The organism is Nocardia sp. NPDC087230, from assembly GCF_044744725.1.
GTDB lineage: Bacteria > Actinomycetota > Actinomycetes > Mycobacteriales > Mycobacteriaceae > Nocardia > Nocardia canadensis.
Map to the genome: position 1 here is coordinate 1 of NZ_JBIUYV010000008.1, position 56,745 is coordinate 56,745.

The following is a 56,745-nucleotide window of genomic DNA, read 5'->3' on the forward strand; positions in this document are numbered from 1 at the left end:
ACCAGCCGCAAGGAGCTGCGGCGATTGCTGGCCGACGGCGCGCACGGGAACTGAACCGGCCCGGGGGGGGGGGGGCCGGCCCCCCCCCCCCCCCCCCCGCCCCCCCCGCGCCCCCCCCCCCCCCGCCCCGCGCCCCCCCCCCCCCCCCCCCCCCCCCCCCCCCCGCGGGGGGGGGGCGCCCCCCCCCCGGGCGGGGGGGGGCCCCCCCCGGGGGGGGGGGGGGGGGGCCCCCCCCCCCCCCCCCCCCCCCCCCCCCCCCCCCCCCCCCGGGACTGGAGGGGCCGCGACCTCGAGCGCGCCAGCGCTCCAACACTTCAGCTGTACCGCGACAAGCAGGTGGTCTCGCCGTTGAGCACGCCCGCCCGGAAGGCGTCGACGCGGGAGAAGCCGCTGGGGACGGTGTTGCCCTCGGTGTCGCTGGCGGCCAGGCCGTCGGTGAGCAGGCCCGAGACGGCCTCGTCGAGGTCGCCGGCCGAGAGCTGGATATCGCCCTGGCTGACCGGGCGGCCGGGCTGGGCCAGCTTGCCGGTGACGACACCGGACAGGCAGGCCGCGCGCAGACCGGTCTTCGCGCCCGTCAGCGCCTGGCCGTGACTGCGCTGCACGGCGAGGGTGTAGCGGGAGATGAACACGACATAGCCGTTGTAGTCGCCGCTGACCTTGACCGGGAGCGGGCCGTCGTCGTCGGTGTCGACCGAGCCGCGCTGCGCCAGCGCGGGCACGTCGGTGGCGATGACGTTCCTGGCCGGGCAGTAGGTGACCGGTTCGGTAGCGGTGCCGTCCTTGCAGTCGATCCTGGCGCCGGAGTATTCGTAGGTCGGAACGTCCTCGACCGGCAGGATCGACTGCAGCGCCTTGCTCAGCTCGACCAGGTTCTCCTTGGAGATCGGGTACTCGCCGCGGCCCTGGTCGCCGGAGAAGCTCTGCGGCAGGTTGCCGCGGCGCTGGTCGATCTCCTCGTCGTCGATGCCCTTGCAGCCGCGCGGGCCGTCGGTGAAGCCGATCTGCACCGCGGTGACACGCTCGAAGGCCGAGCCGTGCACGCTCTCGGGGTCGTCGGGGTCGGAGTCGCGGATCGAAACCGTCGCGGCCAGGACGGAATTCAGGCCGTCGGAGGTGTTGATCGTGAAGTGCTTGGACTTGCCCTCGGCGACGTGGCGCATGAACGCGCCGGCGAAGCAGTCGGCCTGCTGTTCCTTGACCAGGACCGGGGTCTTCTTGGTGACCAGCTTGGCCATGGTCTGGATGGCGTGGCCGTACTCGTGGGCCAGCACCATGACCACCGACATCTTCCCGAAGGTCTCGCTCATGGTGGGCAGCAGCATCGCGCGGTCCCAGCCGATGGAGTTGTCGCTGCGGCAGTAGGCGGCGTTGACCAGGTGGTAGGTGGTCTCCTTGCAGAATTCGATCGCCTGGTTGCGCGAGGCCCTGGCGTTCCAGGACACCAGCTTCTCGACCGGCTCGAAGGTCTCGCCGCGGAACTCGACGCCGAAGGCGTCCTTCCAATACGACTGGATGTCGTCGATCGCGTTGAGTGCCAGCGCGTCGACCTCGCCGCCGTCGCCGTTGGACGCGGTCAGCGCCGAATCCGGCACGTTCGGCCGCGGGCCGTTCGGGCCGCCGGTGGTCGGCAGCCCGGCCACCTGGAACGGGTCGTCGTAGATCGAGACCCCGTGGCCGTCGATCGCCCGCGTGCAGCCCGCACTCAGCAACGCGCATAGCACGGCGGTGATCGCAATGAGCACTTGGGGTTTCGGCATCAGTCCCCCTGGTCGGCCGGATACTTGTGCAGGTCGATCGCCGGATCGGGACTGAAGCCGTCTCGGGGGCACCGCCGATGTCCGGGCGATGGCATAGTATCCGCTCCATGTCTTCACCGGGGGCGCAGACCATCACCGTGCGCCATGATGGAACCGAACGAGTCTTCGAAGCGAGCCAGCAGATCACCATGGGCCGGGCGCCCGAAGTGACGCTGTTCGTGGACAGTCCGCTGGTCTCGCGCGTGCACGCCACTCTGCGTTTCCAGAACGGCGCGTGGGTGCTCGCCGACAACGGCAGCACCAATGGCGTTTTCGTCGACGCGCGCAGGCTGAGTCAGCCTGTGTCGATCGATCGGCCCACACAGGTGCGTCTGGGGGACGCTATCAGTGGGCCGTTGCTGCATCTGGTGCCCGCGGCGCCGTCGTCGCGGCATGCCGCGACGATGCTCGCACCGCCGTCCCAGCCGCAGCAACAGCAACGTCCGCCGCAACGCCCGCAGCAGCAGCCCTACCAACCGCCGTCCAGACCGGCGCCGCAGCAGCCGCAGTACGTGCCGACCTCGCAGCTGCCGTCCCAGCCGATGGCGCCGCAGGACAACATCAACATGACCCGCCGCGCCGACTCCTCGATGCTGCCGCCGGTGCGCAAGTCGGCCTCCACCGAGCCGGTGGCGCGCGGCGATCGCATTCCGCCCGGCGGCCTGAGCATCGGCCGAACCTCCGACAATCAGATCGTCGTCAACGATCCGCTGGCCTCGCGCAAGCACGCGCGCCTGGTGTCCTCGAACGAGGGCCTGGTCATCGAGGACCTCGGGTCGGCCAACGGCACCTTCGTCAACGGTCACCGTCAGCAGCGCACGGTGCTGCGCGAGCGCGACATCGTCACCATCGGCAATATCGACTTCGTCGTCACCCAGGGCGCGCTGGCGCATCGGCAGAAGCCGGTCGCCGAGCTCGGCCTGACGGTGCACGGGGTCGGTTTCACCGTCGAGGGCAACAAGCAACTGCTCGTCGACGTCAACATGCAGGCCGGTCGTGGCACGCTGACCGCGCTGATCGGCCCCTCGGGCGCGGGCAAGTCGACGCTGTCGAAGCTGATCGCGGGCAGCACCCAGCCCTCCGGCGGTGTGGTCACCTTCGAGGGCCGCAACCTGCACGCCGAGTACGAGGCGCTGCGCTCCCGTATCGGCATGGTCCCGCAGGACGACGTGTTGCACCGTCAGCTCACCGTCCGCCAGGCCCTCGGCTTCGCCGCCGAACTGCGGCTGCCGCCCGATACCACCAAGGCCGACCGCCAGCAGGTGATCGACGGCGTCCTGCAGGAGCTCTCGCTCACCCAGCACGCCGACACCCGCGTCGACCGGCTCTCCGGCGGTCAGCGCAAGCGCGCGTCGGTGGCGATGGAGCTGCTGACCGGTCCGTCGCTGCTGATCCTCGACGAGCCGACCTCGGGCCTGGACCCGGCGCTGGACCGGCAGGTCATGCAGATGCTGCGCGAACTGGCCGACGCCGGTCGCGTGGTGATCGTGGTGACCCACTCGGTCGCCTGCCTGGACATGTGCGACCAGGTGGTGCTGCTCGCGCCGGGCGGAAAGACCGCCTTCGCCGGGCACCCCGGTGGCGTCGGCGCCGCGCTCGGCACGACCGACTGGGCCGAGATCTTCGCCAAGGTCGCGGCCAACCCGGACCAGGCCTTCGCGGCCTATCGCTCCAGGCAGGCCTACGTGCCACCGCCGCCGCCACCCGCGCCGCTGAACCGCGGCAACGCGGGCGCGCCACCGCAGTCGAGCGGGATGCGCCAGTTCAGCACGCTGGCGCGCAGGCAGTTGCGATTGATCTTCGCCGACCGGGGCTATCTGATCTTCCTGGTGGTGCTGCCGTTCATCCTCGGCGCGTTGTCGCTGGTGGTGCCCGGTAGCGACGGCTTCACCGAGGGGCCGCTGATCGCCCAGCCGGACGGATCGTTCGCGCGATCCAGCGGTGGCGAGGCGCAGCAGCTGCTGGTCGTGCTGATCCTCGGCGCGTGCTTCATGGGCGCCACGCTGACCGTGCGCGACCTGGTCGGTGAGCGGTCGATCTTCTATCGCGAGCGCGCGGTCGGCCTGCTGCCGTCGGCGTATCTGATGGCCAAGATCGTGGTGTTCAGCGTGACCGCGTTCCTGCAGTCGGCGGTGCTGGTCGGCATCACCTTCCTCGGCAAGAAGGCGCCGCCGGAGGGCGCGCTGATCCCGAACGGCAGCGTCGAGCTGTACTTCGACATCGCGATGACCGCGGTCTGCTGTGTGGTGTTCGGTCTGCTGATGTCGAGCCTGGCCAAGTCCAACGAGCAGGTCATGCCGATGCTCGTGGTGATGATCATGGTGCAGCTGGTGATGGCGGGCGGCCTGATCCCGGTGACCGACCGGGTCGGCCTCGAGCAGGTGTCGTACCTGTTCCCGTCGCGCTGGGGTTACGCCGCGGGCGCGGCGACCGTCGACCTGCGCGAGCTGGTCATCGGTGCGCAGGAGGATCCGCTCTGGGAACACAAGCCGGGGATCTGGATCCTCGACATCGTGCTGTTGATCGTGATCACCTCGATTCTGGCGGCCATCACCTGGAGCCGGCTACGCCTGAAGAAGTCGCAGGCATGAGCGGTCAGCGCCCGGAGGCGGCAGCTCGCGTCACCACGGAGGGCGCCCGAGCATGCCTGAGCGGGCACCGCATGAGCGGGGATCGCAAGGTCAGGGCCATATCGGCGGGCATGCTGCGCGTGTCGCCCGCCGACCGGGCACACTTGAGCCTGTGACCGTTCGAGTTGGGGCCCTGCATCTGGGGTGGGATGTGGTGTCCGTTGCCGCGGGCGGCGGTGAGACTCCGATCCGCCCGGTTCAGGTGGAGGGCACCTACACCCCACCCGCCTATCTGCTCGCCGACGCCGCGGGCAGGCTGCACACCGCAGGTGTCGACCGGCAGCGACCGGATCTCGGCATGGCGATCGCCGACGTGCGCGACATCCTCGGGCACCCGCAGATCGTCATCGCCGGCGCCACCTGGCCCGCCGAGCTGGTGTTCCGGGCCCGGCTCTACAACCCGCTGGCCGCGGTCGGCAAGTACCTGCGCGGCAAGCCGCAGCTGGTCGCGCTGCCGTATCCGGACAGCTGGCCCGAGGAGAAGGTCGACACCTACGCCGCGCTCGTCGAGCAACTCGACGTGGTGGTCGAGCCGCTGCCGGAGAGCGTCGCGCTGTCGGGCTACGTGCGCGCGCTCGGGCTGGTCTCGCCGCCCAGCGAGCGGCACCGGCACGGCATCGGCGCGACCGGCGTGTACTCCGACGGCCGCACGCTGCTGGTCGTCGCGGTGCACGGCGACGACGAGCAGCCGACCGAATCGGTCGAGGTCGCGGTGACCGCGGAGGCGCTGCGCGATGCCCGCTCGGCCGACAATGTGGTGATCGAGGCGATGGCGGCGGCCCGCTCGATCGGCGCCGACACCTCGACGGTGCTGCTGGCGGGCAATGTCTGCTTCAACGACGCGCTGCGGCTGGCCTTCCAGAACCACCTCGGCCAGCGCCTGCACGTGGCCGATCACCCGATGCACGCGCTGGTTCTCGGTGCCGCGCATCTGCTGGTCACCGAGCCGGACCTGGACGAAGACGATTATCCCGAGACGCAGCACCCCGGCCAGGGGTACGCCGCGCAGGTCGGCTGGGGCGCCCCGGCGCCGCAGACCGGTCAGCCGCCGAGCCCCGCGGGCATCGTCGCCGGACCGCCCGCGCAGGCGAGCGGATCGCCGCGGCACGCGCTGGCCGAGCCCGACGACGACGATCGCCGCGGCAAGCTGATGGGCAAGGTGAAGAAGGGCTTCTTCGGGGCACCGGCGGTGCTCGGCATGGTCGCACTGGCGGCGACGGGCCTGCACGCGAATGCCGCCGGTCCCGCGGTCGCGGCCGAGGGGGAGCGGGTGACCTGCGCGTTCACCCCGTACGCGAACACGGTCCCGCCGGAGGGCATCGCGAGCGCGCGCGGCGGCGGCCTGATCGAGGACAACGCCTGCGTCACCCCGGGCATCGATACGCTGCGCTACCTGATCCCCGGGCCCGCGGGCGCGACCGACCCCGGCCCGCCGGTGGTGATCTAGCCGCTCGCCCGATTGTGGTGGCGTGATGCGTAGCTGGTATCGTGGCTCGCTGGCGTGTGGAACGCCGAACCGTTCGCGGATCGGCGTCTCCTCGAAGTCCCGGGTCTCCACCGGCCGCCGGGACGCTCTCGAACCACACCCGTGGCCGGCAACACCGACGACAGACAGGGAACGACTGTGCCTACGTACAGCCCCAAGGCGGGTGACGTGACCCGTAAGTGGTACGTCATCGACGCCACTGACGTAGTCCTCGGCCGTCTTGCCGTGCAGGCCGCTGGCCTGCTGCGCGGCAAGGGCAAGCCGACCTACGCCCCGCACGTCGATGGTGGCGACTTCGTCATCATCATCAACGCGGACAAGGTTGCCATCTCCGGCAACAAGAAGCAGGACAAGCTCATCCACCACCACAGCGGACACCCGGGCGGCCTCAAGTCGCGCACTGTCGGCGAGGTGTTGGCGACCCGTCCCGATCGTCTCGTGGAGAAGGCCGTCAAGGGCATGATCCCGAAGAACAAGCTGGGTAACGCGATCGCGGGCAAGCTGAAGGTCTACGCAGGCCCGAACCACCCCCACGCCGCGCAGCAGCCGGTTCCGTTCGAGATCAAGCAGGTGGCCCAGTGACCGCTCCTGAAGAGTTCAACGAAGAGTACGACGTGGTCGACGAGACCGTGGTCGAGGTTGTCGAAGACGGCGAAGGCTACGAAGCCGAGTACGTCGAAGAGGCCACCTACGCCCCGATCGTGATCGATCGCCCGGTGCAGACCGTCGGCCGCCGTAAGGAAGCCGTCGTTCGCGTGCGCCTGGTTCCCGGCTCGGGCAACTTCGTGCTCAACGGCCGCACCATCGAGGACTACTTCCCGAACAAGGTGCACCAGCAGCTCGTGAAGTCCCCGCTGGTCACCGTCGAGCGTGTCGAGAGCTTCGACATCTTCGCTCGCCTGGTCGGTGGCGGCCCGTCGGGTCAGGCAGGCGCTCTGCGTCTGGCCATCGCCCGCGCGCTGATCGAGGTCACCCCCGAGGATCGCCCCGCGCTCAAGCGTGCCGGCTTCCTGACTCGTGACCCGCGTGCCACCGAGCGTAAGAAGTACGGTCTGAAGAAGGCCCGTAAGGCGCCTCAGTACTCGAAGCGCTGATTTACGCACTGCCGGCCACCGTCCCGCGCATACGCTAGGTATGCTGCCCGCGAGAGCGGGGAGGGGCTCGGTCGGTGGAGCACGTGTGCGAGAGCAGGCTTCCAGCACGGCTGGTCGCCTGCTCTCGTGCTGTATTCGGGGACCTACTACCAGTAGAGGGTTTTATGGGACGGCTGTTCGGCACAGACGGTGTTCGCGGGCTCGCCAACGAGTCACTGAGCCCGGAACTGGCGATGCGCGTCGCGGGTGCGGCCGCGCAGGTGCTCTCGCGCGGCAAGAAGCGCGCGGTCGCGGTGCTCGGCCGGGATCCGCGGGCCAGCGGCGAGATGCTCGAGGCCGCGGTGACCGCGGGCCTGACCTCCGTCGGTGTCGATGTCCTCTCGGTGGGCGTGCTGCCCACCCCGGCCGTGGCGTACCTGACCGGCCTCTACGACGCGTGCTTCGGCGTGATGATCTCCGCCTCGCACAATCCCATGCCCGACAACGGCATCAAGATCTTCGCGGCGGGCGGGCACAAGCTCGACGACGCCGTGGAACAGCGGATCGAAGCGCTGATCACCGAGGGGGTCACGGTGCGTCCGACCGGTGCGGGCATCGGCCGCGTGCGCGGCGACTACACCGTCGAGGGCACCCACGAACGCTATGTCGAGCACCTGCTCGAGTCCACCGGCCAGGACCTGTCCGGCCTGACCGTCGTCGTCGACTGCGCGCACGGCGCGGCCTCGGAGGTGGCGCCGCAGGTGTACCGGGAGGCGGGCGCGACGGTGATCGCGATCAACGCCGAACCCGACGGCCTCAACATCAACGACGGCTGCGGCTCGACCCACCTGGACGCGGTTCGCGCCGCCGTCCTCGCCCACGGCGCCGACCTGGGCATCGCCCTCGACGGCGACGCCGACCGGTGCCTGGCGGTGGACGCCGCGGGCGAGATCGTCGACGGTGACGCGATCATGGCCGTGCTGGCGCTGGCGATGCGGGAGTCGGGCGAGCTCGTCGCCGACACCCTGGTCGCGACCGTGATGAGCAACCTCGGCCTGCACATCGCCATGCGCGCCGCCGGGATCACCGTGCTCACGGCCGCCGTCGGTGACCGCTACGTGCTCGAAGAGCTGCGTCGCGGCGGGTTCAGCCTCGGTGGCGAGCAGTCCGGGCACGTCGTGTTCCCGCGCTACGGCACCACCGGTGACGGCGTGCTCACCGGCCTGCGGCTGATGGCGCGGATGGCCCAGACCGGGCGTCCGCTGAGCGAGCTGGCCGCGGTGATGAGCACCGTGCCGCAGGTGCTGGTGAACGTGCCGGTCAGCGACAAGGCCGCGGTCGCCGCCGCTCCCGAGGTGCGGGACGCGGTCGCCGAGGCCGAGCGGATTCTCGGCGAGTCCGGCCGGGTGCTGTTGCGGCCCAGCGGAACCGAGCAGCTGGTGCGGGTGATGGTCGAGGCCACCGACCCGGCGCAGGCGCGTCAGCTCGCCGACGATCTGGCCAAACGGGTCGCGGCAGTCTGACTCCACCTGGCGGGTCGCGCCCGGCCCATCTACTATCGGCATACGCCGTAGGACCTGTGTGCCGGTGGCGCGTGTGCTGCTCGGCGCACCGGATAGTTTGGCGCGCAGCACGATTCGAAGGGGGCCGATTCATGCCGCCGCTGTCTGCCCGGAACTACCGCGACGAGGACCGCTACCCGGTCGACTACGGCGAGCCCGATCCCTACCACCGCTGCGGTGGCGCGTGCGGCCGGCCGGGGTGCCGGGATGTGCCGCAGGGGTATTCGCACACCGTCCCGATCCGCGACGAGGGCTACGGTCAGCCGGTCGAGCACTACGAGCCGGTCGGCGAACCGTCGCGCGGGTATTCCTTCCCCGTGCCACGGGTGCCGCGCTCCCGGTCGTTCATCGTCGTCGTGGCGATTCTGTTCGTGACCGGTCTCGCCGGACTGATCGGCGCGAAACTCGGGTCCGACATCGACCTGTTCGGTGCCGCGGAAGCGGCCGTGGTGCAGTCGTTCTGATCAGAACTGGCCGACGGCGAATCCGCTGAACAGCACCAGGAACCCGACGATCTCGCCCACCATCAGCCCGTACATCGACAGCCGCAGTTCGGCGGGGATCCGCCCGGCGAACTGATTGGTCGTGTCGCGCCGCCACCCGTGCAGCGCGTAACTGGCGATCGCACCGGCGAAGAACGCGAGAATCACCAGGTCCGCACTCAGGTTGACCACCGTCGGCCACGCGCTGAGCTCGGTGAACACCGCGAGCAGCACGCCTGCGAAGGAATACAGCAGCGCCGCGCGATGCGCGATGTCGACGTAGACGTGCGCCGCGCCCGCGGCCGAGGTACGGATGCCGTGGTACTTCCACACCCCGAGCAGCAAGGCGCTCAGGAAGATCAGCCCGGTGACGAGCAGCGTGACGCGGGTGTCGATCCCCAGTGCGATGTCCATGGCACGTCCTAACCCTCGGTGAGCGACCCGCTCGTCATGTGCCAACGGCGGGTCGCACGAACAGAATCCAGCATCCGGCGATCATGCGTCACCAGAATCAGCGTGCCGGTGAAGGATTCGACGGCCTGCTCGAGCTGTTCGATGGCGGGCAGGTCGAGGTGGTTGGTCGGCTCGTCCAGGACCAGCAGGTTCACCCCGCGCGCCTGCAGCAGCGCCAGCGCGGCGCGGGTGCGCTCGCCGGGCGACAGGGTGTCACAGGCCCTGGTCACGTGTGGACCGCGCAGGCCGAATTTCGCCAGCAGCGTGCGCACGTCGGCATCGGGCCACTCGGGCATCACGGCGCTGAAGGTGTCGGCCAGGGCGTCGGGTCCGCGGAACAGCCCGCGAGCCTGATCGACCTCGCCGATCAGCACACCGGAACCCAGTGCGGCCGAACCGGAATCGGGCGCGATCTTACCCAGCAGCAAACCGAGCAGGGTGGACTTGCCCGAACCGTTGGCGCCGGTCAGCACGATCCGGTCGGCCCAGTCGATCTGTGTGGTGATCGGCCCGAGGACGAAATCGCCGCGCCGCACGACGGCGTTCGCCGCGGTCGCCACCACCGCGCCGCTGCGGGGCGCGGTCGCGATCTCCATCCGCAGCTCCCACTCCTTGCGCGGCTCCTCGACCACGTCCAGCCGCTCGATCCGGCGCTGGGTCTGCCGGGCCTTGGCGGCCTGCTTCTCGGTGGACTCGGCGCGGGTCTTGCGGCCCATCTTGTCCGAGTCGTTCTTGCCCTTGCGCCGCGCATTGCGCACGCCGTGCTCGAGCCAGTTGCGCTGCATCTGCGCCCGCGCCTCCAAACCAGCCTTGGTGTCGGCGAATTCGTCGTAGGCCTCGCGGGCGTGTTTGCGGGCGATCTCCCGCTCGGCCAGGTACGCCTCGTACCCGCCGTCGTAGAGCCCGACCTGCTGCTGGGCCAGATCCAGCTCCAACACCCGATTCACGGTGCGCGCCAAGAACTCCCGATCATGGCTGATCACCATCAAGGGCACCCGGACACCTGTGACGAAGCGCTCCAGCCGGTCCAGGCCGTCGAGGTCCAGATCGTTGGTCGGCTCGTCGAGCAGCAGAATGTCGAAGCGCGACAACAACACCGAAGCCAGCCCCGCGCGGGCGGCCTGACCGCCGGACAGTCCCGTCATCGGGGTATCCAGGCCGCTGACCAGTCCGTGGGTGAGCCCGAGATCGGCGGCCACCTCCTCGGCGCGCTGGTCCAGATCCGCGCCGCCGAGTGCCAGCCAGTGCTCGAGAGCGGGCGAATAGTCGTCGTCCCCGCCGTCACCGAGCCGTTCCGCCGCGGCGTCCATCACCTGCTGCGCGTGCGCGACCCCGGTCCGGCGGGCCAGGAACTCGAGGACCGTCTCGCCCTCGATCCGCTCCGGCTCCTGCGTCAGATACCCGACCGTCGCGTCCGGCGGGCTGAGCGTGATGCTGCCCTCGCCGGCCACCCCGTCGGCCAGCATCCGCAGCAGCGTCGACTTGCCCGCGCCGTTGACCCCGACCAGCCCGATCACATCGCCGGGCGCGAGGGTGAAATCGAGGTCGGCGAAGAGCGTCCGCTCGGCGTGGCCGGCGGACAGACCGGTGGCTTGCAATGTCGTGCTCACCGCCTAAGTCTGCCCGCCTCGGGGTCGGACCCTGAGATCGGGCCCGCCGGAAATCAGGGTGCGGATGGGTCTGCCGACCGATGCGGGCCGGGGTCCCGGCTCGGCACAGTGGAGTCATCACCACTTCCCGAGGAAGGCAACACACAATGACTGCCCCCGCCCGCCGCTTCACCCGTTCGACCAGCGACACATGGATCGCAGGCGTCTGCGGTGGCATCGCCGAGTACTTCGGCTGGAACGCCAACGTCGTCCGTCTGGTCTTCGTCGTCTCCTGCCTGCTGCCCGGCCCCCAGTTCCTCCTCTACCTGGTCCTGTGGCTGATCATGCCCAAGAAGTAAGGCCCGACCGCTCCGGCAACCGCTCGCGGATGACAGGATGGTGGCAACCCCGCCGCGCCGTCATCCGCGAGTTTTCCGTTTGAGGAGGAGTCCCATGGTCACCTCGGGCGACATCCCCGGCCTCGGCCTACCCGACATCGACGCCCATTCCCCCCTGGGCGGCCTCGGCCCGGTCGAGCTCCACACCCCGTCCCAAGACCTGGACGGTGACGGAGTAGTCGACTCCCTGACCGACGCCACCCCCCACGACACCACCATCTGGTCCGACTACGACCACGACGGTTTCGCCGATCACGTGACGGTGGTCGAGGCGGATGGGGATTACGCGGCGTGGGAGTACCACCGACATCCCGACGGGACATCGGAGTGGCGCAGGACCGACCAGGGGAACCTGGGGAAGTGAGTGAACTCGGCCCGCCGGTGAGGGAACCGGTGGGCCGGTTCGCGCGTCGAAATAGGTAGTGCGCCGCCGTGGCGCAGTCGGCACCGTGGAGGTGGGGGATGAGCACAACCGTCTCGAACGGGATCGTGGTGAATCAGGCCGCGGTCAGGCAATCGGTCGATGATCTGAAGACCACTGTCGGTGAGTTGCGCAAAGCCGCGACGAATATCAATGCGTGGGGGTCCGGTGTAGAGGCAGGGCGTGCCTATGCCGACCGCGGTCAGAAGATCGCCACCGGGTTCGATCGAATCAGCGGCTGGCTGAACCGATGGACCACCGCCACCGACTACACCGCGGGAGCGATCGGTACCGCGACCATCGAACTGGTCGGGGTCGACAACTCCAACGCCCAGGACCAGAAGAAGATCGCCGCTCAGGCCGCCGGGCAATGAGCGTGCTCACAGGGGAGGTGATCAATCATGGCTGACACCGTCGACGGGGTACTCGATGATGGCGCTGCCAAGGGCCTGGGGTTTTTCACAGATTTGACACCGAGGTATCTGCGAGCATTTCCCGCGGCGGAGACGATGACTCTGTCGTCGATCTACGCGGCATACGACGCAGAACGCGGCCTCAACCTTCAGACATTGGCGGCAACAGCGGCCGGCCTCCAGATGGCGCTGACCACCGCGAAGTCTCAGTCCGACAAACAACGCCAGGTCAGCCAGGTGCTGCCCGTGTCGTGGCAGGGGGAGGCGGGGACCCGCGGTATCCAAGTCGTTGCGAGTCTGGCGAGTCATTCGGAGACGGACTGTACGGCCGTGCAGAAGGTCCTCGATGCCTTGAACACGGCGAGCACGACGATCCTGCAGACTGTGAAGGACAAGGTCAAGGCTATCGACGAACTGTTGGTGGACGGCAAGGTCACGGTCGCGAATCTGACGCCGACCGATATCGACCAGGTGATCACCGGCAAGGAAACGGGGGAGATCGAGAAGGAAGTCTGGGAGAAGATGATTCCTGGCGCGATCTTCCCGAAGAAGTACCCCGAGCAGATCAAGACCGAGTGCGAGCGATGGCTGAATCAGACGTTCGTGTTCAAATACGAGCAAAGCGTGACCGCATTCAACTCGGCCTGCTCGATTGCGCGCACGGCGATCGAGGGCAAATACGACCTTATCGTCACCGCGCTCAACGCAGTCGAGGAAAAATCGTACGACGGCGCGAAGTCCGTCGCTGCCACCACGACAGAGGAGCAGAAGACCCCTCCGGCCGGCACACAGGTGAAGGCCAACGGCGATCAAACCACGGCCGCAGGCACCCAAACGACGACGAATGGCAACCAGTCGACCTCGGCCGGGAATCAAACTACGGCGGCGGGTACCCAGACCTCGAACGGTGACACGTCGACGACCACCGGCTCGACGACGAAGACAACGACCGGAGCGAAGACTACCGACGATTCCAGCACCACCACCGACGACGATTCGGATACCAGTGACGCGCTGAGTACCCTCACCTCGACGATCAGCGAACTCGGCACCACCCTCTCGGAAGCGCTGACCGGCGATCTCGGTGACACGCTCACCTCGGTGGTCGAATCGGTTGGTACCTCGATCAGCGACGGCATCGAGCAGTTGACCGAGCAGGCGAGCAGCTTGCTGTCCGGCGAGACGGAGGCTTCGTTCCAACTCGGCGATACCGAGGTGAGCATCGAGGCCAGCGAGAACGGGCTGTCGTTGACGACGACCGATGCCAACGGTGGCTCGACGCAGTACACGTTGACGTTGGACGAGAACGGGATTCCGGTGCTGACGCAGGATTCCACGTCCGTCGATGGTGCGACGACCGGGCAGGCGGACGACACCACGGGCGTACTGGGCTCGGGCACACCGCAATCCGGTAGCGGCCAGGGTGAAGCCGGGCTCGCCGAGGCGGGTACCGGAGGCCGTGGTGGCGCGGATGCGACCACATCCGAGACTCCCGATCTGACGAACGCCCCGGTCACCAGCGAGATCGGTTCGGGCGAACAGTCTTCGGGTTCCGTCGCTGGTGGTGTGCCCGTCGGTCCCCGGTCGACCAAGCAGGAGACCGACGGTGAGCATGTGCCGAGCGTCGAGGATCACCCGGTGAGCGACCCGGGCGACAGCGGCGCGGTTCTCGCCGAGGCAGGGCCGCTGTGACCGCGGTGAGCGCTGCCGGTTCGCCATCGATTCCGGGAGAATGATCGACCGTGGACTACGCGGCAGAGATCGAGCAGATCGCGGCGGACGCGCGTCGGCGTTCGGCGATCTTGATGGACGAGATCGACGAGATCAACCGTCAGACCTCGCTCCGTGCAGAACAGTTCGCGGTCGACGCCGCCCAGCGGCTACGCGAGCTGGCCGATGCGGAGCCGGAAGCGGAGGCTGCGGAATCCGCTGAACCGCAACCGGTCCAGCCCGAACCGGTGTACGAGCCTGCCCGCGCTGCCGCACCCCCGGTGCCCGCGACCTTCGTCCCCGACCCGTCGATGACTCCCGAGCAGCAGCGGCAGGCCGAGATCCGGGCAGCGGTCGCGCGGGCTCGGGCAGCGCGGGAAGCTCGGTCGACGGTGGCGCCGTCCGACGGCGACTACGATTCCGAATCCGAGTACTACCGTCGCTCTACTTGGCTGGACTGACGAGGTCTGATCGGACAACCTAGGCGCATTCGGGGTGCGCCGAAGACTGGGAGGAATCCGGGTCAGGCCGCACTGAACCCGATATCGGCAGGAAAAATGTACGGATCTGTACGGTTTTCGGTAGCTTTGCCTGCGTCATCGTCCATCCGGACGAGTACCCCGAGACCGGCCGTCGGCGCGGTCGCGCGATGAATGAAGCCATCCGCCTGCTGACATCGGCGGCGACACCCGACCCCGAGTTCGGCGACGACCTCGAGGCCGTGCGCGGCCGGAACTGCGGTCCCGACGTGAGGCGTTCGTGGAAATGGCGATCGCCGCGTTTCCGCCACAGCCGTTCGACATGCTCGCGGCCGAATTCGTGCGGGTGTGTGGGCCGCCGATCTAGCGCGGCGGGGCCAGGAGAACGGTGCCCATGACGTCCTGGTCGCCGCTACCGCGATGAGCATCGGCTGGCAAGTCGCTACGGCGAACGTCCGCCACTTCGAACGCATTCCAGGACTCGAGGTTCGAGCGGTCCGTTTCAGCTGAAGACGCGACCGAGTCGATCGCGTGGAGATCGGTTCCGGCCAACCGGACCGGATTGCGCAGTGCGCGGTTCAGTCTGCGTTGCGCCGGGTCGTCAGGCGAATCGCGAGAGCCACGAAGACGACGGCCACCGAGAGGGCACTCCACATCAGCAGCGACGGCTCGTTCTGCGTGTACATGATCGGAACGGCGGCGGTGAGTGCCGCGGATCCGCCGGCCAGTGTCCAGGTGACCGGTGCTTGCTGCGGGCCGGTGCGGAGTGCGGGGGGTTGCGCGATCAGCAGGATCAGCGCCAGCAGCGCGAGTGGTGGGATCGTGAGTTGCAGGAGGTAGAGGTTCGGCCAGAGGCTCCACCACCCCTGATCCATCGTGAGATAGATCAGCTCGATGGCGCCGACCAGCGTGACGGGGACGGCGGCGAGAACCGCGGCCACGCCCGCATCGAGGGGCTTCGGTGCCCGCGTGCTGAAGATGACCGCCAGGGCGCTGCCCATTGTCGCGGCGGCTGATATCACTACGGCGGCGCTCACCGCGGCCCTCGGGAAGGAACCTTGTCCCAGTGCCAGGGCCAGCGGGCTGCCGATCGCGCAGATCGTGAGGCCGACGGCGAGTGCTGTTCGAGATCCGAGGAGATGGCCCCATCTGGCCGCCGACACCAACGGGACCAGCACGGCCAGCGCAAGGGCAGGCCCCACCATGACCTCCGGGTACCACCTCAACCAGTAGGCCAGTCCGCGGGTGCTGAGCGCGAGAGCGAAGAACGCGCACCACAGCGTCAGCAACAGGGGACTTCGGCCCATCGGGCCCGGGTGCCGCGGTGGCACGCGCGCGGGTATCGCGGGCGGAGGAAAGTTGTGCGGCGGTGCGGCGATGGGCCGGGCATTCGCTGGTAGCGGTGGTCTCCCCGCGGGGGCGGCGAAGCCCGCCGGTGCGGCAGCGTGATTGCCCACCGCACGAGCGGCTGCCAGGGCGAACTCCGTGCAGGAAGCGAACCGGTGATTCGGATCCTTCGCCAATGCGCGTTGGATAACCAAGTCGAGCTCGGGCGCCGATCCCGGTCGTCGTTCGGACACCCGAGGTGCCGGCGCGGCCAGGTGGGCGCTGATCACCGCGGCCGGGTTCGTGGCGGTGAAAGGGGGTGTGCCGGTGAGGAAGGTGAATAGCGTGCAGGCCAGAGAATACTGGTCGCTGCGGTGATCCAGTATTCGGCCGGAAAGCTGTTCAGGAGACGCGTAGGCCAGCGTGGCGGTGAATGTGCCGGTCTGGGTAACGCCGTTGACATCGTCGCGGAGCCGCGCGATGCCGAAGTCCGCGAGGAGCACCCGTTCGGGTAGGTGCGGATCAGGACTGGACAGCAGGATGTTGGCGGGCTTCACGTCGCGATGCAGGATGCCGCGACCGTGGGCGAAGTCCAGCGCCGCGGCGATTTCGATGATGATGCGGATCGCCCGCGCCGGATCGACGCTGCCGAGGGTGCCGCCATCGCATCCGGGAACGTATTGCATGGCGATCCACAGATTCGGCCCTTCGATGCCGCGATCCTGCACGGCCACGATGTTCGGGTGATCGAGTCGTGCCACCAGATCGGCTTCACGTTCGAATCGCTGCCGAATCTCATTGTCGCCCAGTAGATCTGCGTTGAGAATCTTGAGAGCTACCTGGCGCGGCAGTCGCGGATGCCGGGCGAGATACACCGTACCCATTCCGCCTCTGCCCAGGACCCGTTCAATACCGTAGCCGGCGAAGGTCTCCGAAATCCCCCTGGTGTCCACAGTTGTTCCTGTCTTTCTGGCGTCGCGAGGTTCGGCGGATGCGTCCGGTGATCGGTTCCTCCGGGTGACTTACAGCGGGCCGGCCTCCGCCAGTTGTGCACCCGAATCGCCGGCCTGGGTATCGGGGACCGTAGGTGGTGGTTCGGCGGCGGGCTCGTCCTCGGCGGTCCAGGCCGGGGCGCCGTGGTAGCTACCCGGGTTGTGTTCGGCTTCCTGGCCTTTGGCGTTGAGCGAGCCGGTCGGATTCGGCGTCGCGCCGGAGGATGTCCCGGCGTCTTCGAGGCCCGCGGGGCCTTGGCCGGAGGATGCCGAGGGCTCGCCGGTGCCGACAGAGCCCGTCGAGGCGGTGTCGCTCACCACGGGGATGCCGTTCTCGTTCAGGGTGAGGCCGTATTGATGGGAGGTGCCGGTGGAGTCGGTTGTGGTGAGTTGAAGCTGTCCATCCGTGCCGGTGGCCAAACTCAAAGTGGTTCCCGCAATATTGAATTCGGTCGAACCGGTGCTGCTGAACAGAGTGCTCAACTGCTCGATGCCGCTGGTGATCGATGTGCCGAGCGAGCTGAGGCCGGTGCCGATCGATTCGGCGATGGACTCGGCAGAGGTCGATGATCCCGAGGTCAGGCTCGACAGTTCGCTGACCACGGAGCTCAATGTCGACAGTCCACTCGAGACCGTGGAGAGCAGGCTGCTCAGGTCCGTGGTCGAGCTGTCGTCGTCATCGTCATCGTCATCGTCATCTGTCGATGTCGGGTTCGTGATTCCGGCGGTGGTTGTCTTCGTCTCGTCCGTTGTCGTGCCGGTGGTGTCTCCGGTTGTCGTGCCGCCGGCGCCGGTCGAGGTGTCGGTTGTGGTGCCCGCCGGGTTGGTCGCCGGTGATGTGCCCGGTGACTGGGGATTCGGTTGCTCGGTGGTCGGAGCTGGTGGCGTGGACAGATGCTCGACATTGTTCAGTGCGTCGGTGACGACCTTCAGATATGCCTTGACCGCCGTGTCTGTTTCGGTGCACAGATTCGTGTAGGCCCTGAAGTATCCCTCGGCGCTCTCGCGAAAGTGTTTGCGCCATTGGTCGCAGAGTGCCTGGGCTTGATCATCGAAATAGGTGGGGTCCATCCCGGCTCTGTAGTCCGTGAGAACATCTGTGGTTCTGGCGACACCGAACACGCCCCGGTCCATCAGTTCCTCGACACGAAATCGGACCTTATCGCCGATTCCTCGTCGTTCGGCATAGTTGAGGATCAACGACACATCATCGTCGCCTGACGATGCGTCGTCGCCGCCTTTGTCGTTGAAGGTTAGGCCGCCCCAACTTCCATTGGTCATGTCGACGCCATTGATTTTGGTGACTTCGTAGAGCTTGCCGAAGGCGTTGGCCTTTCGCTGTAGGCAGCTCTTGATCCCGTCGACGGCGGCTTCGAGAACAGTGGGCAGCTGGCCGATTTCCGTGGCTGCTTCGTCGGACCAGGAGTTCAGGTTGCTCAGCTTGACCTTCGCCGCGCTACCACTCGTGCCTTGCCATGCGCCGTCGAGGACCCGCACGGCCTGCTCCTGATCACTCTGCGCGGTCTCGATCTTGGGCATCGCGGCTGAAATGCGGCGAGCGGCTCCGACGAGATTGTTCAGCTTCATGTCCGCTTGCTTGAAGTACGCCTTGGCCATTGCGTCTTCGGAGTCCAGCGAGATGCCGGTGGCCGCGGGGGCCCCGGAGAGCTCGTACCGTTCCTGTACCAGATAGAACCACTTCAGGAACGGTTTGTAGACGTCACCGCCCATGCTTCCGTTCGAGGCCCAAGGTGTCGACCCGTACGACAGGATCTGGCTTGCGTCGAATGCCGTGTTGTACGTGCCGGAGTCGGCCGAGATCGTCTCGTCGACTTCGACGTCGCCTGCGGCATGATCGCCGTAGCCCGCCCACACGGCGGACCTGTCGGTTCCGGCCCCGTTGACGGTGACCCACGCGCCCGCATTGCCCGCACCCAAGCTGAGCTTGGAATCGTCCGACATGGCCTACTTCCCCCCGATGGTCAGATCGCCCTTGGTGTCGACCGAGACCGTATTGATCGCGGCGGAGAACTGCGCGTCGGTGTACTGCACGCTGTCGGCGCTATTGGTCAGCGCGTCGCCGAATGCGGTGCAGGCGCTCGACCAGTTCTTCACCGCGGTGGTGGTGTGCTCGAAGCCAGTGACGATAGCCGCCGCTTCGGCGGCGTACTCGGCGCCCAGGTCGTTCTTGTCGAACATGTTTCCCCAGGACCCGGCGACCGCCGACAGTTCTTGCGCGGCGCCACGCAGCTTGGCGCTCTGTGCGCGGACAGTGTCCGCGTTCATGTTCAACCAGTCACTCACCGGAAATCCCCTCCATACCGCTACACCAGCCACGAGTCACGGCCGAACCCATTGGCTCGTGCGTCGTCGACGTCGGTCCAATCCGACGGCTGCACATAGACTTCCCGGCTGTGGGCCGGTGATGCCGCTTGCTGTGCTCGCATTCGGTACTCGTACATCAGTCGGTCGCGTTCCTCGCGGGCTTCTCGCGCCGCGCGTTCCTCCGGCGTCTCGGCGCCGAACCCCATCGCGGCGACTCGCTCGCCGATCTGCTGGGTCGCCTCGTCGGCTTCGCGCTCGACCTGTTCGACCCGGCTTTCGACCTGATGGGTGGCGGCGATGTGGTCGTTGGTGATGCTGTCGATTCTGGCGAGCCAGTTCATCGCGGACCACCGCCCCATGGTGTCGACATGGCATGTTCCTCTTGTTCGTGCAGCCGGGTGAGGGCTCGATCGATCCAGTTCGTGAAGAGCGTGGTCAGGTCGGCGGCGCCGGCCCGACTCAGCCGTACGTGCTCGCGGTTGCGCCGCATGAGATAGCGACCGTCGTCGGTGAAATCGAACCAGCGTGCGCTGGACCGGGGTTCGGGGCGATCGGTGATCGGGCCGGTGCGCAGTTGTGCCCAGGCGGAACCTTCGCGGGGGAAGGTGATCGCCGCGCGGCCCGCGATCGTGGACTGCTCGCCTGGAGTCCACTGAGTACGTGGACTCTCACGGATGCTCTGCCCGGTGATGGTGGTCGCCGTGATACTCGCCGCGAATCCGTCACTTTGTGTCAACCTGCAGCTCAGCCACTTGCGAGAGCTACCCGGAGTATTCCAGTTGTTGTCCTCGCTCCCAGTCGATGTCGGAGCCACGGTCGCCTGGTCATCCGGGCTGTCGGATCCACGCCCGCTCACCGCCAGCATCCCCGCGACAGCCAAGCCTGCGACCAGCGTCGTTCTCCGACTCGCCTGCACAGGTTTCTCCTACCGATTCCGGCACCCCGGGACTCCCCGCCCGATGAGCAACGACCTTACCGGACCGTCCAGGCGGCACGAGGCTGCTCATTCGACGCCGAACCGCAGTTCCGGTAGATCATCGCGACGGATCCGTTCCTATGGGGATTGGACGCGGCACCGGCCCTGTCGGTTCCCTGTTCCGTCAACGAGTGTCGCGGCGACGTACCTGCACGACTCGTGGGGTGGCGGAGTCGTCGCGACCAGACCGGGGGTTCCAGATGTGGCGCGCGAGATCTGGGATCGTCGGTCGGCCTCCGTCGCTCGGGCGAATCTTGACCAGCCCGAAGATCAGGTCACCGACACTCGCGCGTGCCCATCGCGGTAGCAGTACCGAGTTGACGATGATGACTGTCGCGACAGGCAGGACCACGACCGCCAGCAAGAGGCCCTCCGGGCTCTCGGGAAGTGCGATCAGGGACAGGCACGAGCCGAAGAACGTTGCCAGCCACAAGCATCCGTCCACCGTGCTCGCCAGGGAAGCGCGCATCGAACGAGGCGAGGGGTACCTCGGATCTCCCGGCGCACCATGATATTTCGCGACCTGCCGCTGCGTGGTATCGGCGGTGCGGTGCTCGGTCTCACCCGTGTTCATCGCGCCATTCTCACACGGGTAGGGTCGCGCTCACCGGGTGGCGGGATTCAGGGTATGGGGAGGAAAATTCTCGTGGAGAACAGGCTGGACGAGTCGATCGATCACGCACGCCGGTTCGCCGAACAGCTCGAGAATACGGCGAAGAGGTATGACGAGTTGCAACGCTCGATGGTCGCGCTGGCCGTTACCGCGAGATCGACGGACGGCAGCGTCGAAGTGACCGTGGACAGCAACGGGGTGCCCAGCGCGATCACCCTGGCCGAATCCACTCGGGGAAGGGATCCCGTGGTGGTGTCGGCCGCCATCATGGAATGTATGCGGAGTGCGCAGGCGAAACTTCGCCGGCAGGTCACGAATCTCGTGAGCGACGTGGTCGGGAACGATGCGCCTGCTGTCGACATGATCAGTCGATACGAGCAGCGGTTCCCTGATCCGGAGCCGATCGGTACGGCGGAACAGGACCTCGAGGCACCGAATTCCTTTGCACCGGAACATGCCTCGCGGCCACCAGCCGGGGAAATCGCCTATCCGCCGCCGCCGGGTCCCGCGCAGCCGTGGAGCCGAAAGCCGAACCGCGAAACGGTCGTCGCGCCGGATGAGCCCGACGAGGACGAGCGGTACTACAGCCGGAAGTCGTGGCTGGTCTGATCATGGGGAGTCCTGCTGATTTTTCGATTGATCCGGATGAAGTCCGCGCGCATGCGACCAAGATGACGAACCTGATGTCGAAGATGACCGCGGCTTTGGAAGCCGCCACCTATCTCGGCTCCGCCGATGACGGGTTCGGTGAGATACCTCGACCGTTCGTCGAATGGATATACGACGACGATCACGAGACGGCGATCGCCGCGATTCGGAAGTTGGCCGAATCGGTGTCGGTACTGCCCGGCAAGCTCGAGACCGTGGCGTCGGCGGTCGAAGACGTGGACGGAAAGTTCCGTGCGAGCTTGGATGGACTGAAAGCTGGGATCGCTGCATCGAACGGGGGTCGGTAGCAGTGGTCGGTTTCGATGACCCGAAGGCGCCTGAGAACGGGCTGCTCGCGAGTGGTGTGGACTCCAACCAGGCGTATTACCAGGAGGATGTGTCACTTCTTTCCAACGTCGGTCTCAACGGTGACCAGAAGACAGGCACCCCTGGGATTCTGAAGGGCACGATCGCCGGCGACGCGTGGGATGTGTACGGCAACTTCGCGTCGGGGCAAGTCGACGCCGCCATGCTCGGCATGCTCGGATTGGCGGGCAGTGTCATGGAAGTCGCCTACAAGGTGTTGGATCCGTTTGCCTTCATCGGTAGTCAGGTCGCGAAATGGATACTCGACCACGTGGAGTTCATGCGGAAGGGCTTGGACGAGTTGGCCGGCAACCCGGACATCGTCGAGGCGTATGGAAAGTCTTGGACGAAGATCTCCACCGAATTGACGGCCGTTGCCGCCGACTGGAAGTCCAGCGTAGAGCAGGATATCGACGATTGGCAGGGTGCTTCCGGTCAGCAGTATCGGGTCAGTGCCTCCAGTCTCATCGATCAAATCGATGCCGCTAGTGGCATCGCGGCCACGATGGGCAAGTCGATGGAGTCGGTGTCGAAGGCGGTCGACGCTGTTCGCACTCTGGTGCGCGACCTGCTCGCCAATTTGGTCGGCGCGGCGATCGGCTGGACGATCGAACTCATAGCGACGAGCGGTGCGGCGGCCGCGCACGTGATTCCCGCCGCACTGCGCCGAATAGCCCGGGACAGTCTTTCCTACGCAGACATGCTGAACGATCTGAAGAAGATCTTCACCGACATCAAGACTCTGATGGAGCCGATCGGCAAGGTCGGCGCGATCCTGACCGGTGGTTCCGGTCTCAATCAGGAGCAACCGCAGCCCGCGTGATGTCGCACGACTCGAAGGTCGTCCGGTCGGATTCCCGCTGAGCTGGACTACTTCCGGATCAGCTTGGCGACTGTGCCGAGGGAGAGTTTGGGGGCTTCCTCCTCGACCACCGCGGTCGGGTCGACGACCTTGGTGTGGGGGAGGGCGGCTTCGGGGTCGGCGAAGGGGGCGTAGGTCTTGTCGCCGAGGAGGGTGGACAGGAGGTAGCCGGTGAGGAGGGCTCGGGTGGTCTTCTCGGTCTTGTGTTCGTAGCGGCCCGCGCCGAGGGCGGCGAAGAGGCGGCGGCCTTCGATGATGCCGTTGTGGGAGGCGCCGTCGATGGTGCGCAGGAGGGAGGGGCCGGCCCAGGCGGTGGCGAGGGCGCGGGCGTTGGAGTTGACCGAGTCGAGGTCGGTGGCGCCGGCCAGGATCAGGCCGGGCGTGTCGATATCGGGGGCGATGTTCTCCGCGGCCGGGGAGGTGGGGGCGGGGAACAGGGCGGCGACGGCGGCGACGCGGCGCTGGGCGGCCGCGATGACGGCCGCGCCCGCGCCCATGCCGTGGCCCGCCAGGGCGAGGCGGTCGGGGTGGACGCTGATGGTGCCGTCACCGAGGCGCACCTTGCTGACGATGTCGAGCGTGGTGAGCAGGTCGGTGCCGAGGTCCAGGTGTGACGGGATCGGGCCGCGTTCGGTGTCGGGCGCGGCGACGACGAAGCCCCACGAGGCGACGTGCTCGAGCAGGCTCTTGTAGTTCTCGGCGCTGGTCAGCCAGCCGTGCGCGAACGCGACGGCGGGCAGGCTCAGCCCGGATTCGGGGGTGTACACCACACCCGGCTGGCCCGCGATGCCCAGATTTCCGCGCAACACCCGGTGGGGACCACGCGCGGACAGGGTGCTGAGGAGCGACTTCACCGACACCGACACGGGGAGAAGAGTATCCGATCACCCCGCGCGCCGAAGCGGCGCTGGTGGAGAACTCGGTCCTGCGCGCACGGCCGACACCGGCACGGCGAGAATCGGGGTGTATCGCTAGGCTGGACCACCATGTGCGGAATCGTGGGCTACGTCGGGTACCGGGACGCGCTCGGCGTTGTCGTCGACGCGTTGCGACGCATGGAGTATCGCGGATACGACTCCGCGGGCGTCGCGATCCTCGACGGAAACGGGTCGATCGCGGTCGAACGCAAGGCGGGCAAGCTGGCCAATCTGGAGGCCGAGCTGGCCGAAGCCGGGGCCGAGCGGTTCGCGGGCACCAGCGGCATGGGCCACACCCGGTGGGCGACGCACGGCGCGCCGACCGACCGCAACGCGCATCCGCACCGGGACGCCTCCGGCAAGCTCGCCGTGGTCCACAACGGCATCATCGAGAACTTCGCACCGCTGCGCCGCGAGTTGGAGAACGCGGGCATCGAGCTGCTCAGCGACACCGACACCGAGGTCGCGGTGCACCTGGTGGCGCGCGCCTACGCCGAGGGCCCCACCGCGGGCGATTTCACCGCGAGCGCGCTGGCCGTCCTGCAGCGCCTCGAGGGCGCGTTCACGCTGGTCTTCACCCATGCCGATCACCCGGGCACGATTGTTGCCGCCCGGCAGTCGACGCCGCTGGTCGTCGGGGTCGGGCAGGGCGAGATGTTCATCGCCTCCGATGTCACCGCGTTCATCGAGCACACCCGCGAGGCGGTCGAGCTCGGGCAGAACCAGGCCGTGGTGATCACCGCCGACAGCTACACCGTCACCGACTTCGCCGGCAACACCGAGGGCGTGACGACCAGGCCGTTCACCATCGACTGGGATCTGGCCGCCGCCGAGAAGGGCGGCCACGACTACTTCATGCTCAAGGAGATCGAGGAGCAGCCGACCGCGGTCGCCGACACCCTGATCGGGCATTTCGTCGTCGACGAGAACGGCGGCCGGATCGTCCTGGACGAGCAGCGCCTCGCCGATCAGGAACTGCGCGAGTTCGACAAGGTGTTCGTCGTCGCGTGTGGCAGCTCCTACCACGCGGGCCTGCTGGCCAAGTACGCGATCGAGCACTGGACCCGGGTGCCGGTGGAGGTCGAGCTGGCCAGTGAGTTCCGCTATCGCGACCCGGTCCTGGACCGGTCGACGCTGGTGGTGGCGATCTCGCAGTCCGGCGAGACGGCCGACACGCTCGAGGCGGTGCGCCACGCCAAGGAGCAGAAGGCGCGCGTGCTCGCCATCTGCAACACCAACGGCGCGCAGATCCCGCGCGAGTCGGACGCGGTGATCTACACCAGGACCGGGCCGGAGATCGGCGTCGCCTCGACCAAGGCGTTCCTGGCGCAGGTGGCGGCCAACTACCTGGTCGGCCTGGCCCTGGCGCAGGCCCGTGGCGTGAAGTACCCCGACGAGGTCGCTCGCGAGTTCGCCGAGCTCGAGGCCATGCCGAAGCTGATCGCGCGGGTGCTCGAGACCGGTGCGCAGGTGCGGGCCATCGCGCGCGAACTGGCGCACGTGCCGACGGTGCTGTTCCTCGGCCGCCACGTCGGGTACCCGGTGGCGCTGGAGGGCGCGCTCAAGCTCAAGGAACTCGCGTACATGCACGCCGAGGGCTTCGCCGCCGGTGAGCTCAAGCACGGACCGATCGCGCTGATCGAGGACGGTCTGCCGGTCATCGTGGTGATGCCCTCGCCCAAGGGGCGCCCGGTGCTGCACTCGAAGCTGCTGAGCAATATCCGTGAGATCCAGGCGCGCGGCGCCCGGACCATCGTGATCGCCGAGGAGGGCGACGACACGGTGCGGCCGTTCGCCGACGACCTGATCGAGATCCCGGCCGCGCCGACGCTGTACCAGCCGCTGCTGTCGACGGTGCCGCTGCAGATCTTCGCCGCCGAGGTGGCGCAGGCGCGTGGCTACGACGTGGACAAGCCGCGCAACCTGGCCAAGTCGGTCACCGTCGAATAGATCGACTCCGCCCAACTCCGTCCCCGCACGCCCGACCCCTGGGGAGGGCAGGCCGACGAAGTCGGCCGTCGGCGGCCGTCCCGCCGGTCAGGCGCCGTGGCGCAAGCGACGAAGAAGCAAGCCACGGCGCCTGACCGGCGGGACCCAAGGGGCCGCCGACCTCGAGCGCGCCAGCGCTCCTAAGACACCGTGATGGTCCCGCGCATGTCCGGGTGCAGACTGCACAGGTAGCGGTAGGTGCCGGGCTGGGTGAAGGTGTAGGACCATTCGCCCTTGTCGATGATCGGGCTGTTGATGCCCATCGCCTTGTCGCCGATGCCCTGCACGTTGTGCGGGGCCTTGTCGGAGAACTTCCAGGTGACGGTCTCGCCGACCTTGATGGTGGCGTCGGCGGGGGAGTACTTCATCCCGGAGACGTCGACCGTGAGGTTGGTCGGCTTGTGCTCGGTCTGGGTGGTCGTGGTGGTGACCGGACGCGGCTTGCGGGTAGTGGTGGAGGCGGCGTTCCCGGAGTCGCCGGAACAACCGGCGATCAACAGGGTGGCGGCCACGACGAATCCGGCGACAACCCGGGTGGATGCGGCGCGGTGACGAACCATCGACATGGGTCTGGAGCGTAGTCTGCGAACGATCGCGGACCTGTCGTGGGCCGCGCGGGCGGCCGGGAGGCGACGATGACGGATCGGCGTGGCTACTTCACCGCCGACCAGGTCAGGGCGGCCGAGGCGGAGCTGTTCACCCGCGTGCCCGCGGGGATGCCGATGCGCCGGGCCGCGTACGGACTGGCCAACGTGGTGGCCGACGAATTGCGTTCCCGGACCGGCGGTGTCGCGGGCCGGGCGGTGGGGCTGCTGGTCGGGTCGGGCGACAACGGTGGCGACGCGCTGTGGGCGGGGTCGATGCTGGCGCGGCGCGGCGTGGCGGTGCGCGCGGTGCTGCTGAGTCCCGAACGCGCGCATCCGGCGGGGTTGGCGGCGCTGCGGAAGGCCGGCGGGCGGGTGGTCGACCGGCTCGACGCGGTGGATCTGGTGATCGACGGGATCGTGGGGATCTCCGGCCGTGGACCCTTGCGCCCGGCGGCCGCGGAGCTGGTGGCGGCCGTGACGGTTCCGATCGTCGCGGTCGATCTGCCCAGCGGCGTCGACGTGGATACCGGCGCGGTCGACGGGCCCGCGGTCCGGGCCGAGGTGACGGTGGCGTTCGGGGCCTACAAGCCGGTGCACGCGCTGGCCGCGCCGTATTGCGGACGAATCGTGCTGGTGCGGATCGGTTTACAGCTGCCCGAACCCGACCTCGCCCAGCTCGCGGCCGCGGCGATCGGGGCGGACTGGCCCGTCCCCGGCGCGACGGACGACAAGTACAGCCAGGGCGTGGTGGGGGTGTGCGCGGGCAGCGCGAAGTATCCGGGAGCCGGGGTGCTGAGCACCGGCGCGGCGGTGGCGGCGACCTCGGGCCTGGTGCGCTACGTCGGCGACGACACCGAGGTGCTGGAGAAGTTCCCCGAAGTCATTGCCAGCCACACGATCTCGGGCACGGGGCGGGTCCAGGCGTGGGTGTTCGGTCCCGGCGCGGGGACCGACCTCGCGGCCAGGGACCGGCTCGCGCAGGTGCTGGCCACCGAGCTGCCGGTGCTCGTCGACGCCGACGGGCTCACCCTGCTCGCCGCCGAACCCGCCCTGGTGCGGGGCCGCACCGCACCGACGGTGCTGACGCCGCACGCGGGTGAGTTCGCCCGGCTCACCGGTGCCGAACCCGGTCCGGATCGGGTGGAGGCGGTGCGCGCGCTCGCCGACGAGTGGCAGGTGGCCGTGCTGCTGAAGGGCCGCGCGACGATCATCGCGGCGCCGGGGGAGCCGACGCTGGTCAGCGATGCCGGTGGTTCGTGGGCCGCGACGGCGGGCTCGGGTGACGTGCTGTCCGGACTGCTCGGCGCGCTGCTGGCGGCGGGTCGCCCGCCCGCGTGGTCGGCCGCGGCCGCCGCTCGCGTGCACGCCTTGGCCGCCAACCTCGCCGCATACGACGGCGAGCCGGCGGCCGCGCCGATCTCCGCCTCGCCGCTGTTGCGGCACATCCGCCCGGCTATCCGCGTGCTGCGGGAACTCGCGGGCGAATGACCACACGACCCAGGCGAGAATTCCGAGACGACCGCGAACCTGCCCCCTCGCGTGTGGACGGGGAGTGCGCGTGGTCGGCCGCCGCGGGGTGAGGTAGGCAGCCCAGCTGCCACGAATCCGGCGGGTCCTGGCAGGATCGAAGCCGTGAATGCGCAAGTGGAGACTGTCATCGACCTGGATGCCATCGCCCACAACGTGCGTGTGCTGCGCGAGTTCGCGCAGGGCGCCGGGGTGATGGCGGTGGTCAAGGCCGACGGCTACAACCACGGCGCGGTCGAGGTCGGGCGCACGGCGCTGGCGGCGGGAGCCACCGAGCTGGGGGTCACGACCGTCGCCGAGGCGCTGGCCCTGCGCGCCGCCGGGATCACCGCGCCGATCCTGTGCTGGCTCAACACCATCGATGCCGATTTCGGCGCCGCGATCGCGGCCGATGTCGAGATCGGGGTGTCCTCGCTCACGCAGTTGCGGGCCGTCGAGCGGGCCGCGCGCGCGAGCGGCCGGACCGCCACCGTGACACTCAAGGTCGACACCGGCTTGAACCGCAACGGCGTCTCGGTCGCCGAGTATCCGCAGGTCCTGCGGGCACTGCGCGTCCTCGTCGACGAGCAGGTCGTTCGGTTCCGGGCGATCTTCTCCCACCTCGCGCACTCCGACGAACCGGAGCATCCGATGCTCGACCGGCAGCGGGAACGCTTCGTGGAGGCGATCGCGCAGGCCAAGGAGCAGGGGCTGGAACCCGAGCAGGTGCACCTGGCCAACTCCGCGGCCACGCTGACCCGCCCCGACCTGCACTTCGACGTGGTGCGCCCGGGCATCGCGGTGTACGGGCTGTCGCCGATCCCGGAGCTCGGCGACTTCGGGCTGCGGCCCGCGATGACGCTGCAAGCCGAGGTCACCCTGGTGAAACGGGTGCCGGCGGGGGAGGGCGTGTCCTACGGGCACCGCTGGATCGCGCCGCGTGACACGACGGTCGCGCTGGTGCCCGCCGGGTACGCCGACGGTGTATTCCGCTCGCTGAGTGGGCGTTTCGAGGTGTGGCTGGGCGGGTCCCGGCACCGTAATGTCGGGCGGGTGTGCATGGACCAGTTCATGGTCGACCTCGGCGACAACCCGGGCGGCGTGCGGGAGGGTGATCGGGCGGTGCTCTTCGGCGGCGGCGCCGGGCATCCGCACGCGCTCGACTGGGCCAGGCTGCTCGACACCATCGACTACGAGGTGGTCTGCTCGCCGCGCGGCCGGGCCGTGCGCCGCTACGTGGGGACCGGCCGATGACGCGGGGCAGGGTGATCCTGCGCGGCGGCCTGGCGACCGCGAGCCTGCTCGGCGCGCTCGCCGTCGCGCACACGCTGCGCCGGATCGGCGCGCGCGTGCTGTGGCCCGCCGAACGCGACGAGTACCGCGACGAGAACTTCGCCCTGATCGACGACGACGAGCCGGGGTCGGTGATCGCCGACGACGGTGTGTCGCTGGCCACCCGCACCTACGGTGACGAGTCCGCCGAGATGACTGTCGTGTTCGTGCACGGCTTCTGCAACAGCATGGAGTCCTTCCACTTCCAGCGCCGCGATCTCGCGCGCGCCTGGGGTCCGCGGGTCCGGATGGTCTTCTTCGACCAGCGCGGGCACGGCCGCTCCGGCACGCCGAGCACCGAGAGCTGCACCGTCGCCCAGCTCGGCCACGATGTCGCCGCCGTGCTGCGCGAGTGCGCGCCGACCGGGCCGGTGGTGCTGGTGGGCCATTCGCTCGGCGGGATGGCCGTGCTCGCGGCCGCGGCGCAGTTTCCCGAACTCTTCGCGGCGCGGGTGCGCGCGGTCGGCCTGTTCTGCACCGCCGCCGCCGAGGTGACCGCGACCGGGCTGCCGCAGCTGCTGCGGCATCCGGCCATCGACGGATTCCGGATGGCGGTGCGCACCGCGCCCGCCGTCGTCCAGGTGAGCCGGACCGCGAGCAAGCAGCTGGTGACGCCGATCCTGCACGTCAGCTCGTTCCACGGTCCGGTGAGCCCGACGCTGTCGCGATTCACCACGATGATGATCGACCGCACCCCGGTCGCGACCATCGAGAAGTTCCTGAAAGCGATTGAGTTGCACGATGAGTCGGCGGCGCTGCCGGTGCTGGCCGAGATGCCGGTGCTGGTCCTGGGCGGCGCGCACGACATGGTGATCCCGTTCCGCAACTCGCGCGCGCTGGCCGCGGCCCTGCCCGGCAGCGAGCTGGTGCGGGTGCGCGAGGCCGCGCACATGCCGCACCTGCAGTACCCCGAGGTGACGCTGGACGCGCTCGACCGGCTGCTGGCCGCCGCCGGCTTCGGCGACGCGCGGAGTGGGGAGGCCGTCGGTGGCTGAGCCACAGCAGCGTGTCCTCGCCACGGTCGAGGACACCGAGGCGTTCGGCCGGGAGCTGGCCGCGACCCTGCGCGCCGGCGACCTGGTGGTGCTCGACGGTCCGCTCGGCGCCGGAAAAACGGCGCTGACCAGGGGGATCGCGGCGGGTCTCGGCGTGGCTGGCCGGGTCAGCTCGCCGACCTTCATCATCGCGCGGGCGCACAAGGCGGGGCAGCGGCCCGACGGCACGCCCGGCGTCGCGCTGGTGCACGTGGACGCCTACCGCCTCGCGGGCGACCTGGACGAACTCGACGCTCTCGACCTCGACACCGACTTACATCACGCCGTCGTGGTGGTGGAGTGGGGCAAGGGTGTCGTCGAACACCTCACCGAGCGGCATCTGCGGGTGCAACTCGCCCGGGAACCGGAATCCGATGTGCGCACGGCCATCTGGGAGTGGATCGAATAACCCGTGGATCGGCGGGCACCGGTGCGCGCCGGGCGCGGAAACCACCCGGTATTGTTGAGACAATCATGCTCGTACTAGCAGTCGACACCGCGACACCCGCCGTTACAGCGGGATTGGTGCATCTGTCACCTGCCGCCGACGCGGACGCCCGGCCCGCCGTGGCGACGCTCGCTGCCCGCGTGAAGGTCGACGCCCGCGCCCACGCCGAAGTGCTCACCCCGCAGATCCTGGAATGCCTCACCGAGGCCGGGGTGCGCCGCGACGAGCTCGACGCGCTCGTCGTCGGGATCGGGCCGGGCCCGTTCACCGGGCTGCGCGTCGGGATGGCCACCGCCGCCGCCTTCGGTGACGCGCTGGGGCTGCCCGTGTACGGGGTGTGCAGCCTCGATGCCATCGCCGCCGAGGCCGAGGCCACGGGCGAGCAGCGCGACATCGGCGAACTGCTGGTGGTGACCGACGCGCGCAGGCGCGAGGTCTACTGGGCCCGCTACCTGAACGGGACGCGCAGCGCCGGACCTGAGGTATGCAAGCCCGCCGAGGTCCCGCTCGGCGACGCCGCCGCGATCGCGGGCTCGGCCGCCCACGTCGACTACTTCGATCTGCCGGTGCTGCCGAGCGAGACGCCCTCGCCCGCCGGGCTGGTGACCGTCGCCGCGGCCGAGCTGCTGGCCGGTACCGCGCCCGAGCCGCTGGTCCCGCTGTACCTGCGCAGGCCCGACGCCGTGGAGAACAGCTTCCGCACCCTCGACCGGACCGGGGCGTGAGCGCCGTGTCCGACTACCGGATCGCACCGATGACGGTGCACGACATCGACCGCTGCGTCGAGCTCGAGCACCTGCTGTTCCCCGAGGACGACCCCTGGCAGGCGGTGTCGTTCCGGTCCGAGCTGGCCGGCGCGCACAACCGCTACATCACCGCCCGCGACGCGAACGGCGCGATGGTCGGGTACGCGGGCATCGCGCTGCTCGGCGACGCCGCGCATCCCGAAGCCGAGGTGCACACCATCGGCGTCGATCCGGACTGTCATCGCGGCGGCATCGGCACGCTGCTGCTGGAGGCGTTGCTGGCCACCGCCGCCGAACGTGGCGGCCCGGTGTTCCTCGAGGTCCGCACCGACAACGCGCCCGCGATCGCGCTCTACGCCAAGCACGGTTTCCACATCATCGGGCTGCGCAAGAACTACTACCACCCCAGCGGCGCCGACGCGTACACGATGCGCAGGCCCGAACTCACCGTGGCGGCCGACGAATGGGCCGCGCGCGGCAGGCAGGACGAGGTGCTGTCGTGATCGTCATGGGCATCGAAAGCTCGTGCGACGAAACGGGAGTCGGCATCGTCCGGCGCCACCCGGATGGTTCGCTGGAACTGCTCGCCGACGAGGTGGCCTCCAGCGTCGACCAGCACGCGCGCTTCGGCGGCGTGGTCCCCGAGATCGCCTCGCGCGCGCATCTCGAGGCGATCGTGCCCGCCATGCGCCGGGCGCTGGCCGCCGCGGGCATCAGCAAGCCCGACGCGCTCGCCGTCACCATCGGGCCCGGCCTCGCCGGTGCGCTGCTGGTCGGCGTCGCCGCGGCCAAGGCCTACGCGGCCGCCTGGGACGTACCGTTCTACGCGCTCAACCACCTCGGCGGGCACGTCGCGGTGGACACTCTCGAGCACGGTCCGCTGCCGCCCGCGGTGGCGCTGCTCGTCTCCGGCGGGCACACGCACCTGCTGCAGGTCACCGACCTGGGCTCGCCGATCACCGAACTCGGCAGCACGGTCGACGACGCCGCGGGCGAGGCCTTCGACAAGGTCGCCCGCCTGCTCGGCCTCGGCTACCCGGGCGGTCCCTACCTCGACGCGGCGGCCAAGGACGGCGACCCGCGCGCGATCGCGTTCCCGCGCGGCATGACCGGTCCGCGCGATGCCCGCTACGACTTCTCCTTCTCCGGCCTCAAGACCGCGGTAGCCCGCTATGTCGAGGCCGCGCAGCGCCAGGGCATCGGCCCCGACCAGCTGCCGATCCCGGATATCGCCGCGTCCTTCCAGGAGGCGGTGGCCGATGTACTGACGATGAAGGCCGTGCGCGCCGCGACCGATGTCGGCGTGGACACGATCGTGCTCGGCGGCGGTGCCACCGCGAATTCGCGGATTCGTTCGCTGGCCGAGGAACGCTGCGCGGCAGCGGGATTGACCCTGCGGGTGCCCAAGCCTCGGCTGTGCACCGACAACGGGGTGATGATCGCGGCGCTCGGTGCGCACGTGATCGCGGCGGGCGCGCAGCCCGCGGAATTGACGGTCGCCACCGATCCGGGTCTGCCGGTGTCGGTGAGCGCTCTGCGCGGCTAGTCGATCAGCTGCAGTGGCGCGCTCTCCGGTGTACTCGCGGCGGGCGGCACCGGGAGCAGGCCCTGGGCGGGCCGCTGGGACGGTGAGGTGTTCGGCGTCGACGGTCGCTGCTGCTGGCCACCCGAGGACCCACTGTCGATCGGGCCGAGCGGCGACTCCGGGTAGGGGATCTGCGGCAGATTCGGATCCGGGCGCAGCGTGGGCGCCGTCGTCGACGACGGCGGGGCCATCTGGCTCGGGGGCGACGACGGCGGCGTGGTCGACGGCGTGGTCGGGGCCGGGGTCGTCGTGACTTCGGTGGTGGGCGGCGCGTTGGTGACGCCGGTGCGGTCGGTGCTCTCGCGATTCTGGGGTGTCGGTGCCTGCTGCGGCACCACGGGTAACGGCGGTTGCCGCACGGTGCTGCTGGTGCCCGCGGGGGTGACATCGGCGGGGTCGGGCGAGACCGCCTGCACGCCGTAGCCGATCACCAGGCCGACCACGACGACCGCGCCGGCCAGCGTCCCGGCGACCTTGGCGAAGGTGCCGCTCGGGGCGTCGCCCAGCGCGGCCACCTGCAGGGCCGAGGGTGCCGCCGCGTCGGCGACGAGCGCGGCGCCCTTGGCGATCACGGCCTCCGGATCGGGCACGGTGAGGACCGGGACGTCCAGCCTGCCGTGCAGCGTCTCCACGACGGCGGGGATGTTGGCGCAGCCGCCGATCACCGCGACCGCCTCGGGGTACTTCGGCGCGCGGGTGAAGACCGAACCGGTGAACAGCGCGATATTGCGCAGCAGCCCACCGATGAGCTCCTCGAAATCGGAGCGGGTGAGCTTGAGCGGCTGCCCGGCGACGTGGTCGATGGTGACCGCGGGCGCGATCGACAGGTGCTCCTTGGCCGCCCGGCCCCGGTTGGTCAGGGTGCCGCGGTTGGGCCTGGTGCCCCGGCGGGCGTAGTGCAGGTCGACGAGGTGGTGGTAGATCAGCTCGTCGATGGCGTTGCCGCTGAGCGTGGGCGTGCGTTCGGTGTGCAGGATCGTGCCGTCGGCGTAGTCGACGACGGTGACGGTGAGTCCGGTGGCGCCGAGGTCGACCACGGCGACGGTGGCGTAGCGGCCGAGCAGGCCGGTGTCGCGTAAGTAGGTCATCGCCGCGGTGCCCTCGGGCACCAGCCGCAGATCCCGGTGCCGGGTGGTGGCGGCCCGGATGGCCTGGGCCTGCTCCTTGTTCCGGTAGGCGACGGCGACGCTGGTCGGTGGGCGCGATCGGGCCGACTCGGCCCTGCGGTGCGCGCCGGTGGAATAGCGCCCGAGCGGTTCGCCCGCCATGGCGGCGCCCTGGGTGACGGGCAGCTGGGTGGTCATCAGCTCGATCGAGGACGACACGAGATCGCCGAGATCGGAATGGGCCGCGTCGGCGGAGACGACGCGGTAATCGAAGCTCTGCTCACCGGCCGGACCGGTGGCGACCAGCGCTGAGCACACCACCTCGTTACCTGCGGAGATGCCGAGGGATGTTCGCATGTTCACCTCCCTTCGAGCGGATGGTTCTGTGATGCCGACCATCTCGAATGGAACGCTATACATATCCTTTCACAGCCTGTTATGCGAACGTTACAGATTGTGGCAAGCGATGTGAAGATCACTGGCCAGTGTGGGCGTGTCGAAAATGCGACATTGGCAGAACCCGGCCTTGAGCGCTGGCACTCTCACGTATAGAGTGCTAGTCGGCACTGTGTAGCTGTGCTTGTGCCAGTCGACTACTGGGCTTCGGGTCCCGGCACCCGCGACGACGGGGCTGACGCGCAGGGTCGCATGCAGACCGAAACCCGGTCCGGGACAACAGTTCCGGACGACCGAATTCCCCTGAAAGTGGAGGGCTCAACGTGGCGAGCGTGAACATCAAGCCGCTCGAGGACAAGATCCTCGTCCAGGCCAACGAGGCCGAGACGACGACGGCCTCCGGCCTGGTCATCCCGGACACGGCCAAGGAGAAGCCGCAGGAGGGCACCGTCATCGCCGTCGGCGAGGGCCGGATCACCGACAAGGGTGACCGCATCCCCGTCGACGTCAAGGAAGGCGACGTCGTCATCTACAGCAAGTACGGCGGCACCGAGATCAAGTACCAGGGTGGCGAGTACCTCATCCTGTCGGCGCGCGACATCCTGGCCGTCGTCACCAAGTAGGCCAACGCCGCATTCGCGTTCCGCCCCGGCGTCGTCCAGCGACCCGGGGCGGATTGCGTTCTCACTCGCGGCATGAGCGACGGACCCGGAGGCGGCAGCTCGCGTCACCACGTAGGGGCCCGGGAGTGCCGCCATTCAACACAGGAGCTGAATCCTTTATGGCAAAGCAGATCGAGTTCGACGAGAAGGCTCGCCGGGCTCTGGAACGCGGTGTCGACAAGCTCGCCGACGCCGTCAAGGTGACCCTCGGTCCCCGTGGCCGCCACGTCGTGCTGGCCAAGGCCTTCGGTGGCCCGACCGTCACCAACGACGGTGTCACCATCGCGCGGGACATCGACCTCGAGGACCCCTTCGAGAACCTCGGCGCGCAGCTCGTCAAGAGCGTCGCCACCAAGACCAACGACGTCGCCGGTGACGGCACCACGACCGCGACCGTGCTGGCCCAGGCCTTCGTGCGCGCCGGCCTGAAGAACGTCGCCGCGGGTGCCAACCCGATCTCCCTCGGCCAGGGCATCGCGCTGGCCGCCGACAAGGTGTCGGAGGTGCTGCTGGCCGCGGCCACCCCGGTCTCCGGCGAGCAGGCCATCGCCCAGGTCGCCACCGTCTCCTCGCGCGACGAGGAGATCGGCGCGATGGTCGGCAAGGCGCTGACCACCGTCGGCAAGGACGGCGTGGTGACGGTCGAGGAGTCCTCGACCACCCAGACCGAGCTCGTGATCACCGAGGGTGTGGCGTTCGACAAGGGCTACCTCTCGCCCTACTTCGTGACCGACCCCGAGACCCAGCAGGCCGTGCTGGAGGACACCTACGTCCTGCTGCACCGCGACAAGATCAGCTCGCTGCCCGACCTGCTGCCGCTGCTCGAGAAGATCGCCGAGTCCGGCAAGTCGGTGCTGATCATCGCCGAGGACATCGAGGGCGAGGCGCTGTCCACCCTGGTGGTCAACTCGATCCGCAAGACCCTCAAGGCCGTCGCGGTCAAGGCGCCGTTCTTCGGTGACCGCCGCAAGGCGTTCCTCGACGACCTGGCCGTCGTCACCGGTGGCACCGTGATCAACCCCGATCTGGGCGTCACCCTGCGCGAGGCCACCATCGAGCAGCTCGGTCAGGCGCGTCGCATCGTCGTCACCAAGGACGAGACCGTCCTGATCGACGGCGCGGGCACCGAGGCCGACATCGCGGCCCGCAGCGCGCAGCTGCGTCGCGAGATCGAGGCCACCGATTCCGACTGGGATCGCGAGAAGCTCGAGGAGCGTCTGGCGAAGCTGGCCGGCGGCGTCGCGGTGATCCGCGTCGGCGCGGCCACCGAGACCGCGCTCAAGGAGCGCAAGTACCGCGTCGACGACGCGGTCGCGGCGGCCAAGGCCGCGGTCGAGGAGGGCATCGTCGCCGGTGGCGGTACCGCACTCGTGCAGGCCGCGACCGCGCTGATCGAGCTGCGCGACTCGCTGACCGGTGACCAGCGCGTCGGCGTCGAGGTCGTCCGCAAGGGCCTCGAGGCGCCGCTGTTCTGGATCGCCACCAACGCCGGTGTCGACGGCGCGGTCGTCGTCAGCAAGGTCGCCGAGGGCAAGGAGGGCTTCAACGCCGCCACCCTGACCTACGGTGACCTGCTCACCGACGGTGTCGTCGACCCGGTCAAGGTGACCCGCTCCGCCGTGGTGAACGCCGCCTCGGTCGCGCGGATGATCCTGACCACCGAGAGCGCCATCGTGGAGAAGCCGGCCGAGGAGGCCGACGACCACGGGCATCACGGCCACGCGCACTGACCCGCGGCACGACGAAGGCCCCTGGACCGCACTGCGGTTCGGGGGCCTTTCGTTTTCGCGCTAGCTGGCTACCGGGGGCTCTTCGGCGTCGAGCGCGGCCAGCAGGCGCGCACGCAGGGAGGGGGGAGGTGGTGTCGGGGTACTCGCACCGAGTTCGGCGAGGACCGTGCGGGTAGCGCGGATCTCGTGCAGGAACTCGGTACAGAGGACGGGGTCTTCGGTATCGATGATGGTCTGGATCGCGTGATGGTCTTCGTCGTCGATCAATCCGAGCGCGACGGTGTGCGCGAGATCGATCTGGGCTTCGTTCATCTCACGTCACCCCCAAACTTTTCTTCAGTCGTGTCAGTCCGTCCCGAATACGGGACTTGACGGTCGGTAGTCCGATGCCGAGGTGCTGAGCTACCTCCGCATAGGTGCGCCCGCCGTAGTAGGCGAGCGAGATCGCCTCGCGCTGCGTCTCGGTCAAAGTCGAGAGCCCGCGCTGGACGGCCTGTTGTTCGAGTCTGCGTTCCACCTCCTCCGTGACCTCGTCGAATTCGTTGCCGAGAACCCGTATCCCGTACGCGACCTCGCGCTGGGTGTGGGCTTGCTCGGCACGAACCCGGTCGACCGCCCGTCGGTGCGCCAACGTCATCAGCCAGGTCACCGCCGACCCCTTGGCGGGGTCGAAACTCGTTGCGGTGCGCCAGATCTGGAGATAGACCTCTTGCGTGGTCTCCTCCGCGTATCCCGGGTCGTGGAGGACCCGCAGGATCAGGCCGAAGACGCGCGCAGACGTCCGGTCGTACAGTTCGGCAAAGGCTTGCTGGTCGGACAGGCCGCATCGTTCCAACAGTGCAGCTAGCTCGACTCCTTCGGCCGCGCGTGCGGTAACCGCAGAATCCACGCTCGGTGGGAAGGCTTCGCTTCGGAACCCATTCTGTGTCATCGGTCACGAATGTAGCCCGCGGCTATGACCTCCCTCCGCCCGGGGGTGCCTTGTTCGGGTGCCAGCTGTTTGCTAGAGATTCGGCACGCCACGCCGGGCGGATGGGAGTTGATTTGCCGAAGTATCTAGACGGCCATGCGGCGCCGGTTGCGGCGCGCGTGCATCTCGCGTTCGGTCTCCGACATCCCGCCCCAGATGCCGTACGGCTCGCTCACCTTGAGCGCGTGGGTACGGCACTGCATCAGCACGGGGCAGGCCCGGCAGATCTCCTTGGCGCGCATCTCGCGCGCGGTGCGGGCACGGCCACGTTCGCCGTCGGGGTGGAAGAAGACGGCGGAGTCCTGGCCGCGGCACGAACCGCGCATCTGCCAATCCCAGACATCGGCGTTCGGGCCGGGGAGGTGGGTGGGCATGGGCATGGTGAACTCCTTGTGGTGCGAGCTCGTCAGCGTTGTCGAGCGACGTGGTGCGGCAGGTCTTCGCGCCACCTCGCGCGGAGGTGGCCGGCTCGACGGTGCCTGACGGTGCCGAAGGTGGTCGCTGCAATTTCGCGCGGCGCCGACCCCGGCGATGAGCTACGTTAGGTGCACGCGGGAATTTCCGTCAATAGTTCGACGCATTGGTACCGCAAATCCGCAACGCTGAAATTTAACCTGCGCACTGTTTACATTTCATGCTCGACCCGTCCATACTGTTCGGTTGGCTATGGATGGGTCGCCGCGCGGTGCTCGCGGTGTCGGGCGTTTCCCCAGGTCGCGCCAGGCAGGGCCGGTTTCGGCCCGCTGGGCCGCCGGTCGGGCGGGTGTTCCGGGTCACAACGGCCCTCCGCCGTGGACGGGGCGCAGATGGCGTAATCGGGGCGCCGAGGTTAATTGCGCGAAACGCATGTGAATTCGAAACTTTGCGGTAGCGGTGCCGGCGGGCGGAGATTTACCTGATGGCAACATGAGCCACCGGAGGAAAAGCTGATCGGTAGCTGCGCCTGCGTCGTCGTGACATATCACGAGAAGGCCTCGCCGCCGGTGGCGGCTACAGTCTCGGCGTGCAGACAACGGCTTCACCCGCGGATATCGGTTCCGAAATACTCGCTGCGACTGCTTTCGGGCCAACGCCCGGCACGGCCGCTGCGGAGTTGCCGACTCCGGCTACCCCCCTGGACAGGTGGTATCGCGCTGTCGCGCTCGGCGCGCAGGGCCGCTACGCCGCTGCCAGAGCGGAGCTGCTGACGCTCACCCGCGCGCGCATCGATCCGGCGCTGCGCTCGCGCGTCGAGAGCACCCGCGGCTCGCTGCTGCGTCAGCTCGGCGGGCACGCCGCCGCCGCGACCTTCGACGGTCGCGCGGCCACGCTCGCCCTCGGCGCCACCGGCGCCGCCCGCGCCGAGGCGCTGGCCGACGCCTACACCGGCCTGGCCGCCGACGCCCTCGGCACCGGCAGGCTCGCCCTGGCCCGCCGACTGCTCGGCCGGGTGGAACCGCTGCTGGCCGACGCCCCGGCCCGCTGCGCGGTGCGCTGGCACTGGGTGCGCGCGGAGACCGCGCTGGCCGGGGGCGCGGCGGCGCCGGCGCTGCGCGACGCCGAGACCGCGGTGGCGCTCGCCGCCGCCCTGCCCTCGGTGCGGCACCGGGTGAAATCGGCGCTGCTGGTCGCCGCCGCGACCGCCGCCACGGGCGACCTGGACGGGTCGGCGCGACGGGCCCGCGCGGTCGACGACGAGTGCCGCGAACACGGCCTGTTGCCCCTGCGCTGGGCCACGGCGCTGCTGCGTGCCGGGGTGTGCGCGGAGGCCGAGTCGCGGGCCGCCGCAGCCGAAGCCGCAGATCATGCGGCCCGAATCCGCGCATGGGGTGGGGATTTCACGGCGCCGTCCTGGTGACCCCTCCCCGGTGATCTTCCTGAGAGGTCTCATAGAAGGGGCCAGGCCCGCTAGCGGGTGATCAACGGGTCGCTATTGTTAGTCCCGTTCCGCCCCTTCGGTGGAAGCTCGGTCACATTGGACCGCGCCACTCGTAACGCCAGGAAAATCTCTGACGATGACGCATATGGGCGAAGAGTTGGACCTCGCCGTCGCTGCGGCTGCGCAGGGCGACAGGACTGCTTTAGCTCAGGTACTGGAACTGATCCGTCCGCTGGTAGTCCGCTACTGCCGGGCCAGGATCGGGGCCGCGGAGCGCGGGCAGCTCTCCGCGGATGATGTTGCGCAAGAGGTCTGTTTGGCTGTGATGACCGCCCTGCCCCGCTATCAGGATCAGGGTCGGCCCTTCATGGCCTTCGTTTACGGCATCGCTTCGCACAAGGTCGCCGACGCCCATCGCAACGCCGCCCGTAACAAGGCGGAGGCGATGGCCGAAGTACCAGATGTCATATCCACCGACCAGGGACCGGAGCAGCGAGCTCTCGACTCGGAGACGAGCAGGCAGATGAACACTCTGCTGGCAACACTCCCCGAGAAACATCGGGAAATCCTGATCCTGCGCTTGGTCATGGGTCTGTCAGCAGAGGAAACCGCAGTCGCCGTGGGCAGCACGGCGGGGGCGATACGAGTAGCCCAGCACAGGGCACTCGCGAAACTGAAGTCACAAGTGGCGAGGGCAGGTGAAATGTATGGCTAGGGATGGCGAGCGCGGTCGAGGCGACCGGAAGGTTTGGCGTGGGTCGCACGACAGCGGTCCCTACGCCGCCGAGGATGCCGGTGATTCCGGTCCGGTCGACATCGCGGCGGTGCGCAGCGATGATGCGCTGATCGACGCGATCGCGAGCGACGGACCGGTGCGTACCGACAGCCCCGAGGAGTTCCAGCTGGCGTCGTTGCTCGCGGATTGGCGAGCTGACCTGCTGGCCGAGCCGATGCCCGCGGGTCCTGATCTGGACACCGTGTTCGCGGCGGTCAATCAGGAGATCGGCGCGCGGCAGGTTCGAGTCGGAGCTTCCTCGCGCGGACGTCTACGGCTGGTACGACCCATTCTCGGCGCGGCCGCGGCACTGGCCGTGGTCTTCGGCGGCATCACAGCGTTCTCCTACAGCGCGGCACCCGGCGATCCGCTGTGGCGCGTCAAGGAGGTCGTGTTCAGCGAGCAGGCGCAGTCGACCGTCGTGGCACGTGCCGACGACGATCTCGTCGCCGCGCAGAACCTGCTCGACGCCGGTAACCCGGAGCAGGCGCGGGCCCGGCTGGAACAGGCTTCGGCCACCGCGAGCCAGGTCAACGACCCGGGCAAGCGGGAGGATCTGGTCGCCCGCTGGAACCTGCTGCGTGACGAGCTGGCCAAGCGCGCGCCGGAGATCGCCGCCCAGCTGGCGCCGTCGGCGCCGACCTCACCCGGACAGACCAAGCCCACCTCACCGTCGCCGGCCTCGCCGACCCCCAACCCGGGCAGCACCGCTCCGGTGGCGCCGACCGGTCCCGGTGGTACCGCCGACCCGTCCTCGGAGCCGCCGGTGATCCTGCAGACGCCGGGTCCGGGTTCGGAGACCAAGCCGCTCGTTCCGCCGGTCACCGTCGAACCCACGGTGCCGCCGGTGACCACCGTGCCGACCACACCACCCCCGGTGACGGTCGACCCGACCACCCCGCAGACAACCATCGCCGAACCACCGCCGGTCACCGTGCCGACGGTGGTCCCGACGTCCGCTCCGGTGCCACCCACGGTGCCACCGACCCTGCAGACGCCGCCGGCCATGACGATCCTGCCCGCACCGCCCGCGGTGCCGTCACCCTGATCGTCGCGTTCTGACGACGAAGGCCCCGAACCTCAGGTTCGGGGCCTTCGTCGTTGGTGTCTGTCGATGCCGTGCGGCATCCGTCCCCCGCGCACGCGTGACCGGAGCGGGGGAGCGGCGCCCAGCGGACGGCTCAGCTGTCGAAGCCGTCGAAGCCGTCGCCGTGGAACGCCTCGTTCATCGAGGCGTCCGCGTAGCCGCGGCAGTAGTCCCAGGTGACGTACGCCTCGGGCGTCGGGTCGTAGGCGGGCTCGTGCGGACGGACGGTGCCGTCGACGAGTAGCTGGAGCAGGTTCGCCCGCAGCATGTCCCAGTCGTGGTAGTGATCTTGCCGACAATCCTCGCAGCTGACGACGAGCCCGCGGATGCCGCGATGGGCCAGCAGGGCTTCGTAGACGGCGAGGTCGGCGAGATCTTCCTCGACCGCGAGGCGCTCATGAGGATCCAGCGGCTCACCGGGCTCGATCGCATCGAGCGCGGCAGACGGGTCGGAGGGGTCTCCGGCGAAGGGATCCGGCGGCAGGCCAGGTGGTAGATGGTCACGCACATCCCCACGGTACGCAGTACTTGGTGGTCTGCGCCAGCGATGCACCGGGCAAGTTTGCCGCGGGGCTCACTTCACAGGCGTGTTCGCCCGCCGGATACCATGGAATGCAGGCGTCGGCGAGCTTGTTCTCACCGACCATCAATCATTTCCGCTCAGCACCGTCGCGCTGCATCTATCGGCGTCGGTTGCTACCGACGACCAGGAGGGGTCGATCCGAATGAGTAATCCCGTGTCGGGCGAACGAATCGCGGTGCGCCCTCCTACGGGTGGCGACGATCCGACCAAGATCGCCATGCTCGGCCTCACGTTCGACGACGTGCTGTTGCTGCCTGCCGCCTCGGATCTCATCCCCAGTTCCGTCGAGACCTCCAGCAGGCTCACCAGGGAGATCACCCTGCGCACCCCGCTGGTGAGTTCGGCCATGGACACCGTCACCGAGGCCCGCATGGCCATCGCGATGGCGCGTGCCGGTGGTATGGGCGTGCTGCACCGCAACCTCTCGGCCGCCGATCAGGCCGCCCAGGTGGAGACGGTGAAGCGGTCGGAGGCGGGCATGGTGACCGACCCGGTCACCTGTCGTCCCACCGACACCCTCGCCGAGGTCGACGCCATGTGCGCCCGGTTCCGCATCTCGGGCCTGCCCGTGGTGGACGAGACCGGCGCGCTGGTGGGCATCATCACCAACCGTGACATGCGTTTCGAGGTCGATCAGGATCGTCGCGTCGACGAGGTGATGACCAAGGCGCCGCTGATCACCGCCCAGGAGGGCGTCACCGCCGAGGCCGCGCTGGGTCTGCTGCGCCGCCACAAGATCGAGAAGCTGCCGATCGTCGACGGCAACGGCCGCCTGCGCGGCCTGATCACGGTCAAGGACTTCGTCAAGACCGATCAGTACCCCAATGCCACCAAGGACCGCGACGGCAGGCTGCTGGTCGGCGCCGCGATCGGCGTCGGCGAGGACTCCTGGTCGCGCGCGATGACGCTGGGCGACGCCGGGGTCGACGTGCTGATCGTCGACACCGCGCACGGTCACCAGTCGCAGGTGCTGCAGATGGTCGCCAAGGTCAAGGCCGAGGTGGGCGACCGGATCCAGATCGTCGGCGGCAATGTCGCCACCCGCGCGGGCGCCGCGGCGCTCGTCGAGGCGGGCGTCGACGCTGTCAAGGTGGGTGTCGGTCCCGGCTCGATCTGCACCACCCGCGTGGTCGCCGGTGTCGGCGCCCCGCAGATCACCGCGATCCTCGAGGCCGTCGCCGCGTGCAAGGCCGCCGGTGTGCCGGTCATCGCCGACGGTGGCGTGCAGTACTCCGGTGACGTCGCCAAGGCCATCGCGGCCGGCGCCTCCACCGTGATGCTCGGCTCGCTGCTCGCGGGCACCGCCGAGGCCCCCGGTGACCTGATCCTGGTCAACGGCAAGCAGTTCAAGAGCTACCGCGGCATGGGTTCGCTCGGTGCCATGCAGGGACGCGGCCAGGCCAAGTCGTACTCCAAGGACCGCTACTTCCAGGACGACGTGCTCGCCGAGGACAAGCTGGTCCCCGAGGGCATCGAGGGACGCGTGCCGTTCCGTGGCCCGGTCAACCAGGTGATCCACCAGCTCGTCGGCGGCCTGCGCGCGGCCATGGGCTACACCGGTTCGCAGAACATCGAGCACCTGCAGAACGCGCAGTTCGTGCAGATCACCGCGGCGGGCCTCAAGGAGAGTCACCCGCACGACATCACCATGACGGTCGAGGCCCCGAACTACACCGGGCGCGGCTGAGTACAATAGCTGCGTTTGTGCGCCGGAGGGCCGACCTCCGGCGCACAAACACGTGGGCAACTCGCACCTGGCAGGGGCTTGCGGTCCGCTGACCAACAGCGAAGGCTGGCGTCGAGATGTTGTCGGCCTTCCAACACCAACGTTCCCCGCACCCGCGACCTCGAGGAGCGGCGGCCACGCAGTGGCCGGTTCGCGGCCGGGCCGCCGGCCAGGCGCCGCGGCGTAGGCGACGCAGGAGCAAGCCGCGGTGACCGACCGGCGGCCCCCAGGGGGCCGCGAACTCGAGCGCGCCAGCGCTCAGAAAGCAGAGCGTGACTGTGCGTGACATGGTGGAAATCGGAATGGGCAGGGTCGCGCGGCGGACCTACGAGCTCGACGACGTCGACATCGTCCCCTCGCGGCGGACGCGCTCGTCCAAGCAGGTCTCGCTGGCCTGGCAGCTCGACGCCTACCGTTTCGAGATCCCGGTGCTCTCGCACCCGACCGACGCGCTGGTCTCCCCGGAGTTCGCGATCGAGCTGGGTCGCCTCGGCGGCCTCGGGGTGATCAACGGTGAGGGCCTGTGGGCCCGGCACGCCGACGTCCAGGACAAGGTCGATCAGCTGATCGATCTCGTCGACAAGGGGGGTTACGAACGCGCGATCTCCCTGCTGCAGGAATTACACGCCGCGCCCATGCAGCCCGATCTGCTCGCGGCCGCGGTCGCGCAGGTGCGCGCCGCGGGCGTGACCACCGCGGTGCGGGTCAGCCCGCAGAACGCGCGGGCGCTGACCCCGGCGCTGGTGCAGGCCGGGGTCGACCTGCTGGTGGTGCAGGGCACCATCATCTCCGCCGAGCATGTGGGCGACGGTGAGCCGCTGAACCTGAAGACCTTCATCGCCGAGCTGGACGTGCCGGTCGTGGCCGGTGGCGTGAGCGACCACCGCACCGCGCTGCACCTGATGCGCACCGGCGCCGCGGGCGTCATCGTCGGCTACGGCTCCTACCCGGGCGCCACCACCACCGGCGAGGTGCTCGGCATCGGCGTGCCGATGGCGACCGCGATCGCCGACGCCGCCGCGGCCCGCCGCGACTACCTCGACGAGACCGGCGGCCGCTACGTGCACGTCATCGCCGACGGTGACGTCGCCACCTCCGGCCAGCTCGCCAAGGCGATCGCCTGTGGCGCCGACGCCGTGATGCTCGGTGTGCCGCTGTCGGTGTCGGCCGAGGCGCCCGGGCGGGGCTGGTACTGGCCCTCGGCGACCGCGCACCCCTCGGTGCCGCGCGGCTCGTTCCTGCCGGTCGACGAGTCCTGGCTCGACGGCGCCGACGGCACGGTGACCCGCCCGAACCTCGAGCGCGTGCTCTACGGCCCCTCCGACGACCCGTTCGGCTCGCTGAACCTGGTCGGTGGCCTGCGCCGCTCGATGGCCAAGGCCGGCTACTCCGACCTCAAGGAATTCCAGAAGGTCGGGCTCAGCGTCCGCTAGCGCACGGGGGTCAGGGCGACCCTTTCCCGCAGGAACCGTGCGATCGCCGCGTTGACCGGTTCCGGGTGGGTCATCGTGACGGCCAGCCGGGCGCCATCGATCTCCATGAAGGTGGAGGCGGTGAGCCCGTCGGCCAGCGTGCGGGCGCGCGTGCCCGCGATGCCGCTGTGGGTGGCGTGGATGATCAGTGCGGGGCAGGTGATCTCGCGCAGCCGGTCCAGCACGGAGTCGCGTCCGAGCAGGCAGCCGACGGCGGCGTCGAGGCCGTTGTGGGCGTCGCTGACCCAGCGTTTGGTCCACACGTCGCGATGCCGATCGTCGTCGCCGATCAGCCAGTCGGCCAGGCGGCCCGCCGCTTCCTCGCGCGAGCCCTTGTCGTGCCACTCGTCGAGGAAGCGCTGGGTCGCGGTGGACTGCTCCCTGGTCGGCCCGTGCGCCTCGGTGCTGATGAGGATGAGCGCGGCGACCCGCTCCGGCGCGACCAGCGCGGTCCGCAACGCCGTGAATCCCCCTTGCGCGGTGCCGCCGACCACGGCGCGCTCGGCGCCGATGTCGTCGAGGACCGTCAGCGCGTCGCGCGCGGCGGTCCAGTACGTGAACGGCAACCGCTGATCCTTGGTGCGGCCGTGTCCGCGCGCGTCCCAGGCCACGATCCGGAATTCGGGTGCCAGCACGGCCTGCTGCGCGGCGAACATGGTGCGGTCCATGAAGAATTCGTGGGCGAGCAACACCACCGGCCCCGTGCCACCGCTGTCCTCGTAGTAGATGTCGGCATCGATCGCGCGGGCGAATGGCACGAGCACGAGGATAGCCAGCCCGACCGGGGATTGCGCAATGTTCTCCCAACGCGTGTGCGCGCACCGATGCCCGCTGCTCGGCCCTCGTGCGGCGTCACTAAACTGTCCCGGTGGCAGAAACTCAGAGACCGGTCCTCGTCGTCGACTTCGGCGCACAGTACGCCCAGCTGATCGCCCGCCGGGTGCGCGAGTCGCGCGTGTTCTCCGAGGTGATTCCACACACCATGACGGTGGAGGAGATCGCCGAGAAGCAGCCGCTGGCCGTCATCCTGTCCGGTGGCCCGTCCAGTGTGTACGCCGAGGGTGCGCCCCAGCTCGACGCCCGGCTGTTCGACCTGAACGTGCCGGTGTTCGGCATCTGCTACGGCTTCCAGGCGATGGCGCAGGCCCTGGGCGGCACGGTGGCCCACACCGGCACCCGCGAGTACGGCCGCACCGAGCTCAACATCGACGGTGGCGTGCTGCACGGCGGCCTGCCGACCATCCAGCCGGTCTGGATGAGCCACGGTGACGCCGTGACCGACGCCCCCGAGGGCTTCGAGGTCACCGGCACCACCGCGGGCGCCCCGGTCGCCGCCTTCGAGGATCGCGCCCGCCGCCTGGCCGGCGTCCAGTACCACCCGGAGGTGCTGCACTCGCCGCACGGGCAGCAGGTGCTGAGCCGCTTCCTGCACGAGCTGGCTGGTATCCCCGCGCAGTGGACCCCGGCCAACATCGCCGAGGCCCTGATCGAGGACGTGCGCGCGCAGATCGGCGACGGCCACGCCATCTGCGGTCTGTCCGGCGGTGTCGATTCCGCCGTCGCCGCCGCGCTGGTGCAGCGCGCGATCGGTGACCGCCTCACCTGCGTGTTCGTCGACCACGGTCTGCTGCGGGCCGGCGAGCGCGAGCAGGTGCAGCAGGACTTCGTCGCGGCGACCGGCGCCAAGCTGGTGACCGTCGACGCGGTGGACAAGTTCCTGGGCGAGCTGAAGGGCGTCTCCGACCCGGAGGAGAAGCGCAAGATCATCGGCCGCGAGTTCATCCGCTCCTTCGAGGACGCGGTCTCGGGCATCGTGCTCGAGGAGGGCGCGGCCGCGGGGACCGCGCCGAAGGTCGAGTTCCTGGTGCAGGGCACCCTGTACCCGGACGTCGTCGAATCCGGCGGCGGCACCGGCACCGCGAACATCAAGAGCCACCACAATGTCGGCGGCCTGCCCGACGACCTCGAGTTCGACCTGGTCGAGCCGCTGCGCCTGCTGTTCAAGGACGAGGTCCGCGCGGTCGGCCGCGAGCTGGGCCTGCCCGAGGAAATCGTTGCCCGCCAGCCCTTCCCGGGCCCCGGTCTGGCCATCCGCATCGTCGGCGAGGTGACCGCCGATCGGCTCGACCTGCTCCGCCAGGCCGACGCCATCGCCCGCGAGGAACTCACCGCCGCGGGCCTGGACAAGCAGATCTGGCAGTGCCCGGTCGTGCTGCTGGCCGACGTGCGCTCGGTCGGTGTGCAGGGCGACGGCCGCACCTACGGTCACCCGATCGTGTTGCGCCCGGTGTCGAGCGAGGACGCGATGACCGCGGACTGGACACGCCTGCCCTACGACGTGCTCGAGCGCATCTCCACGCGCATCACCAATGAGGTGTCCGACGTCAACCGCGTGGTGCTCGATGTGACGAGCAAGCCGCCGGGCACCATCGAATGGGAGTAGGGCGCTAGGCCGGTCGCCGTGGCGGCGCCACCTGGGTGAGCAGCAGCCTGCCGAGGAGGAAGCCGCCGGGCGGCCGATGGGTGGTCGGCGGCAGCGCCTTCGCCAGCGGAGTGGGCTGCCGATCGGATCGGGAATCGTCCATTGCCGTGTGTCCTCCGACGACAATGGCCCGTCACGGTGACGGGCCATTGTCGTATCTCGGTGTTCGGTGAGCTTTCGTCAGTGTCGTTTGCCGCGCGGGGAGATCGTCAGCATCAGGCCGATGACGATCGCCGCGATCACCACGCCCCAGCCGATCGGCAGGATGCCGCCGCTGTCGGGGGTCGGTGCGCCGAGCAGCGCCCAGACGCTCAGGGCCAGGGCGATCAGTCCGGTGCAGAGCAGGGAGAACGCCGGTCGGCGGGGTTCGGTGCCGGTCGGGTCAGCCACGGGTCACCTCCACGTCACCCAGGTGCATCTTGATGTGCAGGTCCAGGACCGGGGCACCCGGTGTTTTCGGGCCGCTCAGCCCTTCGACGCAGGTCGCGTCGGCCACCCGGATGTCACATGTCGTGTTCACTGTCATCCCTTCGGGCAGGTGCACTTTCGCGTCACCGATGTTCACCGCCACTTCGACGCTGCGCGATTCGGTGAGGTTCAGGCCCCGCAGATCCAGAGTGCCCGAACCGATGTCGAGGGCGTAGCGGGGCTGGAGTTCCGACACCGAGGTGGGCGCCCAGACGCGATCGCCGATGGCGCCGCCGTTTTCGAAGTCGATCGGCCCGATCAGCGAGGCCAGCAGGACGAACCCGGCCAGCGGGGCGGTCAGTACCAGCAGTCCGTAGCCGCGCCGCAGGAACGCGCCCGCGATCAGCCCGAGCCCGACGACCGCGAGCGCGACGGCCGCGATCCGCGCCGGGGTCATCCATTCGACGCCCGAGGCCGCGGCCGCACCGGCGAACGCCGCCGCCAGGATCGCCAGGCCGATGGTGACCGGGGTGAGCCGCGACCGCGGCTTCTTCGGCGGCGGGGGCGGCACCGCCACGGCGTAGCGCGGTGCCGCCTCGGGGAGCTCCCAGGCCAGCGGCGCGATGCCGAGCGGATCGATGCCGCTGGGCACCTGCGCGCCGCTGCGCGGGAAACCCGGTGTGGGCGAGGGGAGGTCCGTGCGGAGGACGGCGGTCGCGGCGAGCCCGAGGTCCTGGATCGGCGCGGGTGTCGCCACCTCGGCCGATCCGGCGTCGCGCTTGTCGAGATCGATGGTCGTCGTGGGATCGCTCGAATCGTCCACGGCGCGGACGAGATCGGTCGATGCGGCATGCGGGGTGGCTTCCGCTGCGTCGGGCTCGGCCGTGCTGGCGGGCGTCGAGGTGGCGGTGTCCATGTCGGCGGGTGGGTTCGTCGTGTCGTCTACCGCTGCGGCCGCGGCGGATTCGCTCGTCGCGACCACGTCGACTACGTCCGCCGAATCCGACGCGTGCGCGACGTCGGTGGGGCCGGGTTCGGCGGTGGCCGGTGCGAGGTCCTTGTGCAGGACGATCGTCTCGGTGGTGTCGACCCGGAGCAGGGGCGTGGATTCGGCTGCGTCGGTGCGGGTTTGCGCGCGAGGCGGCACGGTTGTGGCCGGATCGGGGACGTAGGCGTCCGGCAGCTTGGTGTAGGGCGAGTACATCCCGGTCGGTGGCACATCGGGGACGTACGGGTACCCGCGGACCGGCACGCCGGTCGGGTAGCCCGCGGCCGGGTAGCCCGCGGTGCCGAGTGATTCGGCGCGGACGGTGTCGAAACCGCTGGGCAGTTCGGGGTGCCGGATGTAGAGCATCCACCAACCCGCCAGCATGAGTCCCATGCTGACCACCCCGGAGCCGCCCATTCCGAGCCCCACCGGACCCATGGTCGATACCGCGATCGCCAGCGCGACGATCAACACGATCGTCTTGGTCTGCGAGTGCGTGCCGCGCGCGTGATCGGTCAGCGCCTCGGCCGCCGACGCCTCGTTCCCCGCGGAGCTGAGCACCAGCCACGCGAGCAGATACAGCACGATGCCCGCGCCACCGAAGATCGTCGAGACCACGAACGCCACCCGCAGCAGCACCGGATCGACGCCGTAGCGGAGCCCGAACCCGGCCGCGACGCCGGCGATCGGCCCCTGCCGCGGCAGCCGGACGGGCCGCGTATGCCACATCTGCTGGATCTGGTCACCGAAGCTCGTTCTGCTCATGTCCTCCATGGTGTGCTCGACCAGTCCTTTCGCACATCGGGGTGAACCCTGAGGTTTGCCCGGGTTCCCCGGTCAGGCGCAGGGTCAGATCACCGCGTACGGGTACCCGGCGGCACGGCCCTGGAAGGACAGGATGCGGGGGTTCTGGACGCGGCCGTCGCGGATCTCGACGGCGCGCCGGATGGTCTCGCTGCCCTCCCAGGCGTCGGGGCCGGCCAGCACGATCGGGACGTACTCGAGCAGTGCCTCGGAGTTCTCCCAGGTGGCCGAATCCCAGAGAAACGAGGGACTGTGGTCGACCCCGTAGTGGTGCAGATCGGCGCCGAGGGTGAACATCGGGTCGGCGAAGGTCGTCGGGCGCGCCCAGGAGAAGCCCATTCCCTCGTCGCAGGAGACGTCGATGAACAGGGTGCCGCGGGCGAACAGCTCGAGATCGTCCTCGGTGACGAACATCAGCGGTTCCTCGGTGTCCTGGAACATGCAGTTGACGATCACGTCGTAGGTGGCCAGCACCTCGGCCAGCGGCCCCGGCTCGGGCGCCTTCAGCGCGAGCGTGCGGCTCGGGTCGGCCGGGTCGCGCTGGAAGTGCTGCATGCGCACCGAGGCGAACGGCGAGGCCACCGCCGACACGCTGCGCTGGGTCAGCACCGTCACATCGCTGATGCCGAGTGCCGAGAGCGCGCGGACCGCGCCGCGCGCTGTCGCGCCGAAGCTGATCACCGCCGCCCGCTTGCGACGCCCGTAGTCGCCGGTGATGCCGCGCAGTTGCAGGGCGTGCATGACCGAGCAGTAGCCGGCCAGTTCGTTGTTCTTGTGGAAGACGTGGACGCTGAAGTTGCCCGCCGTGGTCCAGTGGTTCATCGCCTCCCAGGCGATCAGGGTCAGCGCGCGGTCCACGGCGAGCTGGGTGATCCGCCGGTCCTGCACGCAGTGCGGCCATCCCCACACGATGGTGCCGGGCCGCATCTGTTCGAGGTCTTCGGCCAGCGGCTTGGCCAGCAGCAGCACGTCGCATTCGGCGAACAGTTCCGCGCGGGTGCGAAAGCCCGCGACCAGGGGCGCGAGGAGTTCGTCGGGATAGCCGAACCGGTCACCGTAGCCGTGTTCGAGGAAGATCTGACCGCGCAATCCCGGATCGATCCGGTCCAGATGGGCCGGGTGGATCGCCAGCCGGTGTTCGTTTTCCTTGCGGGAGGTCGCGACGAGGCCGACGGTCAGGCGCTTCACAGTTGCTTCACCTGGTCAGCCTACGCGTACCGGGCGGCGCGGAAAGCGGCAAGATCAGGGAGATTCCCGATGCCGGGGGCCGCGCGAGCGTGCCAGTATCGAAGGATGGATCCGTCTGTTCCCGCCCGCGCCGCCGCCCAGGGGCCCGTCGCCCCGCGCGGGTACGGCACCGCACCGGGGAACAACGCCACCCCGCCGCCGAACAGCGCACCCCGCTATCCCGGTGGCCCCGGCGCCGCGATGAACCCGGGCGGACACCGGCACCCGAAGGGCCCGCAGCGCTTCGTCGCACGGGCGCTCGGCAACGGCCAGGCCGTCTACGGCACACCGCACCCCTACGTCCCGCAGCCGCAGTTTCGCCCCGCGCCCGGCTACTACCCGGCCGGGTACCCGACGCCGTCGGGGTACGGCGTGCCGCGGGGTTACCGGCCGGGCGTGCTGCCGACGCCGGGCCCCGAGCCCGTCGGCCCGCCGCTGCCGGAGACCCCGCGACTGGTCCGCCGGACCGGTGGCCGGGTGGTCGGTGGCGTCGCCGGTGGGCTGGCCGATCATCTCGGCGTCGACGTGTTCAAGGTGCGGATGGCGTTCGTGCTGCTGTCGGCCCTGGTCGGCGCGGGCCTGGTGGCCTACGGGCTGCTGTGGATCTTCACCCCGGGCGGCAACGACGCGGCCAAACCGACCGGCGACGAGCGCAGGCAGGCGATCGGCCTGGCCCTGCTCGGCCTCGGTCTCGCGGTCACCGTGGGTTGGCTGTTCCAGGGCACCGCCGCGAAGGTGATCGCCCCGATCGTGGTGGTCGCGGTCGGTGCCGCGCTGGTCTGGCGCGAGTACGACGTCGCCGCGCCCGGACCTCGCGCGCTGTTCGGGCTGCCCGCGCGGCCGTCGGTGGTCACCTGGTCGCGGATCGTGGCCGGGGCGACGCTGATCGTGGTCGGCCTCGGCGTGGTGGTGCTGGCCAGGATCGACCTGAGTTCGCTCGGATCGGCGTTGATCGCGGTCGCGGTCACGCTGGTCGGCGCGGGCCTGCTGACGGTGCCGCTGTGGCTGCGCATGGTCCGCGCGCTCAACGCCGAGCGCGGCGCCCGCATCCGCAACGAGGAGCGCGAGGAGATCGCCTCGCACCTGCACGATTCGGTGCTGCAGACCCTCGCGCTGATCCAGCGGCAGGCCGAGGACCCGCAGGAGGTCCTGCGCCTGGCCCGCAGCCAGGAACGCGAACTGCGCAAGTGGCTGTTCGACGACACCGCCCCCGCCCAGTCCAGCCTGGCCGCCGCGCTGCGCACCATCGCCGGTGAGGTGGAGGACCAGCACGGGGTGAAGGTCACCCCGGTGACCGTCGGCGATGTGGCGATGGACCCCGGTGACACCGGCGCGGGCCTGCCGAAGGAACACTTCACCGCGCTGCTCGGCGCGAGCCGGGAAGCGCTGGTCAACGCGGCCAAGCACGCGGGCGTCCCCGAGATCGACCTGTTCGCCGAGACCGAACCGCATCAGGTGAGCATCTTCGTCCGCGACCGCGGCGCCGGTTTCGACACCTCGGCCGTGCCCGCCGACCGGCGCGGTGTCGCGAAGTCGATCTGCGCCCGCGTCGAACGCCGCGGCGGCACCGCCGTCATCGACTCGACCATCGGTCGCGGCACCGAGGTGCGCATCGTGATGCCGCGCTCGGACTCCGGCACCTCGGACCCGGCCGCCGACGCCGACGGCGCTCCGGTCGACGCGCCGCTCTCGCCCGAGGCATGAGCGATCCGCAACGGCTGCCCCCGAGCGATATTCGTGGGCCCGATGCCTCGGTCCGAACCGACATTCACGGTCGTGTGGTACCGATGAGAACAAGTCGATCGCCGGTGGGATGAGAGTGAGCTGTCAGTGAGTGTTCGGGTGTTCCTGGTCGACGATCACGCGGTGTTCCGGTCCGGCGTGCGCGCCGAACTGAGCCGCGAGACCGACATGGAGGTCGTCGGCGAGGCGGGCGCGGTGGCCGAGGCGGTCGCGGGGATCGACGCGGCCAAACCGGATGTGGTGCTGCTGGACGTGCACATGCCCGACGGTGGCGGTGTCGCGGTGCTGACCGGGATCGCCGACGGCCCGGTGTGCCTGGCGCTGAGCGTGTCCGATGCCGCCGAGGACGTGATCGCGGTGATCAGGGCGGGCGCGCGCGGGTATGTCACCAAGACGATCTCCGGCGCCGAACTGGCCGACGGCATCCGCCGCGTCGCCGGGGGTGACGCCGTGTTCAGTCCGCGGCTGGCCGGTTTCGTCCTCGACTCGTTCACGGGCCGATCGCCGGTGCCCGAGCCGCCGCTCGATCCCGAGCTGGACTCGCTCACTCCGCGCGAGCTCGAGGTCCTGCGCCTGCTGGCCCGTGGCTACACCTACCGCGAGATCGCCGAGACCCTGTTCATCTCGGTGAAGACGGTGGAAACCCACGCCTCCAACGTGCTGCGCAAGACCCAGCAGTCCAATCGCAACGCGCTGACCCGATGGGCCCATCGCCGCCGGATCGAGTGATCACATCACCGCGATGATGATCGCGATCAGGATGACCAGGCCGATCAGCACGCCGGCGCCGATGGCCAGCGGCGCCCCGTTGGGCAGGTTGTCGACGAAGCTGCCGCTGCGCTGGGCCGGTGCCTGGGCGGCGGCCAGCGGGGCGCGCTGTGGGCGCGGCAGCGGGGCGGAATGCGGGCTGCGCAGGCCGCTGGCGGAGTTGCGGGCGGCCCAGGACGGGATGGTGCCGTCCTCGGTGCGCAGCGGCACGCCGAGGATGTAGGCGGCGGTGCCGGGGCCGAAGGCGGCGGTGAGGATCTCGTCGCGCGCCTGGGCCATCGTCGGGCGGCGCTGCGGGGCCGGTTCGAGCATGTGCAGCAGCGGCTGGGTCAGGATGCCGCTGCGGCTGGGCGGGATGATCCGGCCCATCGCGGCCCGGGTGACGACATCGTTCTCGTCGTCGTCGAAACCGAACGGCGGCTGGCCCTCCAGCGCGGTGTAGAGCGTGGCGCCGAGGGAGAACACGTCGCTGGCCTCGGTGGGCTGGGCGCCGCGGGCGACCTCGGGCGGCAGGTAGGCGGGGGTGCCGGTGATGGTGCCTTCCGGGTCGTCGCCGTGGGTGTCGCCCGCGCCGCGCGAGATGCCGAAGTCGCTGAGCTTGGCCTTGCCGAGATCGGGACCGCGATCGGCGACGAGGATGTTGCCCGGCTTGATGTCGCGGTGCACGATGCCTGCGGCGTGCGCGGCGGCGAGCGCGTCGGCCACCTGCGCGCCGATCTGGGCGACCTCGACCGCGGGCAGCGTGTCGAACAGCGTGAGCGCCTTGGCCACGCTGCGCGAGGGTAAGTACTCCATGACGAGCCAGGGTTCGCCCGCCTCGATCACCACGTCGTAGACGGCGATCGCGTGCTCGTGCGACAGCTTGGCCGCCACCCGGCCCTCGTGCACGATGCTGCTGCGGATGCGCTCGGCCTCGGCCTCGCTCAATCCGGCCGTGGAGAGCACCTGCTTGATCGCGACCTCACGGTTCAGCAACCGGTCCGTCGCGAGCCAGACCGCGCCCATGCCACCGCCGCCCAATTTCGACTGCAGGCGGTAGCGACCCGCGACGAGGTAGTCGGGGCCGATATGGGGACGAGCACGTTCGGTCACGGGTGCGAGGGTAGTCGAATATGCCGATGACTGGCCGGTATCACGACGCGCGGGTATAAGGGGGCCCGCTGTGGACACGGGGCGGGGGTGGGTGTCACCCTGGTCGCGATCGAACGTATATTCGAATACGATCGATAGCTGAAACGGTGCTGCCGTTCCGGTGCCGGGCGGTTCTCCGCTCGCGGGTCCATCGTGGAAGTAGGTGGTGTTGATGGGTTCGGATGCGTTGTCGCCCGAGGTGGCGGCCCGGGCGCGCACGCTCGACGAACTGCGCAGGCGGATGGCCGCGGTACCGGGCCGGGGCGAGTCCGCCACCGGGCACATCCCCCGTGAACAGCCATTACGCCGCGATCTGTTGCCGGTGCCCGCGCCGCTCGCCGAACTGTTGCCCGAGGGTGGCCTGCCCAAGGGTGCCGTGGTCGCCTATACCGGCGCGCACTCGCTGCTGTCCGGTCTGCTCGCCGCGGTGACCGGAGCCGGTGGCCACGCCGCGGTGGTCGGCCTGCCCCGGCTGGGTTTGCTGGCCGCCGCCGAGATGGGCGCTCAGCTGTCCCGGCTGGCCGTGATCCCCGATCCCGGCCCCGATCCGGGCGAGGTGGCCGCCGTCCTGCTCGACGGCCTCGATCTGGTCGTCCTCGGGCTAGACGGCGTCGCCGTCCCACCCGCCCGCTGCCGGGTCCTCGCCGCCCGCGCCCGCAACCGCGGCGCCACCCTGGTCGTCGCGGGCGGTACCTGGACCAATCCGTCGCTGCGCCTGGACACCCGCGTCACCGGCTATCGCGGTCTCGGCCCGGGCCGCGGCCGCCTGCGTTCGGTCTGCCTGGACGTGCGCGTCAGCGCCAAGGCGGGCCCACCCCGGCACGGCCGGATAGACCTGTGCGCCAAGGCCGGTCGCACCGAATGGCTCGCCCGCGAAGCGGAGACCCGCGCGGCGGCCGACCTGCGGGAGGCCGTGTCGTGACCGGCCGGCGGCGGCCATCCGGTCAGGCGCCGATCGCCTGCCCGACGGCCCCGCCGAGCCCGGGCCGCCGCACGGCGGCTCGACCGATCACGGTGTGCCCCGAGCCCGCGACGACAGTGGCGACGGCGCCGAGGCTGTCACCGGCCTCGACCGGTGGTTCCGCGGCGGAGCCGCGTCCCGGCGGTCGGCCGGGGCGGTTCCCCCGCCGGTGGCGAACGCTGACCAGCGGTGGACATCCGGCCGCCGACGGTCGTCGCGTCGGGGACAGCCGATGACGCGGGCCGAGCGCGTGCTGGCGTTGCTGTGTCCGGACTGGCCCGCGGTGGCGGCGGCCGCGGCGGCGGGGGTGCCCGCGGATCGTCCGGTGGCGGTGCTGCACGGGAACCGGGTGGTGTCGGCGTCGGCGATCGCCAGGGCCGAGGGTGTGCGCGAGGGCGTGACCCGCAGGGAGGCGCAGTCGCGCTGCCCCGATCTGGTGGTCGCCCAGGCCGATCCGGACCGGGACGCCCGGCTGTTCGAACCGATCGCCTGCGCGGTCGACGCGACGGTGCCCGGTGTCGAAGTGCTGCGCCCTGGCCTGCTGGTGCTCGGCGCGCGGGGCGCCACCAGGTTTTTCGGTTCCGAGGAAGCGGCGGCGGTCCAGCTGATCGACGCCGTGGCGGTGGCGGGCGCCGAGGCCCAGATCGGCATCGCCGACGCCCTGTCGACCGCGGTGCTCGCGGCCCGCCGCGCCGCGTTCGTCCCGGTCGGCGGCGGCGCCCGCTATCTGGCGCCGCTCCCGGTGGCCGAGCTGGCGGCCGAATCCGCGCTGGCCCCGCCGGAACGCGCCGATCTGGTCGACCTGTTGCACCGCTTGGGATTACGCCGGGTCGGCGACTTCGCCCGGCTCACCCCCGCCGACGTCGCCTCCCGCTTCGGCGCCGACGCGGTGCTGGCCCACCGCCTCGCCCGCGCCCTGCCGGAGCGGGCGCCCTCCGCGCGCAGGCCACCGCCGGAGCTGAGCGTCGACTTCGACTGCGATCCGCCGATCGACCGGGTCGACGCCGCCGCTTTCGCCGGCCGCACCCTCGCGACCCGGTTGCACACCGCCCTCACCGCCGCGGGTGTCGCCTGCACCCGGCTGGCCGTCACCGCGCGCACCGAGGCGGGGGAGGAACTCT

General features: G+C 69.6%; 56 protein-coding genes (1 of these 56 only partly in view). 34 read left to right on the forward strand and 22 right to left on the reverse strand.

The genetic code is table 11. The features are described 5' to 3' along the window. Nucleotides 1–314: 314 nt before the first annotated feature. On the reverse strand, nt 315–1,760 hold the full coding sequence (locus ACIO52_RS24250; protein ID WP_218717725.1) for a metallopeptidase: 1,446 nt from the start codon (nt 1,758–1,760) through the stop codon (nt 315–317). Between the two features lie 107 nt (nt 1,761–1,867). Here ACIO52_RS24250 and ACIO52_RS24255 point away from each other — a divergent pair, with 107 nt between their 5' ends. The 6 genes from ACIO52_RS24255 (at nt 1,868) to ACIO52_RS24280 (ending at nt 9,014) form a co-directional block, all read left to right on the forward strand. Further along, nucleotides 1,868–4,390 (forward strand): FHA domain-containing protein, encoded by a 2,523-nt coding sequence (locus ACIO52_RS24255; RefSeq protein WP_402647011.1) that lies wholly within the window; start codon nt 1,868–1,870, stop codon nt 4,388–4,390. Between the two features lie 151 nt (nt 4,391–4,541). Beyond that, the gene (locus ACIO52_RS24260) at nt 4,542–5,876 is read left to right on the forward strand and encodes a hypothetical protein (protein WP_316573579.1); all 1,335 of its coding nucleotides are present in this window, start codon (nt 4,542–4,544) and stop codon (nt 5,874–5,876) included. Between the two features lie 177 nt (nt 5,877–6,053). Beyond that, nucleotides 6,054–6,497 (forward strand): 50S ribosomal protein L13, encoded by a 444-nt coding sequence (gene rplM, locus ACIO52_RS24265; protein WP_022567307.1) that lies wholly within the window; start codon nt 6,054–6,056, stop codon nt 6,495–6,497. After that, nucleotides 6,494–7,009 (forward strand): 30S ribosomal protein S9, encoded by a 516-nt coding sequence (gene rpsI, locus ACIO52_RS24270; protein ID WP_308248438.1) that lies wholly within the window; start codon nt 6,494–6,496, stop codon nt 7,007–7,009. Before rplM ends, rpsI begins: the two co-directional genes overlap by 4 nt. 164 nt (nt 7,010–7,173) lie before the next feature. Beyond that, complete coding sequence (glmM, locus tag ACIO52_RS24275; protein ID WP_218717727.1) at nt 7,174–8,511, forward strand: phosphoglucosamine mutase; 1,338 nt, start codon at nt 7,174–7,176, stop codon at nt 8,509–8,511. Nucleotides 8,512–8,642: 131 nt separating this feature from the next. Continuing rightward, nucleotides 8,643–9,014: a hypothetical protein gene (locus tag ACIO52_RS24280; protein WP_218717728.1), complete on the forward strand. Its 372-nt coding sequence runs from the start codon at nt 8,643–8,645 to the stop codon at nt 9,012–9,014. Here the strand turns inward: ACIO52_RS24280 and ACIO52_RS24285 are convergent, their stop codons facing one another. Both ACIO52_RS24285 and ACIO52_RS24290 read right to left on the reverse strand, forming a co-directional pair. Beyond that, nucleotides 9,015–9,446, reverse strand: coding sequence for a hypothetical protein (locus ACIO52_RS24285; RefSeq protein WP_218717729.1), 432 nt, complete (start codon nt 9,444–9,446; stop codon nt 9,015–9,017). A gap of 8 nt (nt 9,447–9,454) precedes the next feature. Further along, complete coding sequence (locus ACIO52_RS24290) at nt 9,455–11,095, reverse strand: ABC-F family ATP-binding cassette domain-containing protein (RefSeq protein WP_402647018.1); 1,641 nt, start codon at nt 11,093–11,095, stop codon at nt 9,455–9,457. 146 nt (nt 11,096–11,241) lie between these two features. On the opposite strand from ACIO52_RS24290, the gene ACIO52_RS24295 reads away from it, so the two are divergent. The 5 genes from ACIO52_RS24295 (at nt 11,242) to ACIO52_RS24315 (ending at nt 14,477) form a co-directional block, all read left to right on the forward strand. Continuing rightward, nucleotides 11,242–11,433 carry a PspC domain-containing protein gene (locus tag ACIO52_RS24295; protein ID WP_218717731.1) on the forward strand — a complete coding sequence of 64 codons (192 nt, stop codon included), beginning with the start codon at nt 11,242–11,244 and terminating at the stop codon, nt 11,431–11,433. A gap of 94 nt (nt 11,434–11,527) precedes the next feature. Further along, the gene (locus tag ACIO52_RS24300) at nt 11,528–11,836 is read left to right on the forward strand and encodes a DUF6802 family protein (RefSeq protein ID WP_218717732.1); all 309 of its coding nucleotides are present in this window, start codon (nt 11,528–11,530) and stop codon (nt 11,834–11,836) included. Nucleotides 11,837–11,934: 98 nt separating this feature from the next. Then, the gene (locus tag ACIO52_RS24305; RefSeq protein ID WP_218717733.1) at nt 11,935–12,267 is read left to right on the forward strand and encodes a hypothetical protein; all 333 of its coding nucleotides are present in this window, start codon (nt 11,935–11,937) and stop codon (nt 12,265–12,267) included. Nucleotides 12,268–12,294: 27 nt separating this feature from the next. Further along, nucleotides 12,295–13,998 (forward strand): hypothetical protein, encoded by a 1,704-nt coding sequence (locus tag ACIO52_RS24310; RefSeq protein WP_402647021.1) that lies wholly within the window; start codon nt 12,295–12,297, stop codon nt 13,996–13,998. A 50-nt stretch (nt 13,999–14,048) separates the two neighbouring features. Further along, complete coding sequence (locus tag ACIO52_RS24315; protein ID WP_402647024.1) at nt 14,049–14,477, forward strand: hypothetical protein; 429 nt, start codon at nt 14,049–14,051, stop codon at nt 14,475–14,477. Nucleotides 14,478–15,073: 596 nt separating this feature from the next. Here the strand turns inward: ACIO52_RS24315 and ACIO52_RS24320 are convergent. The 6 genes from ACIO52_RS24320 to ACIO52_RS24345 all read right to left on the reverse strand — a co-directional run bounded on the left by ACIO52_RS24320 (nt 15,074) and on the right by ACIO52_RS24345 (nt 20,688). Further along, on the reverse strand, nt 15,074–16,774 hold the full coding sequence (locus ACIO52_RS24320) for a serine/threonine-protein kinase (protein WP_402647026.1): 1,701 nt from the start codon (nt 16,772–16,774) through the stop codon (nt 15,074–15,076). A gap of 69 nt (nt 16,775–16,843) precedes the next feature. Then, complete coding sequence (locus tag ACIO52_RS24325; protein ID WP_402647029.1) at nt 16,844–18,775, reverse strand: hypothetical protein; 1,932 nt, start codon at nt 18,773–18,775, stop codon at nt 16,844–16,846. A gap of 3 nt (nt 18,776–18,778) precedes the next feature. After that, the gene (locus ACIO52_RS24330) at nt 18,779–19,117 is read right to left on the reverse strand and encodes a hypothetical protein (RefSeq protein WP_218717738.1); all 339 of its coding nucleotides are present in this window, start codon (nt 19,115–19,117) and stop codon (nt 18,779–18,781) included. 20 nt (nt 19,118–19,137) lie between these two features. After that, nucleotides 19,138–19,479 (reverse strand): hypothetical protein, encoded by a 342-nt coding sequence (locus tag ACIO52_RS24335; protein ID WP_218717739.1) that lies wholly within the window; start codon nt 19,477–19,479, stop codon nt 19,138–19,140. Continuing rightward, nucleotides 19,476–19,874 (reverse strand): hypothetical protein, encoded by a 399-nt coding sequence (locus tag ACIO52_RS24340; RefSeq protein ID WP_402647032.1) that lies wholly within the window; start codon nt 19,872–19,874, stop codon nt 19,476–19,478. The genes ACIO52_RS24335 and ACIO52_RS24340 overlap by 4 nt, the downstream gene beginning before the upstream one ends. A 364-nt stretch (nt 19,875–20,238) precedes the next feature. Continuing rightward, complete coding sequence (locus ACIO52_RS24345) at nt 20,239–20,688, reverse strand: hypothetical protein (protein WP_218717741.1); 450 nt, start codon at nt 20,686–20,688, stop codon at nt 20,239–20,241. Nucleotides 20,689–20,760: 72 nt separating this feature from the next. On the opposite strand from ACIO52_RS24345, the gene ACIO52_RS24350 reads away from it, so the two are divergent. From ACIO52_RS24350 to ACIO52_RS24360, 3 genes are read left to right on the forward strand one after another with little or no spacing between them, the layout of a single operon-like run. Next, nucleotides 20,761–21,336, forward strand: a complete 576-nt coding sequence (locus tag ACIO52_RS24350) for a YbaB/EbfC family nucleoid-associated protein (RefSeq protein WP_402647036.1) — start codon at nt 20,761–20,763, stop codon at nt 21,334–21,336. Next, on the forward strand, nt 21,324–21,683 hold the full coding sequence (locus ACIO52_RS24355; RefSeq protein ID WP_218717743.1) for a hypothetical protein: 360 nt from the start codon (nt 21,324–21,326) through the stop codon (nt 21,681–21,683). Before ACIO52_RS24350 ends, ACIO52_RS24355 begins: the two co-directional genes overlap by 13 nt. 2 nt (nt 21,684–21,685) lie before the next feature. Continuing rightward, nucleotides 21,686–22,564 carry a hypothetical protein gene (locus ACIO52_RS24360; protein ID WP_402647039.1) on the forward strand — a complete coding sequence of 293 codons (879 nt, stop codon included), beginning with the start codon at nt 21,686–21,688 and terminating at the stop codon, nt 22,562–22,564. Between the two features lie 47 nt (nt 22,565–22,611). Here ACIO52_RS24360 and ACIO52_RS24365 read toward each other — a convergent pair whose 3' ends face one another. Next, entirely contained in the window at nt 22,612–23,469 is an 858-nt protein-coding gene (locus tag ACIO52_RS24365) for an alpha/beta hydrolase (RefSeq protein ID WP_218717745.1), read from the reverse strand. 120 nt (nt 23,470–23,589) lie between these two features. Here ACIO52_RS24365 and glmS point away from each other — a divergent pair, with 120 nt between their 5' ends. Continuing rightward, the gene (glmS, locus tag ACIO52_RS24370) at nt 23,590–25,470 is read left to right on the forward strand and encodes a glutamine--fructose-6-phosphate transaminase (isomerizing) (protein WP_218717746.1); all 1,881 of its coding nucleotides are present in this window, start codon (nt 23,590–23,592) and stop codon (nt 25,468–25,470) included. 179 nt (nt 25,471–25,649) lie between these two features. Here the strand turns inward: glmS and ACIO52_RS24375 are convergent, their stop codons facing one another. Next, nucleotides 25,650–26,075, reverse strand: a complete 426-nt coding sequence (locus ACIO52_RS24375) for a cupredoxin family copper-binding protein (protein ID WP_218717747.1) — start codon at nt 26,073–26,075, stop codon at nt 25,650–25,652. A gap of 69 nt (nt 26,076–26,144) precedes the next feature. Here ACIO52_RS24375 and ACIO52_RS24380 point away from each other — a divergent pair, with 69 nt between their 5' ends. The 7 genes from ACIO52_RS24380 to tsaD all read left to right on the forward strand — a co-directional run bounded on the left by ACIO52_RS24380 (nt 26,145) and on the right by tsaD (nt 32,708). After that, nucleotides 26,145–27,584 (forward strand): NAD(P)H-hydrate dehydratase, encoded by a 1,440-nt coding sequence (locus ACIO52_RS24380; protein ID WP_402647044.1) that lies wholly within the window; start codon nt 26,145–26,147, stop codon nt 27,582–27,584. A gap of 135 nt (nt 27,585–27,719) precedes the next feature. Next, the gene (gene alr, locus ACIO52_RS24385) at nt 27,720–28,856 is read left to right on the forward strand and encodes an alanine racemase (protein WP_316573711.1); all 1,137 of its coding nucleotides are present in this window, start codon (nt 27,720–27,722) and stop codon (nt 28,854–28,856) included. After that, nucleotides 28,853–29,929, forward strand: coding sequence for an alpha/beta fold hydrolase (locus tag ACIO52_RS24390; protein ID WP_402647046.1), 1,077 nt, complete (start codon nt 28,853–28,855; stop codon nt 29,927–29,929). Before alr ends, ACIO52_RS24390 begins: the two co-directional genes overlap by 4 nt. Then, nucleotides 29,922–30,377: a tRNA (adenosine(37)-N6)-threonylcarbamoyltransferase complex ATPase subunit type 1 TsaE gene (gene tsaE, locus ACIO52_RS24395; protein ID WP_218717750.1), complete on the forward strand. Its 456-nt coding sequence runs from the start codon at nt 29,922–29,924 to the stop codon at nt 30,375–30,377. Before ACIO52_RS24390 ends, tsaE begins: the two co-directional genes overlap by 8 nt. Before the next feature lie 65 nt (nt 30,378–30,442). Continuing rightward, nucleotides 30,443–31,141 (forward strand): tRNA (adenosine(37)-N6)-threonylcarbamoyltransferase complex dimerization subunit type 1 TsaB, encoded by a 699-nt coding sequence (tsaB, locus tag ACIO52_RS24400; protein WP_218717751.1) that lies wholly within the window; start codon nt 30,443–30,445, stop codon nt 31,139–31,141. A 29-nt stretch (nt 31,142–31,170) separates the two neighbouring features. Next, nucleotides 31,171–31,665 carry a ribosomal protein S18-alanine N-acetyltransferase gene (gene rimI, locus ACIO52_RS24405; protein ID WP_218717760.1) on the forward strand — a complete coding sequence of 165 codons (495 nt, stop codon included), beginning with the start codon at nt 31,171–31,173 and terminating at the stop codon, nt 31,663–31,665. Continuing rightward, nucleotides 31,662–32,708 (forward strand): tRNA (adenosine(37)-N6)-threonylcarbamoyltransferase complex transferase subunit TsaD, encoded by a 1,047-nt coding sequence (tsaD, locus tag ACIO52_RS24410; RefSeq protein WP_218717752.1) that lies wholly within the window; start codon nt 31,662–31,664, stop codon nt 32,706–32,708. The genes rimI and tsaD overlap by 4 nt, the downstream gene beginning before the upstream one ends. On the opposite strand, the gene ACIO52_RS24415 is transcribed toward tsaD, so the two are convergent. Continuing rightward, complete coding sequence (locus ACIO52_RS24415) at nt 32,705–34,210, reverse strand: Hsp70 family protein (RefSeq protein WP_218717753.1); 1,506 nt, start codon at nt 34,208–34,210, stop codon at nt 32,705–32,707. The two genes, tsaD and ACIO52_RS24415, sit on opposite strands and share 4 nt — an antisense overlap. Before the next feature lie 362 nt (nt 34,211–34,572). Between ACIO52_RS24415 and groES the strand changes: the two genes are divergently transcribed. Continuing rightward, complete coding sequence (groES, locus tag ACIO52_RS24420; protein WP_110037083.1) at nt 34,573–34,872, forward strand: co-chaperone GroES; 300 nt, start codon at nt 34,573–34,575, stop codon at nt 34,870–34,872. A 158-nt stretch (nt 34,873–35,030) separates the two neighbouring features. Then, the gene (gene groL / locus ACIO52_RS24425; protein ID WP_218717754.1) at nt 35,031–36,641 is read left to right on the forward strand and encodes a chaperonin GroEL; all 1,611 of its coding nucleotides are present in this window, start codon (nt 35,031–35,033) and stop codon (nt 36,639–36,641) included. A gap of 60 nt (nt 36,642–36,701) precedes the next feature. Here groL and ACIO52_RS24430 read toward each other — a convergent pair whose 3' ends face one another. The 3 genes from ACIO52_RS24430 to ACIO52_RS24440 form a co-directional block, all read right to left on the reverse strand. Beyond that, nucleotides 36,702–36,953, reverse strand: a complete 252-nt coding sequence (locus ACIO52_RS24430) for a hypothetical protein (protein ID WP_402647053.1) — start codon at nt 36,951–36,953, stop codon at nt 36,702–36,704. 1 nt (nt 36,954) lies between these two features. Beyond that, nucleotides 36,955–37,572, reverse strand: coding sequence for a sigma-70 family RNA polymerase sigma factor (locus ACIO52_RS24435; RefSeq protein WP_255587510.1), 618 nt, complete (start codon nt 37,570–37,572; stop codon nt 36,955–36,957). A 125-nt stretch (nt 37,573–37,697) separates the two neighbouring features. After that, nucleotides 37,698–37,991, reverse strand: coding sequence for a WhiB family transcriptional regulator (locus ACIO52_RS24440; protein WP_022567299.1), 294 nt, complete (start codon nt 37,989–37,991; stop codon nt 37,698–37,700). Between the two features lie 713 nt (nt 37,992–38,704). Between ACIO52_RS24440 and ACIO52_RS24445 the strand changes: the two genes are divergently transcribed. The 3 genes from ACIO52_RS24445 to ACIO52_RS24455 all read left to right on the forward strand — a co-directional run bounded on the left by ACIO52_RS24445 (nt 38,705) and on the right by ACIO52_RS24455 (nt 41,292). Then, on the forward strand, nt 38,705–39,448 hold the full coding sequence (locus ACIO52_RS24445; RefSeq protein ID WP_402647056.1) for a hypothetical protein: 744 nt from the start codon (nt 38,705–38,707) through the stop codon (nt 39,446–39,448). Nucleotides 39,449–39,605: 157 nt separating this feature from the next. Further along, on the forward strand, nt 39,606–40,184 hold the full coding sequence (locus tag ACIO52_RS24450; protein WP_110037079.1) for a sigma-70 family RNA polymerase sigma factor: 579 nt from the start codon (nt 39,606–39,608) through the stop codon (nt 40,182–40,184). Continuing rightward, nucleotides 40,177–41,292, forward strand: coding sequence for an anti-sigma-D factor RsdA (locus ACIO52_RS24455; RefSeq protein WP_218717318.1), 1,116 nt, complete (start codon nt 40,177–40,179; stop codon nt 41,290–41,292). Before ACIO52_RS24450 ends, ACIO52_RS24455 begins: the two co-directional genes overlap by 8 nt. Nucleotides 41,293–41,425: 133 nt before the next feature. Here the strand turns inward: ACIO52_RS24455 and ACIO52_RS24460 are convergent, their stop codons facing one another. Continuing rightward, on the reverse strand, nt 41,426–41,839 hold the full coding sequence (locus ACIO52_RS24460) for a DUF5319 domain-containing protein (RefSeq protein ID WP_011207424.1): 414 nt from the start codon (nt 41,837–41,839) through the stop codon (nt 41,426–41,428). Between the two features lie 217 nt (nt 41,840–42,056). Between ACIO52_RS24460 and guaB the strand changes: the two genes are divergently transcribed. Together guaB and ACIO52_RS24470 are read left to right on the forward strand one after the other, a co-directional pair. Continuing rightward, nucleotides 42,057–43,601 (forward strand): IMP dehydrogenase, encoded by a 1,545-nt coding sequence (gene guaB, locus ACIO52_RS24465; RefSeq protein WP_305082650.1) that lies wholly within the window; start codon nt 42,057–42,059, stop codon nt 43,599–43,601. Nucleotides 43,602–43,918: 317 nt separating this feature from the next. Further along, complete coding sequence (locus tag ACIO52_RS24470) at nt 43,919–45,073, forward strand: GuaB3 family IMP dehydrogenase-related protein (protein WP_218717349.1); 1,155 nt, start codon at nt 43,919–43,921, stop codon at nt 45,071–45,073. Here ACIO52_RS24470 and ACIO52_RS24475 read toward each other — a convergent pair. Next, on the reverse strand, nt 45,070–45,870 hold the full coding sequence (locus tag ACIO52_RS24475) for an alpha/beta fold hydrolase (RefSeq protein ID WP_218717319.1): 801 nt from the start codon (nt 45,868–45,870) through the stop codon (nt 45,070–45,072). The genes ACIO52_RS24470 and ACIO52_RS24475 overlap by 4 nt on opposite strands. A gap of 110 nt (nt 45,871–45,980) precedes the next feature. Between ACIO52_RS24475 and guaA the strand changes: the two genes are divergently transcribed. Next, on the forward strand, nt 45,981–47,555 hold the full coding sequence (gene guaA / locus ACIO52_RS24480; protein WP_218717320.1) for a glutamine-hydrolyzing GMP synthase: 1,575 nt from the start codon (nt 45,981–45,983) through the stop codon (nt 47,553–47,555). A gap of 4 nt (nt 47,556–47,559) precedes the next feature. Here guaA and ACIO52_RS24485 read toward each other — a convergent pair whose 3' ends face one another. From ACIO52_RS24485 to ACIO52_RS24500, 4 genes are all read right to left on the reverse strand, one after another. Continuing rightward, a complete protein-coding gene (locus ACIO52_RS24485; RefSeq protein ID WP_218717321.1) occupies nt 47,560–47,697 on the reverse strand; it encodes a hypothetical protein in 138 nt (45 codons plus the stop codon). A 77-nt stretch (nt 47,698–47,774) separates the two neighbouring features. Then, nucleotides 47,775–47,984, reverse strand: coding sequence for a hypothetical protein (locus ACIO52_RS24490; RefSeq protein WP_218717322.1), 210 nt, complete (start codon nt 47,982–47,984; stop codon nt 47,775–47,777). After that, the gene (locus tag ACIO52_RS24495; protein ID WP_402647064.1) at nt 47,977–49,755 is read right to left on the reverse strand and encodes a PspC domain-containing protein; all 1,779 of its coding nucleotides are present in this window, start codon (nt 49,753–49,755) and stop codon (nt 47,977–47,979) included. The genes ACIO52_RS24490 and ACIO52_RS24495 overlap by 8 nt, the downstream gene beginning before the upstream one ends. Nucleotides 49,756–49,839: 84 nt before the next feature. Continuing rightward, the gene (locus ACIO52_RS24500; protein ID WP_218717326.1) at nt 49,840–50,982 is read right to left on the reverse strand and encodes a N(5)-(carboxyethyl)ornithine synthase; all 1,143 of its coding nucleotides are present in this window, start codon (nt 50,980–50,982) and stop codon (nt 49,840–49,842) included. A gap of 240 nt (nt 50,983–51,222) precedes the next feature. Here ACIO52_RS24500 and ACIO52_RS24505 point away from each other — a divergent pair, with 240 nt between their 5' ends. Further along, nucleotides 51,223–52,725, forward strand: a complete 1,503-nt coding sequence (locus ACIO52_RS24505; RefSeq protein ID WP_402647319.1) for a PspC domain-containing protein — start codon at nt 51,223–51,225, stop codon at nt 52,723–52,725. 126 nt (nt 52,726–52,851) lie between these two features. Further along, nucleotides 52,852–53,493 carry a response regulator gene (locus ACIO52_RS24510; protein WP_374104838.1) on the forward strand — a complete coding sequence of 214 codons (642 nt, stop codon included), beginning with the start codon at nt 52,852–52,854 and terminating at the stop codon, nt 53,491–53,493. Here the strand turns inward: ACIO52_RS24510 and ACIO52_RS24515 are convergent, their stop codons facing one another. After that, nucleotides 53,494–54,624 carry a serine/threonine-protein kinase gene (locus ACIO52_RS24515; RefSeq protein ID WP_218717327.1) on the reverse strand — a complete coding sequence of 377 codons (1,131 nt, stop codon included), beginning with the start codon at nt 54,622–54,624 and terminating at the stop codon, nt 53,494–53,496. 211 nt (nt 54,625–54,835) lie between these two features. On the opposite strand from ACIO52_RS24515, the gene ACIO52_RS24520 reads away from it, so the two are divergent. Next, a complete protein-coding gene (locus ACIO52_RS24520) occupies nt 54,836–55,585 on the forward strand; it encodes a hypothetical protein (protein ID WP_218717328.1) in 750 nt (249 codons plus the stop codon). Nucleotides 55,586–55,856: 271 nt separating this feature from the next. Beyond that, nucleotides 55,857–56,745 carry the 5' portion of a DNA polymerase Y family protein gene (locus ACIO52_RS24525; RefSeq protein ID WP_402647069.1) on the forward strand. The gene runs 683 nt beyond the window's last position, so the window shows 889 of its 1,572 coding nt (coding positions 1–889); its start codon is at nt 55,857–55,859; its stop codon lies beyond the right edge, outside the window.

Coding starts and splice junctions, on each gene's coding strand:
- ACIO52_RS24415 (WP_218717753.1), bottom strand. CDS start 34,210: ATGCGAACATCCCTCGGCATCTCCGCAGGTAACGAGGTGGTGTGCTCA.
- ACIO52_RS24505 (WP_402647319.1), top strand. CDS start 51,223: ATGAACCCGGGCGGACACCGGCACCCGAAGGGCCCGCAGCGCTTCGTC.
- glmS (WP_218717746.1), top strand. CDS start 23,590: ATGTGCGGAATCGTGGGCTACGTCGGGTACCGGGACGCGCTCGGCGTT.
- ACIO52_RS24430 (WP_402647053.1), bottom strand. CDS start 36,953: ATGAACGAAGCCCAGATCGATCTCGCGCACACCGTCGCGCTCGGATTG.
- guaB (WP_305082650.1), top strand. CDS start 42,057: ATGAGTAATCCCGTGTCGGGCGAACGAATCGCGGTGCGCCCTCCTACG.
- ACIO52_RS24325 (WP_402647029.1), bottom strand. CDS start 18,775: ATGTCGGACGATTCCAAGCTCAGCTTGGGTGCGGGCAATGCGGGCGCG.
- ACIO52_RS24435 (WP_255587510.1), bottom strand. CDS start 37,572: ATGACACAGAATGGGTTCCGAAGCGAAGCCTTCCCACCGAGCGTGGAT.
- ACIO52_RS24495 (WP_402647064.1), bottom strand. CDS start 49,755: ATGAGCAGAACGAGCTTCGGTGACCAGATCCAGCAGATGTGGCATACG.
- ACIO52_RS24390 (WP_402647046.1), top strand. CDS start 28,853: ATGACGCGGGGCAGGGTGATCCTGCGCGGCGGCCTGGCGACCGCGAGC.
- ACIO52_RS24380 (WP_402647044.1), top strand. CDS start 26,145: ATGACGGATCGGCGTGGCTACTTCACCGCCGACCAGGTCAGGGCGGCC.
- ACIO52_RS24295 (WP_218717731.1), top strand. CDS start 11,242: ATGACTGCCCCCGCCCGCCGCTTCACCCGTTCGACCAGCGACACATGG.
- ACIO52_RS24310 (WP_402647021.1), top strand. CDS start 12,295: ATGGCTGACACCGTCGACGGGGTACTCGATGATGGCGCTGCCAAGGGC.
- tsaB (WP_218717751.1), top strand. CDS start 30,443: ATGCTCGTACTAGCAGTCGACACCGCGACACCCGCCGTTACAGCGGGA.
- ACIO52_RS24285 (WP_218717729.1), bottom strand. CDS start 9,446: ATGGACATCGCACTGGGGATCGACACCCGCGTCACGCTGCTCGTCACC.
- ACIO52_RS24455 (WP_218717318.1), top strand. CDS start 40,177: ATGGCTAGGGATGGCGAGCGCGGTCGAGGCGACCGGAAGGTTTGGCGT.
- ACIO52_RS24485 (WP_218717321.1), bottom strand. CDS start 47,697: ATGGACGATTCCCGATCCGATCGGCAGCCCACTCCGCTGGCGAAGGCG.
- ACIO52_RS24345 (WP_218717741.1), bottom strand. CDS start 20,688: ATGAACACGGGTGAGACCGAGCACCGCACCGCCGATACCACGCAGCGG.
- ACIO52_RS24250 (WP_218717725.1), bottom strand. CDS start 1,760: ATGCCGAAACCCCAAGTGCTCATTGCGATCACCGCCGTGCTATGCGCG.
- ACIO52_RS24520 (WP_218717328.1), top strand. CDS start 54,836: ATGGGTTCGGATGCGTTGTCGCCCGAGGTGGCGGCCCGGGCGCGCACG.
- ACIO52_RS24305 (WP_218717733.1), top strand. CDS start 11,935: ATGAGCACAACCGTCTCGAACGGGATCGTGGTGAATCAGGCCGCGGTC.
- ACIO52_RS24335 (WP_218717739.1), bottom strand. CDS start 19,479: ATGAACTGGCTCGCCAGAATCGACAGCATCACCAACGACCACATCGCC.
- groL (WP_218717754.1), top strand. CDS start 35,031: ATGGCAAAGCAGATCGAGTTCGACGAGAAGGCTCGCCGGGCTCTGGAA.
- ACIO52_RS24440 (WP_022567299.1), bottom strand. CDS start 37,991: ATGCCCATGCCCACCCACCTCCCCGGCCCGAACGCCGATGTCTGGGAT.
- ACIO52_RS24300 (WP_218717732.1), top strand. CDS start 11,528: ATGGTCACCTCGGGCGACATCCCCGGCCTCGGCCTACCCGACATCGAC.
- ACIO52_RS24450 (WP_110037079.1), top strand. CDS start 39,606: ATGACGCATATGGGCGAAGAGTTGGACCTCGCCGTCGCTGCGGCTGCG.
- ACIO52_RS24280 (WP_218717728.1), top strand. CDS start 8,643: ATGCCGCCGCTGTCTGCCCGGAACTACCGCGACGAGGACCGCTACCCG.
- ACIO52_RS24375 (WP_218717747.1), bottom strand. CDS start 26,075: ATGTCGATGGTTCGTCACCGCGCCGCATCCACCCGGGTTGTCGCCGGA.
- ACIO52_RS24255 (WP_402647011.1), top strand. CDS start 1,868: ATGTCTTCACCGGGGGCGCAGACCATCACCGTGCGCCATGATGGAACC.
- glmM (WP_218717727.1), top strand. CDS start 7,174: ATGGGACGGCTGTTCGGCACAGACGGTGTTCGCGGGCTCGCCAACGAG.
- rimI (WP_218717760.1), top strand. CDS start 31,171: ATGACGGTGCACGACATCGACCGCTGCGTCGAGCTCGAGCACCTGCTG.